A 56675-nucleotide genomic window follows, 5' to 3' on the forward strand; every position below is an offset into this window, starting at 1 on the left:
TTTACATCGGCGGTGCGCTGGTGACGGTCCTCAGGGGTATTTTGGGTCGGAAGTTGACGTTTGGGGGGGCTATGTTGGCGGTTTGTCAACATGTGCGATGTGTGTCAGCTGTTGCTGCTCCCTTCCTACTGCGATCTGCGGACCTCACTGCGTGCCCCAAGGAGATGAAAACCTCGCGTGCCGCCGATCCGCAGCGGAGGTTAGGCGCCCGGAGCTCGGTGGACACCCGACGAATCCCCATGCCTCCGGCACGGATTTCCTAGGACTTCGATGTCGGTCCGGGGACAGAGCCATTCCTGGTGGTCAACGCGATCCGGACCCGTGGCTGCTTCGCCGACCGGTCGATCTCAACGCTCTCGAGCTCGTCAAGAAGCCGCCCGAGGCGACGTCTGCGGTAGACGCGGGGATCAAAGGGCGGCTCCATCTCGCCGAGCTTCCTGGTGAGCGTCGTCAGGTCGATCCAGTTCCTCGTGCCGCCCAGGGTGATGAGCGCAGTCAGGATGACCTCCTCCGCATCGGCAGGATTGAGCGACCATCTCGCTGGTGGTGCAGGCAGATCAGTAGCGGGCTTCGACGTCCTGCTCGCAAGTTCATCTAGTGGGACGAAGACGCTGCAGCTCTGCTGAAACGCTTTTGAACCATTGGCAGGTCCAACCCCGTGCACCTCCGCTCCGGAACGCCGGAGCCGATGGGCGAGCGCGGCAAAGTCACTATCGCTGGTGACGATGACGAAGTGGTCGGCGCGGTTGCTGTGGACGATGTCGAGGGCTGCGATCACCAGGGCGATATCGGCTCCGTTCCTACCCGACTTGTTGGAAAAGTGCTGCATGCCGATGACGCCGTGCGTCCTCAATGCCGCCACCCATGCTGCTCCAGTCATGGCGGCGTAGTTGGCATAGAGCTGCGCCGTCACCACCCTCCCGATGGACGCCGAGTAGTCGAGCAGCGAGCCAACAAGGCGCGGACTGAAGGAGTCGCCGTCGATCAGGACGGCGACACGGGGTTCGCTGCGGGATGCGCCGCCCAGCGCCTTCCCAAGGCCAAGCAGCGCCTGGGCGAGCCATTCCTTAGGGCTGGCCATGGTCGGCCTCCTCGGTTCCCAGCGGCGGCGTCTGCGCCGAGAACAGCCGCCGCAGCGCCTGGGCCCGTGCCAGGGTCGGCCGCGGCACCTGGCCCTTGCAGGCAGCCCGGAGGCAATCGAGCCAGAAGCTCTCGTGGTCATTGAGGAGCACAAGGCGGCGGCTCAGGTCAGTGGCCTCCATCACTTCCCCCAGATCGAGAAGATCGCGGCCCGACCGCGCCGGGTCAGCGGCGGATCGCTGCGATCAGAGGCTTCGCGCACAGCTTCGATCCAGGCCATCTCATTGCGGGTCACTGCCGTGCTGAGGATCGACACGATCGCCTGCGCCTCGGTGCTGCCGATCATCTGCTCGAGGGCGAGCAGCAGCAGGCGGGCCGGATCGACATCCAGAGCCTTGGCCAGGGCCGAGACCCGATCAAGAGGCAGACGGCTGCTGCCGCCCTTGATCATCGCGAGCATATTGGGGTTCACAAAGCCCGTTTCGGTTGCGATCTCAGCTTGGGTCTTCTTTGACTTGAGCTCCAGAATGCGCTTGGCGAGGAAGCGGGTAAGCCTCGTTCCGGCAAAGGGGCGTGCGGCTGTCATCTCTGATCCTTGTTTTCTCACAAGCACTTACTGTGCTCATGACTGACTTATAGAGATCAGAATGATGGGAACGCTAAGGGGAGAGGGTCAAACTTCGTATTGCGACGTCCACAAAATGGGCGCCGCAAATGTCGACAGGTAGCCTAGGCGGCTTGATTGCTGTTGCAAATCGGCAACGACGATGATTTATAGCCGGCAGGTGTAAATTTCTCGGGCCCTCAAGTGAATATAGGGGATCGGAGGAAACCCTATGACTAAATTTTCTCGTTCGTTTGACGTCGCCGCGCTCTCGGCATGGGACGCTGCTCATCCCGATAATGCCGTTCGCGAACTGTTTACCATGTGGGCCCTGCCGGGCGCGGCTAACGCTGGCAACGGCCGCCTGCGGATTGGGCTGCGGGATAAATACCTCAATTTTTACGTCAAGGGGCAGTCCGTCGCGAAGCTATCGATTGTCGCTGGTGAGCCTACGATCGACGTGCACCAAGCCTATGTCGACGGCAAGGCGCGCGACCGGAGCCCGTCTAGGACCAAGAATATCCAGTCTTATCGCATCTTCCGCGGCGCGGATCTGTCTTCGAGTGATACCATTGCCCTGTTAACTGGCTGGATCTCCACGGCCGAAACCTACGCTTCCGCTGAAAAGCGATTTGTCGATGATCTCGTTGGCGCCAATGCCGGGGTGATCGACCTGGAGATGGCACTTCCGGCAAATAAGCAGCCTGGGGAAGACCCCGTGGCTCCGCGCATGGACTTGGTTGTCGTCCAGGCTCACAAGGCCAGTCGCCCCGCCATTGCCTTCTGGGAAGCCAAGTGCGCCAATAATCCTGAGCTTCGAGCGAAAAATGGCTCGCCAAAGGTCATCGGTCAGTTGAAAAAATACTCCGACTGGGTGTCTGTCGGGGACCGCCTCTCAGAAGTAGCCGTTGCCTACCGCAATACAGCTGATGTGTTTCTGAGGATCTGCAGGCATTTTAAGGACGAAGACTGCACTGCTCCCTGCGGTGACATTTGGCGTTCGCTCGCAAATGCTGAGGCCCCTTCCATCGTATCAAAGCCTGGCATCGTGATCGGCACCTATTGGTCTGAAGGTCATCGGGAGGAGGTTGCGAGCGGCCGAATGCAGCAGTGCGCAGATAGCTTTCAGCGAAATGGTCATCGCGCCACACTGGAGAACGAAGGCGTCGCCGTTCACGAAGTTGGTCCCTTTGATGAGACCGCCGTGCTCCCGCTGCTGCCCTTGCAGCAAGTGCCAAATTGAACATGGAGCTAACGGTCCATAGAGGGACGCGCTCCATTGGCGGATCGTGCATTGAGATCAACGACGGGAACGGGCATCGGCTGGTCCTCGATGCGGGCCGCCCACTGGATGCACCGCGCGATGCGACCGGGCTGCTGCCGGAAACGCTGGACCTGTCGAGGCCGGCGTCGGTAGTGTTCAGTCATTCTCACATGGACCACTGGGGGCTGATCCAGGAGCTGCCGTCATCCTGGCCGGTTTGGGCCGGCGAAAAGTCGGCCGAACTTATGAGCCTGTCCAGCGAGCTCTTCGGAGGCACCCTGGAGCGCAACATCAATACGTGGCCGAGCCGACCGGCGCCCATGATGATAGCGGGCTATCGAGTCACGCCTATCCTTACGGACCACTCGGCGATCGATGCCCATATGCTGATGATCGAGAAAGGCGGGCGGCGAATTCTGTATGGGGGCGATTTCCGTGCCCATGGGCGGAAGTCCAGTCTCGTTGAAGCCCTTATTGCGTCACCGCCGGCCGATCTCGACGTCCTCATCCTCGAGGGCACCAACTTGCGAACGAACAAGCCTGTCATCAAGGAAAGCGAACTCGAAGACGCATTCGTCGAACTGGCAGCAGCGACGGAGCGACATGTCTTTGTTCAATGGTCGGCACAGAACATCGACCGAACCGTGACACTCTACCGAGCTGCCAGGCGGACCGGCCGCAAGCTTGTCGTGGATCTTTACGGAGCGGAGGTTCTACGTCGTGTTTCTGCCGGAACACGCCTGCCAACTCCCGGATCAGAATTTCCTGAGCTCAAAGTCGTGATCACCCCTGGCGGGAAGCGGCTTTACGCTCGCCAAGGAAGAGGCGAGTTCGTTGAGGAGATGGCAAGGAGTCCATTCGCCATTTCGCGATCTCGTCTGGTTCGTGACCGAGCCATAGTGATGACCCGCGATTCAATGCTCGACGACTTCGTCAAGGCCGGCTTGGCCTTCACTGCTGCCGACGCTTACGCTTTCTCGAACTGGAGCGGCTATCTCGATGTTGATGATCCTGAATCCGGCTGGTTTCGAGCCAAGGCAGCCGGCGCGGTGGCAGTTATGCTGCATACCTCGGGTCATGCTAGCCCGACGGACCTGTTGAGGTTTGCCACCGCGATGAACGCGAAGGCAGTCGTTCCGGTGCATGGGGTGGCCTGGGATGATCCGGGGCTGGCATTCCCCGGCATGAAACGTCTTCAAGACGGCGAAGTCTGGACCCTGCCTTGATCGTGTTGCGAGGGAGCGGTCCGTCCTGCGACCGGCGAGGAGCGGAGCGCGGAACCAGGCTCCTATGGGACGTCTGGTGTTGAGTTCATCAGTGGGGTCGTCGGACTGGGTTGCAGCATGAGTGAAAGAACCATCTGGGCAGCCACCGACGTGGGCCACGTTCGGCGTGCCAATGAAGATAGCTTCGCGGCGCCTGGCTGCCTCGTGAGCGGTCGCCCACGGGCGCAATGGCAGGGGACCATCTCCTCTTCAGAAGGGTGGGCGGTCATCGCTGACGGAATGGGCGGGCATGACGCTGGCGATGTTGCGAGTCGGGCGGTTGTTGAGACGATAAGCCGAATACCTCAGATGCTCGCCACTGAAGCCAGCATTGAGGAGGTGTTTAACCAGGCCAACGCCTCGATATATGAGCTGATTGCCTCTGGCGCCGGCCAATCTGGCATGGGCAGCACAGCGGTCGGGTTTTGTGTGACACCCGATGTCGCTCTCGGCTTTAACATCGGGGATAGTCGCCTATACGTTTTGCGGAGTGGTGAGCTCGTGCAACTGAGCGTCGATCACACATTCGATCAGGGCGCGAAACGAAGTCACGCTCTTACCCGAAGTCACGCTCTTACCCAGTGTATAGGCGGAGTGCTCGAGCCCATTCCGCTCTTCCCACATGTCGCCCGCTGGCGCCTGAAACCGGACGACATCATCCTTCTCTGCTCCGACGGCCTCACTGACATGGTTACTGATCGCGCCATCACCAGAGCCCTCGAAGCTGGCCCTTCGCATCCTGCCTGTCACCTGGTCGATGCTGCCCTGGCCGCAGGCGGGCGCGATAACGTGACAGTGGTGGTAGTCAGTCGGAGATGACAGCTGAGCCAGTCTCCTCAACTCGACGACGTCTTGGACAAACTGGGAACAAGGGCAGTGTCAGGCGCAATTGACGCTGCGAGGCGGCAAGGCTTATATCTGAAAGCCTGACGCACTATTATTCAGGTGGGCGATGATAGGAACATTTTTCGTTACTTATGGGGGAGGTGTCATGAAAATGATCGGGCGCTTTCTGCTGCTGAGCCTTTCAATAAGTTCGCAGGTTAGCGCTCAATCACTGATAACACGCGCTCCAGAACGCGGGCTGATCGATAGCTATATAGCGCAAATAAACTATCACGACCTCTTCAATTCTTCTGGGGTCAGACTGACCGAGCCTGCGGCCATCATCCGTCAGGATCGCGCCAATTACCACCGCTTTGGCCGACGAGATCCGCTAGACGAAGGAGATACATTTTTTGCGGACGCTGGAAATCGCCAAGCGCTCGAGACAATGCTTCTTAACGGCGAGATTTCATTGGACGCTGCCCATTCGATAATTGATGGTGGAGCAGTCATTCAAGTGGAAATCTATGGCCGCGGTCCGCGTGGCGACTGGGTTGAGGTAACCGTCCTGAATTAGGTCGGTCGGAACCTTTGCGCGCGAGGACAACTCAGGCTGAGCCCAACTGTCCCGAGGACGCGATGGGCGCGTGGGTTGGAGCGACACTGTCTAACCGACAGTCGGGATTTAGGCTCATGCGCTGAGCCATAGGAACGTTCGTAGTCAGCGATACCTTTGGCCGGAATGTGAACCGACGTAGTCATGCGAATCTGAAGCGTCCCAAGTTTACCGGAGGCTCCAATTTCTGAGAATGGGCCGACGGCGCGCAGAGGAGCTCCTCATTGAGATCGTCCGTGCTCGTGCGGCCTTGGTCTCTATGGCTCGCGAGATCTGGCATCAGGCGTGGCGGGAGGGGATAGAGGTGACCGAGCGCACCATCGGGCGCCCCATACCGACGATGGGATAGCGGACATAAGATGCGCACCATCTCGCCGCTACACTTTAATGCTGATGGGAATCGGCGGTCGGGGGGATTGGCGGTATCGGTCCTCCGCTACCACCTTACCCCAGACAAATCCTCCAAAGCTCGACGAACCGAACGAGACCTTCGGATTTACGTGCCAACCGCTCGCCCATCGGTTACAACGGGCGTTCCGTCGAGGCGAAGCGTTGCGCCGCGCAGGCATAGGCCGAGATGGGCGCGGCTGCGGTTTTGGCCGCCGAACGCTACGTCGTCATTGCTTCCGAACTGGATCTGCACGGTGCCAGCAAAACTCTCGATATCGGCGCCGCCACCGCCGGTGTCGGGCGTCTGGACGAGGGGCTGCGTCCAGCGCGCACGGGGGTCGATCCCCCACGCCATGTGGCCCGCAGCCCAGGCGGCGTCGTCACCCGCCGTCGAGAGGGCCTCGCGCAGCAGGAACGCGTCCAGCCCGCCCTCGATGGCGGCGATCCGGCCCGCTTTCAGACGGATACGCACAGGCGCTTCGACAAATCGCGCGAGATGGAACAGGCAGTCGCCGACGTCGAGAACGATCGTTCCTTCGGCACTCCCCTCGATCTGCGCGGCCTGCACAGAGCCCAATCCCCAGAAGTCGAGGTGCCCGGCAACGTCTGCGGCACCATAGGCGGCGAGGCCACGGCGGCCGCTCTTGTCCATGGTGACGTCGGTTCCGGCCGGCGAGGTGATGTGGATGCGCGATGATGCCTCGAGCAGCGCCGCGCCGGCAAGCGCCCTGTCGCGCACGCTTGTGTCAAAACGCAGCCGGTCGAGCACGTGCGGCGGCTCCATGCAGCACAAAACCCGCGCGCCGCGCGCCAGGGCTTTGCCGATCTCGGGACGATAATGCAGGGTATGCGAGGTCATGTAGACGACGAGGTCCGCCGCCGCGCAGATGGCGTCGAGGGCGGCAGCATCGGGGGGCGTGTTCCAGCCGAATGTGACCTGAACCGCCCTTGCGCCCAGCGCGCTCGCCGCCGCGCTGCAGGCCGCGCTATAGGCTGGCATCCAGGCCGTATCGGTGATGCCGACGCAAAGCTCGCCCTCGGCCAGCGCGCATGCGGCAAGCTGATGACGAAACAGCGCCGTCAGATCAGCGGCAAAGCCCGGCCCGTCATAGGTTCTCGCATAGGCCATCAGCGAGCCCCGTGCGTGAGCAGGGTGGTGGCGGCGAATGCCACTCCGGCCTGTGGACTGTCGTGAAGAAAAAAAACGGTTCCGACGACAAGCGTGCGCGCGAGACTTTGGTTCTCGACGGCAAGTAATGACATGGCCGGCCCCGATGTGCTGGTTCAACTGGTTTTCAGGCTACACCGTCCCCATGCGCCAGGTGAAGCGTCCCGGGTTTGCCGGCGGCTGCTATTTCCGGGAAAGAGCGCCGGCCTCCGCTGCTCAGCAAGCCCCGTCAACGACCCCCGTCGGACGTCGAAGGCAAGCACCGAGGCTTGCGTTCATCTGCGGTTCATGGAGCCAGACCGATGAGTGTCATCCCGGTAACCGGAAGCGCTTTCCATCGCATTGACGATGAGCGGGTCCGAGGGGGAAACCTCCGGGTGTATAAAACTGTCTTGGGGAACTACGAATAATGACTAAGCCTTTTGCAAACAGCCGCAGTAAAGCGGCGGTTCTCGTCTGCTCACTCATCATGCTGATGGCTGGACTTCAGCCCCTTCAGGCATCCAGCGATGGCGCCTGGGCAGAGTTCGAGCAGGACGTCCAGCAGGCCTGCCTGAGCGCAGCGCTCGGCACCCTTGCCGTCACCAGCATCCAGGTGGACCCGTATGGCTCCGAATCCTATGGCTTTGCGCTGATGGTCGGTCTTGAGGCGGGAACCGCGAACGAGCGCCAGGTCGTGTGTGCCTACGACAAGGCCTCCCAGAATGCGGAAATCAGCGGCCTCTTCGAGCGCTGATCCAACACCAGACAAGCAGCAGCTTTCAGCCGGGCAGCCAGCGGGCCGCGAGGCAATCCCGGCCGCGCGGATCTGCGCTGGCGCGTCCCTATCGCTGATGGCTGCAGGCCAGGAGATTTTTGTGCGTCATTTGAAACACTTTGGGCGCGGTATCGTGCTCTCCGGATTGGCTTTGGGGCTCATGGTGAGTTCCGCCTCCGCCCAGCAGGTCATGCAGGGGCGGATCTGGGACTTTTCCAGCTCGCACCCGGACTTCGAGACCGGCAGGGGCGGCGCGGTCATGCCGGGTCAGGTCGAACAGCAATTGGGGCCCGACGGCAAGCCGGTCTGGGCGGGGCCGAGCAACGAGGCCTTCTCGTCAAAGGAAAACTTCGACCAGTGGTACCGCGACGTGCCCGGCGTCAACATGTCGAAGCCCTATGCCCTCGAGCTGGTGGAAACGCCCGCAGGCTCGGCCAGCTATGCCATCGAGCGCTACGACTTCTTCCCCATCGACAACGAGCTGCTCGGCAACGAGGACGGCCGGTTCCTCGACACCAGGGACCAGCCGCGCAACTTCCACTACACCATGCAGCTCGCCGGTGAGTTCAGCTTCCAGAACGACACCGACCACTTCACCTTTATCGGCGATGATGACCTGTGGGTGTTCTTCGGCGGCCGGCTGGGGATCGACCTGGGGGGCACGCACCGGGCGGAAACGGCGACGATCACCGGCGCGCAGCTGCGCGAGCTGGGGCTGAGCCCGGGTGAGAGCTACCCGATCGACATCTTCTTTGCTGAGCGCCAGTCGCGGGGATCGAACTTCGTCATCCAGACGAGCTTTGACATCCAGCCTCCGGTGCCCGAGCGCCTGCCTGTCGGCGATGAAACGCAGCAGGTGATGCCGCTCCAGCCGGGTACAGAACTGGTGCGCGGCCAACGCTACTGGTCGCCTTCGGGCGAGCATTTCCTGACCCTCAACCCCGATGGCAACCTCGTCGTGGCGCGGGCCGATGGCGGCTATGTCTGGGGCTTCGATACGCAGGGCGTCGATTTCCCGCGCGTCGGAACGGTCATCTTCCAGGAGGACGGCAATCTCGCCGCCTATGCCGCGGACGGCAGCTACATCTGGTCGGCGCTGACGGAGAACCCCGATCCCGCCGCCCGGCTGGTGCTCCAGCCCAATGGTGCGCTGCAGCTCGCCACCCCCGACCGCGTGCTGTGGACCAGCATCCCCTACGATCCTGCAGCCGCAGTGGCGGCGCCTGCCGCCGATCTGCTGCCGCAGACCAATACCGGGCCGATCGAGCTCGCCTGGGCCGGCGAAGACGCGGAGATCGTGCGGGGAACGCCCGTCGAATTCGTCAGCAGCGACGGCACCGCCGCTGTCGGCAGTCGCACCGTCTTCATCCTCCGCAATGAGGCCACCGGCCAGGCCACCCTCGTCCCGGTGAATGGCGACGAAGAGGCGACCCGCACGATCGTCGAACTCGCACCGGGCACGTACTCGGTCGAAAGCCCGGCGCCATCGGTTGGCCAGTTCTCCACCTTCAGCGTCTCCAACGTCAGCGCCACCCAGATCACTGTGCCCGAAGTCGATATCGCCTGGGACCCGGTCGTTTCGGTGTCGTTCAGCATCGAGACGCAGCGTGTTGCCGTAGCGATGGTGGTGCGGCAGATCACGGCCAACAGCGTCAGCCTCGAATGGGGTCCGCTGCCCGACGTCGAGGTGGCTGAGTACATCCTGGTGCGGACGGACGGGAAGACTCCGGCCGACAATCCGGGTGCCGGCACGCCGGTGCTGCTCGCGTCTCCGACGGCGACAGCGGTCTCAGCCGAGGGGCTGGCGCCGGCCAGCGAATATACCTTCACCCTGTTCTCCACAGCGATTAGCGGTGAGGTCCTGCCGGTCCGCACCTTCACGACGGTCACGGCCAATCCGGGCGCTCAGGAAGCGGCATATGCCGTGGCGGCCAATACCATCCTGCCCACCGATTTCGCGGCCCTCGAGGCGCAGCGTGTCGGTGAGAACTGGGTGCGCGTGCGGCTCGACCCGGCCAGCCTTGAGCGCGGCAGCAGCAGCGAAATGGCCGGCCTCACCGAGGCGGCGACATCGGGTGGCGGTTGTGTCGTGGGCACGCCGTTCCTCGCGACCACCGACGTCGCCGGCGACAACAGCTTCTATGGCGTCATCGATGTATGCGAGGCCAGTGATGCGGGCGTATCGACGGCGATCGTAAATACCGATGTGCCGCTGAGCGCGGTGTTCAACTACTTCTATGCCAGCTCTGAAAACGAGATGATCTGCTACGATCCGACGACGGGTAACCCGCTCGATCCGAACGATCCGCAGTGCATCGGCATGCTGGCCGAAGCCGGTGACGACGCCTCCCCGGTCTATGAGGATGTGCCGCGCACCGCGGTCGAACTCGGCACCGGCGAGGTCCAGGTGACGCTCAGCTGGCAGAGTGGCGACGACCTCGACCTGCGGGTCACCGATCCCGGCAACGCCGTCGTCAACTGGTCGACCCCCATGGCCCCCAGTGGCGGCCTTCTCGACGTCGATGATCGCGGCGGCGATTGCGGCGTGACGAGCGACCGCGTCGAGAATGTCTACTGGCAGAGTGAACCGCCGGCCGGCACCTATCTGGTGGAGGTCTGGAACCACAAGGCCTGTCTGACGGAAACCCCGGTCGAGGCGCGTGTCCAGGTCCGCATGGGCGGCGAACTGATCATCGACCAGCCCATCGTCGTCGGGCAGGACGCACCGATCGCGTTCGACGTGGTCGAAGTGGGTCGGCAGTCGAGCCTCATGCGGCCCGGGTCCGGCCGCCATGGGCTGCCCGAGCCTGTTGCCGGAGCTGACGTCGCGCCGTGGAAGTTCGCCCTCAAACCGGGCGACAGCGTTGCGCCGTTCACCGACCTCCATAGCCGCATCCTCGTGGCTCAGGCCGGTGGCAGGGGGTCGAAGGCCGTCGACCTGATGGACAAGTGGTCGAAGGTGGATGATCTCCGCAAGTTCGACTTCAGCCCGATCTCCAACATGAAATGCGGCGGTCAGGCGGATGGCAAATTCAGCCTGGGGCCGACGTTCCGTCCCTTGTTCAAGCATGAGATCGAGCTCGAATCGGGACTGAAATGGGATGTCGAGGCCGGCATCCAGGCGGGCATCTTCCCGCTGGTCGAGTTCGGTGGCGAGTTCACCTGCGAACTCGACGTCGAAGGCAAGTCCTTCCAGCTGTTGATCAAGCCGATCCCGATCAACCTTGAGCTGAAGCCGGATCTGTCGGCGACGGCGACCGGTGGCGTGAAGCTCGAAGGACCGTCCCTGGCCGTCAGGCTGGGCGTTGCCAGCAAGGGCAAGATCACGGCCAAGACCGAATGGTGCAAGTGGATCATCCCGTGTGGGGTGAGGTTCAAGCTGGAGGACGAGTCCGTAAAGCTCATCAAGGACTTCAAGCGTGGTGAGGTGACGGCAATCGTGCAGGGCGGCCTGTCCTTCGGCATTGGCGCGCAGGCCAATATCGGCATCGGCAAAAAGAGTGCCCTGGCGACGCTGAAGGGTGGGTTCAGCTTCCGCATGTTCCCCATCGCGGCCGAGCTCAAGGGCGTCGCCGGCACGTCCAACTGCATCAAGGGCGCGCTTGGCGGGCGGCTCGCGGTCGACCTGCTGGCCGAGGCCTATATCCTGAAGCTTGGCGGCGAGTTCCGCCAGGGCATCTACGACACCGACGTCGTCGCCTATCCCAGGGCGAAGTTCGAAATCGGCAAGTGCCCCACGGACTGAGAGGCCCTGCCTTAGCCTGACGCGTTTCCGGACGCAGTGGATCCCGGTTCACGATCCGGAAACGCAACACCGCAAAGACCAGTCCTCCAACCCCTGCTCGCCTCTCGGAGAGCAGGGGTTTTGCTTATCGGCCGTGACCGGGGGGCGCGGCAAAGTTCCCCAACCAGCCGCTCCGCTGGGAAGTGCGATCTCTTCCGATCACGCCGCCACCAGCGCGGCGGGCACGGCCTCGGCGATGAAACCGCCGCCCAGCACCTCGGCCTCCGGGCCGTCATCGGCGTAAAACACGCAGGCCTGGCCCGGCGCGATGCCGAATTCTCCGGCAAAGAGCGTCACCTCGACGCTGCCACCGGCGAGCGCCACCGCTCCCGGCTGTGGCGGGCGGGTGGAGCGCACCTTGACCTCGAGCGGCAGTCCGTTGCCCGAAGCCGCCTCGGCGATGGGTCGCTCGCCCAGCCAGTTGACGTCGCGCAGCCTGACGCGGCTCGTCAGCAGAGCCTCCTTGGGCCCCACCACCACGCGGCCCGCCTTGTGGTCGAGCTTGACCACATAGAGCGGCTCACCCGAAGCGATGCCGAGCCCGCGCCGCTGGCCCACGGTATAATTGACGATGCCCTCGTGCCGCCCGAGCACCCGGCCATCCAGATGCACGATTTCCCCGCCCTCATGGGCCTCGGGATGCATCTTGCGGATGACATCGGCATATTTGCCCTGCGGCACAAAGCAGATGTCCTGGCTGTCATGCTTGTCGGCGACCAGGAGGCCGAACTCCCGCGCCAGTTCACGTACGGCTTCCTTGCCCATGCCGCCGAGCGGAAAGCGCAGGAAATCGAGCTGCGCCTGGGTCGTGGCGAAGAGGAAATAGGTCTGGTCGCGCGCCGCATCGACGGGCCGATAAAGCCGACGCCGGCCATCGACCAGCCGGCTCTGCACGTAATGGCCCGTGGCCAGCACGTCCGCGCCGAGGTCCTGCGCCACTTCGAGCAGGTCGACGAATTTGACGCTCTGGTTACAGGCGATGCACGGCACCGGCGTCTCGCCCTGCCGGTAGGCATTGGCGAAGGGGGCGATCACCGCCTCGCGGAAGCGCTGCTCATAGTCGAGCACGTAATGGGGAATGCCGAGCTGGGCGGCGACGCGGCGCGCGTCGTGGATATCCTGGCCGGCGCAGCAGGCGCCCTTGCGATGCACGGCTTCGCCGTGATCGTAGAGCTGGAGGGTCACGCCCACCACGTCAAAACCCTCGCGGGCGAGAACGCCGGCGACGACCGAGGAGTCGACACCGCCAGACATGGCAACCACCACGCGTGTTTCGGCGGGCGGCTTGGCGATATCAAGCGAATTGAGCATCATCTTTGTGGGTCCGGTTGGGTTCAAGGGCCAGCGAACGGGCAGGCTTGTAGACCGCCCCAGGCCCCGGGGCAATCCGCAAAGGCGGCAGGGGAGCCCGGCAGAAACTGCCGGGCCTGAGGCCCAACCTGCCGCCCTGACCGTCCCCGCGCAGCCCCTGCCCTTCTTAAGCCTCTGATTTTCCTCATCCCGCCAGATGGCAAGGGCCTTGCAAGGCCTCACATCGAAGACCTGTCATTTCCTCCGGCCGGAGCCCTCCGTGACCCTGCCTGTCGCCAATCTGCTGCCGATGATCGGGGCCGTTGCCGGTCGCATCGCCTCGGGCGATGCCGCCGCGCCCGAACCCGATGCCTTTGCCAAGGCTCTGGGCAGCGCGCTCGGCGGCAAGGCGGAGCAAACCATGGGCGCTGCACTCGCCGCCCTGCCCGGCAGCGACCAGGCCGATCCGCTGGCCCTCCTCGCCGACCTTGCCGAAAAGCTCGACGCCTTGCTGTCGGGTGCGGCGGGCGAAGGGCAGGATCCGCTGGCCGGCCTCCTTGCCGCTTTCCCGCAATTGCAGCAGGCGCTCGATCAGGCGATGGCCGATCGCCTGGCCGGTGTACCCAACGCCCTCCAGCCGCTGACCCAGCAGCTCGATACTCTCGCCGATGCCCTGCGCGGACTCGATCCGGCGCTGGCCGATGGGCTCGCAGGCCTTGCCGCTAAGCTTTCGGGCGAAGCACCGGACGAAGCGCTGCTGCAGCGCCTTGCGGGTCTCGCCCGCCCGGCCGCAGCCGTGACAGACCCGGCTCCCGCTTTACCGCTGATCGAAAAGCCCGAAGACAAGGGCTTCCAGAAGCCGCAGGGCCTTGCGCCACCCGTCGCGGCAGAAACGACCAGCCCGCCGCCCGCCACCAGCCGCGAGGGCAAGGAGCGCTCCGCTTCCCCCGTGCGCGAGGCGATGACCGCCGCTGCCGCCCTCGCCGCCGAGGCTGGCACCGCCTCTCAGGCATCGGGCGATACCACCACCGATGGGCCGCAGAGCTTCCAGCAGATGCTCAACCAGCACCTGCGCAGCGAGGCGGGCCTCGCCCTCAGGCCCGGTCAGGGCGCCTATCCGCAGGCGCTCGGGCAGCTCGCCGTGCCGCAGGTGGCCTTCGAGATCGCCCGCCAGGTGCAGGCTGGCCAGAGCCGTTTCCAGATCCGCCTCGATCCGCCTGAACTGGGCCGCATCGATGTCAGGCTCGAAATCGATGGTGGCGGCGGGGTCAATGCCCGGCTGACCGTCGAGAAGGCCGAAACCCTCGACCTGCTCCAGCGCGACCAGCGCACCCTCGAGCGCGCCCTCGCCCAGGCCGGGCTCGAAGGCAGCCGCACCACGCTCGAATTCTCGCTCAAGAGCGGCACCGGCGGCTTTGCCGGCCAGGGCGGCGATCATCGGCAGGGCCTCGGCAGCGGCGCCGAGGCAGGCGGCAGCACCGGCGACGCCGATACCGCCGCGCCCCATCCGGCTGCCATTACCCTTTATCGCGGCACCGCCAGCCCCGGCGGCGTCGATCGTCTCGCCTAGGAGCATCCCATGAGCGTCACCGGCATCAATGGCACCACGGCCGCGGCCAGCGGGCTCGGAGGCTCGCGCGCCAGCATCGCCGAGAATTTCGAGACGTTCCTCACGCTCCTCACCACCCAGCTCAAGAACCAGAACCCGCTCGATCCGCTCGATACCAACCAGTTCACGAGCCAGCTCGTCCAGTTCACGTCGGTCGAGCAGCAGCTCAAGACCAATGAATTCCTCGAAGCCATGGTGATGAGCACCACCACCGGCAATAACGGCCAGGCCGTCTCCTATATCGGCAGAACGGTGACGGCCTCGGGCGTGCGCTCGGAACTTGCCGGGGGCAGCGCCAACTGGAGCTTTTATGCCGAAAAGGCAGCGGACGTAACCGTCACCATCCGCGACGCTCAGGGCAATGCCGTGCACACCCATCGCGGCAATGTCGCGCAGGGCGAGAGCGTCTATCGCTGGGATGGCATGGGCAGCGACGGCAAGGCCCGCCCCGATGGCACCTATTCCATCTCCATCGATGCGCGCGATGCCGATGGCAAGCTCGTCTCGGTCTCGACCCAGATGCAGGGCGTGGTCACCGGCGTCGACTTCTCGGGCACCGAGCCCGTGCTCCTGATCGGCAATGCCCGCGTCAACCTCTCGAGCGTATCTTCGGTCAAGGCAACGCAGACCGCTTCGGGCGGTTGATGCAACGTCCAGGTTGCTGTTGATCTAGTTCAATCAAATCAACTTCTTAACTGGTTGTAAGTTTTCGCTTAGCCAAATTTTAAGCGCGATCCGCCTATGCTCGATCTCAGGTCAGGTTGAGTATGAGAGTAGAATGACCGTGCAAATGCGTCCCCGCGTGAAGTATGTCATCGGGCCCGACGGCAGTCCGCTGACCATTGCGGATCTTCCACCCAGGAATACCCGCCGCTGGGTCATCCGTCGCAAGGCGGAGGTTGTAGCAGCCGTGCGTGGCGGTCTCCTGAGCCTCGAAGAGGCTTGCGACCGCTACACATTAAGCGTCGACGAGTTTCTGAACTGGCAGGCTGCCATCGACAAGCACGGGCTTGCCGGATTGCGCACCACCTGGATCCAGCATTACCGCGAAAGCTGAACGCCCGCCTGTCGGTCGTTCCGCCCGCAAGATCAGCCCGCCAGCCCCGCGCCGGCGGGCTTTTTTGCGCCCGTCGCGATCCCGCCAAGCCCCTTCGACCCGGCAGAACCTGCCTCAATTTCGCAGTCTGCACCGGTGGTTAACCACTTGTTTACCATCCACTCGGTAATTTTTGCCTATTGGGGGCAGCTGCGTCGGAACAAAGCGCGCTGCCGATGGCACATGGTCTCGGGTCAATCGCGTGAACGCAGCGCTGCAGTTCGTCAACCGCCTCGGTCTTGCGCGGGTTGCGGCCATGGCCGTGGTCGCCGTGCTGATGCTCGGCTTTTTCGCCGTGCTCATCATGCGCGCCTCCACCCCGATGATGGCACCGCTCTATTCAGGCCTCAGCCTCGAGGATTCCAACGCCATCGTCGAGGAGCTGCGCGGCGCCGGCGTGCCCTTCGAGCTGCGCGGTGAAGGCGACACCATCGCCATCCCGCGCGACCAGATCACCACCTGGCGCATGACCCTGGCCGGCTCAGGCCTGCCGCGGAGCGGCCAGGTCGGCTACGAAATCTTCGACCAGCAATCGAGCCTGGGCGCCACCTCCTTCGTCCAGAACATCAACAATGTCCGCGCGCTCGAAGGCGAACTGGCGCGCACCATCACCTCGCTCAACCGCATCCGCACCGCCCGCGTCCACCTCGTGCTGCCCGAGCGCGAGCTGTTCCGTCGCGAGCGCAAGGACCCCTCGGCCTCCATCGCACTGGGTGTACGCGGCGAACTGACCTCGGGCGAAATCCGCGCCATCCAGCATCTCGTCGCCTCAGCCATCGAGGGCATGAGCCCGATGCGTGTCTCGATCGTGGACGACAATGGGCGCCTCCTCGCCTCGGGCTCGGGCGAAGATACGCCCGGCATGGCCGGCTCGCAGATGGAAGAGCGCGTGCTCGGCGTCGAGACCCGCCTGCGCACCCGCGTCGAGGAATTGCTCGCCGACGTGGTCGGCGCCAACCGCGCCCGCGTGCAGGTCTCGGCCGAGCTCGATCTCAACCGCCTGACCCGCACCGCCGAGACCTTCGACCCCGACGGGCAGGTGGTGCGTTCGACCCAGACGCGCGAAGTGGTCAATTCCAGCACCGGTCCGGGCCGTACCGGCGAAGTCAGCGTCGCCAACCAGCTGCCCGGGGCCAATGCCTCCAACTCCGGCGGCGGCAATGCCGAGCAGGGCTCGACCACCGAGGAAACCGTCAACTACGAGATTTCCCGCACCACCCAGACAGAAACCACAGAGGCCGGCGGCATCAAGCGCGTCTCGGTGGCCGTGGTGGTCGATGGCATCTATGCCGATGACGGGGCGGGCGGCACCGCCTGGCGTCCGCGCACGCCCGACGAGATCGCCCAGCTCACCGCCCTCGTGCGCTCTGCCGTGGGCTTTGACAGCACCCGCGGCGATACCGTCGAAGTCGTCAACATGCAGTTCGCCGAGCGCGCCGGGGCCACCGGGCCGGGCACGGCAGCAGCCGATACGCTGTTTGATTTCACCCGCGACGATCTGATGAAGGGCGCCGAGATGCTCGTGACGCTTATCATCGCGCTCGCACTGGTGCTCTTCGTCATGCGCCCGCTGCTGCGCCGGGTGATGACGCCCGAAACCCCGCTCGCCCTTTCCCCGACCGCCGCGGTGGGTGGCCCCGGCCTGCCCGTCCCGGCCAATGGCGCCGCATCCGAAACGGCTGGCGAGGGCGCCTCCCAGGTCCGCGTGCCCGATTGGGTCACCAATGCCCGCTCGGCCGGGGAAGCGCAGGCCAAGACCGTCAAGACCGTCGGCACACTCATCGAGGAAAACCCCAAGCAGGCCGCCCTCATCGTTCGTGACTGGCTGGGGAACGCCGCATGAGCATGGAAGAGGCCACCGCCGCCGCCTTTGCCGAACGCCAGCTCGTGGTCGGCGCCAATGCCAGCCGCCGCGCCCTCAATGGCGACGAGAAGGCGGCTGTCCTGCTGCTCGCGCTCGGGCCCGATGTCGGCCGCCCGATCCTCGAGGAGCTCGACGAGGAGGAGGTTCGCGTCCTCTCCCGCGCCATGGTGCGGCTCGGGCCGATCACCCCGGATATGCTCGATGATCTGCTCGTCGAGTTCGTCACCAATATCAGCGCCAATGGCACGATTGCCGGCAATACCGAAACCACGCAGCGCCTGCTGCTCTCCTTCCTCCCCTCCGACCGGGTGGATGCGATCATGGAGGAGATCCGCGGGCCGGCGGGTCGCACCATGTGGGAAAAGCTCTCCAACGTTCAGGAGGATGTGCTCGCCAGCTACCTCAAGAACGAATATCCCCAGACCATCGCCGTCGTGCTCTCCAAGATCGCGCCCGACCATGCCGGCCGCGTGCTGACCGCCCTGCCCGAAGAACTGGCGATGGATGTGGTGGCGCGCATGCTGGCGCTCGAGCCGGTGCAGAAGGAAATCCTCGAAAAGATCGAGGCCACCCTGCGTTCAGAATTCATGGCCACCCTCTCGCACGCCAAGCGCCGCGACAGCCACGAGCTCATGGCCGACATCTTCAACGCCTTCGACCGCCAGACCGAGACGCGCTTTCTCACGGCGCTCGAGGATTCCGATCGCGAGGCCGCTGAGCGCATCAAGGCGCTTATGTTCACCTTCGAGGACCTGACCCGCCTGCCCGCCTCCTCGATCCAGACGCTTCTGCAAAAGATCGACAAAAAGGAGTTGGCGCTGGCTCTCAAGGGCGCCAGCGAAACGGTCAAGGATCTGTTCTTCTCCAACATGTCCGTGCGGGCAGGCAAGCTGCTGCGCGACGACATGGAGGCCATGGGCCCGGTGCGCCTCAAGGATGTCGACGAGGCACAGGGCCGCATGGTCGCGGCCGCCAAGGACATGGCCGCGCGCGGCGAGATCATCATCACCAAGGCCAAGGGCGATGAGGAGATGATCCTGTGAGCGCTGTTCCCGCCCGCTTCACCTTCGATCTCGATCTGGGCCATCGCCCGGCCGACCGTGCCCCGCAGCCCCAGCCCGCGATGGCCGAGGCAGCGCTGGTTGCCCGTATCGAGGATGCGCGCCGCGAAGCCCATGCCCAGGGCGTGGCCGAGGGCGAACGCACGGCCTCAGTGCGCGCCCAGCGCCAGCTCGCCGCGGCCATCGACGCCCTCGCCAACCGCGCTGCCCAGTTCGCCATGGCCGAGACCGCCCAGCGCCGCGAGCGCCTCGCCGACGCCGTCGATCTCGCGCTCGTGGTGGCCCGCAAGCTCTCGGGCGCCGCCATCGATGCGCTGCCCCAGGCGCCGCTGGAGACGCTTCTTTCGGAGGCTCTGGCCTCGGTCGGGCGCATGCCCGGCATCGTCATCCGCTGCCACCCCGACCTCGTTGCTCATTTCGAGCCCACCGCCACGCGCATGCTCGCCGAACGCGGGCTCGAGGGCCGCGTCGTCATCGTGGGCGATGCCACCCTCGCGCCCGGCGATGGCCGCGTCGAATGGGCCGATGGCGGCATCGCGCGCGACAGCGCCGCCATCGCGGCCGAAGTCGACCGCGCGATCAGCGCCTTTCTTGCAACCGACGCCTCGCGCCCGGAGACGACGCCATGACACAAGGCAACGACCACGGCATCACCTTCGAAGAAATGCAGCCCGCCCCGCGGGGCGGCGACACCGACCCGGGCGACAAGACCGCCATCGACCTCGAAGCCGTCTTCGACGTCCCCGTCCGCATCTCGGTGGTGCTCGGACGGACCCGCATGACGGTCTCGGACCTCCTGAAACTGGGCGTCGGCACCGTCGTCGAACTCGACCGCCAGGTCGGGGAAGCCGTCGAGATCTTCGTCAACGACCGCCTCGTGGCGCGCGGCGAAATCGTGCTCGTCGAAAACCGCCTCGGCGTCACCATGACCGAAATCATCCGGGCCGGCTGACAATGGCAATCCCCTCCCCCTCCGCCGTCGTCCCTGCGAAAGCAGGGACCTCCGTTCACGACACCACCCCGCAGACAGAACGTCCTGCTTTCGCAGGAACGACCCGGCGGGACGATGCAAACATACTGGACCTCATCCTGAGCCTGAAGGACGAGGTCCGGGCACACCCTTCCGAACTGGGAACACCGCCATGCGCCTGATGATCGTGGGAGCCCTTGAGGGCCAGCTGAGCCAGGCCACCGCCCTTGCCATGAAGGGCGGCGCCAAGGTCTCGCATGCCCCCTCCGTCGATATCGCCATGGCGGCCCTGCGCGCGGGGCGCGGCGCCGATCTGCTGCTCGTCGATGTCATGTCCGACATTGCCGGGCTCATCGCCGCGCTCGAAGCCGAGCGCTTCCACGTGCCGGTGGTCGCCTGCGGCACCGAAACCAATGCGGCCGCCGCCGTCAATGCCATCCGCGCCGGGGCCAAGGAGTACATCCCCCTGCCTCCCGATGCCGAGCTGATCGCCGCCGTCATCGCGGCGGTGGCGCGCGACAGCACCGATTTCCTCTACCGCGATCCGGCCATGGCGCGCGTCGTCAAGCTCGCCGACCAGGTTGCGGGTTCGGATGCCAGCGTGCTCATCACCGGCGAAAGCGGCACCGGCAAGGAGGTGATGGCGCGCTACATGCACAGCCGGTCGCGCCGCGCCTCGGGCCCGTTCATTTCCATCAACTGCGCCGCCATTCCCGAAGCCCTGCTCGAAAGCGAGCTCTTCGGCCATGAGAAGGGCGCCTTCACCGGCGCCGTAGCCCGCCGGCTGGGCAAGTTCGAGGAAGCCACCGGCGGCACCCTGCTGCTCGACGAAATCTCCGAGATGGATGTCCGCCTCCAGGCCAAGCTGCTTCGCGCCATACAGGAGCGGCAGATCGATCGCGTCGGCGGCATCCGGCCGGTCAAGGTCGATATCCGCATCCTCGCCACCTCCAACCGCAACCTCGCCGAGGCCGTGCGCGAAGGCAGCTTCCGTGAGGATCTGCTGTTCCGCCTCAACGTCGTCAACCTCAAGCTGCCGCCCCTGCGCGAGCGCCCGGCCGATATCGCCGCGCTCTCGGATCATTTCGTCGAGAAATACGCCCGCGCCAACGGGCTGGGCGAGCGCAGCCTTTCGGCCGAAGCCCGCTCCGAACTCCAGCGCGCGCCCTGGCGCGGCAATGTCCGCGAGCTCGAAAACACCCTGCACCGCGCCGTGCTGCTGGCCTCGGGCTCGGAGATCGGGCCCGACGCCATCGCCATGCCCGATGGCACCGGCCTCTCCGAGGTCGTGCGCACCGCCACACTCGCCGAGACCGCGGCCCAGACTGCCGCCGATGTCGCCCGCTCACTCGTCGGCCGCACCGTCGCCGATGTCGAGCGCAACCTCATCCTCGATACTCTCGATCACGTGCTGGGCAACCGCACCCACGCCGCCAACATCCTCGGCATTTCAATCCGCACCCTGCGCAACAAGCTCAACCAGTATGCCGATGAAGGCCTCGCCATCCCCGCCCCCGGCGAACAGCGCTCGGTGGCCTGAGGTGGCACCTGGGATCATCCCCTCCTCCCCACCCGTTATCCCGGCGAAGATTAGCCGATGACCGATCTCCCCGGCCCCATCCCGTCGCGCTTCAGCCTGCCCTCGGCCCGCAACGTGCTCGATACGCTGCGCTCGGGCGAGATCATGCTCGCCATCGGCGTCATGGGGCTCATCGTCATCCTCATCGTGCCGATGCCGCCGCTGCTGCTCGACATGCTGCTGGCCATATCGATCGTCTTTTCTGTGATGATCCTGATGACGGCGCTGTTCATCCAGCGTCCGCTCGAATTCTCGTCCTTCCCCACGGTGCTGCTGATTGCCACCATGCTGCGGCTGGGGCTGTCGATCGCCTCCACCCGGCTTATCCTCTCGGATGGGCATACCGGCACCGATGCGGCGGGGCACGTCATCGAGGCTTTCGGCAATTTCGTCACGCGCGGCAATTTCGTCATCGGCGCGGTGATCTTTGCCATCCTCACCATCGTCAATTTCATCGTCATCACCAAAGGCTCGGGCCGCATCGCCGAAGTGGCCGCCCGCTTCAGCCTCGATGCCATGCCCGGCAAGCAGATGGCCATCGATGCCGATCTCTCCGCCGGCCTCATCGATGAAGCCACCGCCCGCAAGCGCCGCGAGACGCTCGAGGGCGAAAGCGCCTTTTTCGGCAACATGGATGGCGCCAGCAAATTCGTGCGCGGCGATGCCATCGCCGGCCTCCTCATCACCTTCGTCAACATCCTCGCCGGCATGTTCATCGGGGTGGCGCAGGAGGGGCTGAACTTCTCCGAGGCCGGCAGCATCTATACCCTGCTCACCATCGGCGATGGTCTCGTCTCGCAGATCCCGGCGCTCATCACCTCCACTGCCGCCGGCATCCTCGTGTCGAAATCGGGCGTCGTGGGCGCCGCCGACAAGGCGCTGAGCAAGCAGTTCAGCCATTATCCGGCCGCGCTCGGCATGTCGGCCGGCGCCATGGCGGTGCTGGCGCTCCTGCCCGGCATGCCGATGCTCACCTTCCTCGCGCTCGCCGCCGGCGTCGGCTTCCTCGCCTATCGCGCCACCACCCAGAAGAAGGCCGAGGCGGCCAAGGTCGCGCTGGACGAAGCCAAGTCGGCTCCGCCCGCCACCCCGCGCAACGAGGAGCCGCCGATCGCCGAGAGCCTCAAGATGGACGATCTCAAGCTCGAGCTCGGCTATGGGCTCCTGAGCCTCGTCAAGGAGGACGAGAACGGCACCGATCGGCTGACCGAGCAGATCAAGGCCCTGCGCCGCCAGCTCGCCACCGATCTCGGCTTCGTCATGCCGCCGGTGCGCATTCTCGACAACATGCAGCTCGAGCCCAACGATTATCGCATCCGCATCAAGGAAGTGGAGGCCGGCGCCGGCCAGATCTTCCCCAGCCAGCTGATGGTGATGGACCCGATGGGCCGCGAGATCACCCTGCCCGGCCACCACACCACCGAGCCGACCTTCGGGCTGCCCGCCACCTGGATCGAGAGCGGGCTGCGCGACGAGGCCGAGCTGCGCGGCCTCTCCATCGTCGATCCCTCCACGGTGATTTCCACCCACCTCACCGAAGTGCTCAAGGCCAATGTCGCCGACCTCCTGAGCTACGCCAATGTGCAGTCATTGCTCGGGGGCCTCTCCAAGGAGCAGCAGAAGCTGGTGGAAGACATCGTGCCCGCGCAGATTTCCGTTTCCGGCATCCAGCGCGTGCTCCAGACGCTCCTGAGCGAGCGCATCTCCATCCGCGACCTGCCCACCATTCTTGAAGGCATCGCCGAGATTGCCGGCACCGGCCGCAGCGCCCAGATGATCGCCGAGCATGTGCGCAGCCGGCTCGCCCGCCAGCTCTGCGCCGCCAATCTGGGGCCCGATGGCAACCTGCCGCTCCTCACCCTTTCCCCGCAATGGGAGCGCGACTTCGCCGAGGCCATGGTGGGGGAAGGCGCCGAGCGGCATCTCGCCATGGCGCCCTCGCGCCTGCAGCAGTTCATCATCGGCATCCAGCAGGGCTTCGAGAATGCCGCCCAGCGCGGCGAGGTGCCGGTGCTGATCACCTCCCCCTCCATCCGCCCGCATGTGCGCGCCATCATCGAGCGCTTCCGGCCCCAGACGGTGGTGATGAGCCAGAACGAGGTGCACCCGCGCATCCGCCTCAAGACGCTCGGCAGCGTCTGACCGGTCCCCCGTTAACCAGTTAAAGCCGGGTTAACCGCAAGGCCGGAGTTTGCTGGCATGGCCACGCTCCCGCGCTATTGTGCCGGCAACGGGCAGATCCGCGCAGATGCGCCGCCCGCCGCAAAACCGCTGGGAGGCGGAAAGGGCCGGCCCTCGAAGGCCGGCCTTTTTGTTTGCCGTAACAGCGGCCTCGCCGCGCCCGGTTCCCGTCCTGAGCAAAAAATTCTCTCAATGCCGGCACACGCGAATGTGCCTTTTCGCTCACGCGATCGGGAACGTCTCCAAAGAACGCGCGTTCACTGGTCATCGAGGCCGTGCTGCCCGTCACCGGCAAGCGTTGGGCAACACGGCCCTGTTCATCACAGCGACGAACCATTGGAGACTACAATGATCCGCATGCTTCTGACCACTACCGCGCTGACCGCAATGCTGTCGGGCGCGGCTCTGGCCCAGACCACTCCCGCCAACACCATGGAAGCGCCTGCCAACGCCATGACCACGACGGCTGCCCCGGCCGATCGTCCGATGGTCGATATCGCCACGGGCTACACCTATGCCGACAGCGACAACCTCGCTTCGCGCATCATCGGTTCGCCCGTCTACTCCGGTCCGGCCGATGACGCCGAGCAGATCGGCGATATCACCGACCTCGTCCTCGACATGAATGGCGACGTGAACGCCGTGATCATCGGCGTCGGCGGCTTCCTCGGCATCGGCCAGAAGCAGGTTGCGGTCGATTTCGGCGCCCTCGAGATGGTAATCGCCGCCGACCAGACCGAACGCTTCGTCGTTCCCACCACCCGCGAGGCCCTCGAGGCCGCTCCGGAATTCGAGTGGGTTGAAGATGACGTCGTCCCTGCCGGCGACGCAACGGCCCCTGTTGCTCCCGGCGCTCCGATGACCACGGCTCCGGCCGCCCCGGTCACGGCACCGGCAGCTCCCATGACCCCGGCCCCGGCTCCGATGGCTCCGGCCGCCACCCCGGCTCCCGCCCCGATGGCTCCGGCCAATAACACCATGGCTCCCGCCAACACCACGAGCGAAGTCGCTCCGCTCGACCGCTCGACCCTGACCGAGTTCGACGAGTTGACCCTTACCGCCGATGAACTCGAAGGCACGGCCGTCTATGGCCCGGGCGACGAGCGCGTGGGCACCATCTCCGACGTCGTGCTGAGCGAGAGCGGCGAAGTCGATGCCGTGATCGTCGATGTCGGCGGCTTCCTCGGGATTGGCGCCAAGCCGGTTGCGATCGGCTTTGACGACCTAAACTTCCAGGTCGATGCCAACAACAACCGCTACCTGCTGACCGAGTGGACTGCCGAGCAGCTCGAGGCCCAGCCCGAGTTTGACGAAGACACCTATGCCGCCGAGCGCGACAGCCAGCGTCTCGTGCGCATGTAATCGAACCGATGAGCCCGTCCCTGGTCCTGAGGATCAGGGGCAGGCGACCCGGTTCACACATGAAAAGGCCCGCTCATGCGGGCCTTTTTGTTGTCTGCGATCGGGGTCAGCGCCGGCGGCGCCGGCCCATCTCGTCATATTCGGCCTGCTCGATGCGGGCCTCCGCCATGCCCTCGCGATCCTGCTCGCGCTGGTCGAGCAGTTCGACCTTCTTGAGGTCCTCGACCGCCTCGGCCATCGCGTCCTGCGCGGCTTCGAGCTTCACCCTCATGTCGTTGGCCGACGCCAGCAGGTTGTCCCTGCGCATCATCGCCGCCTTGGCGAAGGTGGAATAGGCGAAATGGGCAATGTCCGAGATGCCCGTCTTCTGCTGCTCGATCTCGATCTGCTGGTCGAGTTCGGCCGCCATGCGTTCGAAATCGGCGACCATCATTTCGATCTGCGCCACCTGCCGGCGTTTCTCATCGACCTGGAACTTCTTGAGTCGAATGAGACTATCGCTGCGCGATTTCACGACCTGTACTCCTTACACCATCAAGTCAAACCCGCCGCGCCGCCAGCCCCCACGATATCCGAAAGCCTCCCATAGCCCTCGGCGATCGTGGTCTTCTCCGCCCGCCCCTGCCCCAGAAAGGCCTCGAAGGCAGGGTGGAGTGCGATGGCACGGTCCACCATTGGATCTGACCCTTTCCGGTAAGCCCCCAGCCGGATCAGTTCCTCCATGTCGGCGTAAACCGACATCATCTCGCGCGCCCTGCCCAGTACCGGCCGTATTGCCTCCGGCACGCAGCCGGGCATGGTTCGCGAAATCGAGCGCAGGATATTGACGGCCGGGTAGCGACCCCGTTCGGCAATGCCGCGTTCCATCACGATATGCCCGTCGAGAATGCCGCGCACGGCATCGGCGATGGGCTCGTTGTGGTCATCACCTTCGACCAAAACGGTAAAGAGTCCGGTAATGGAACCGCTAGAAGGCAGGCCTGGACCGGCCCTTTCCAATAATTGTGGCAATTCTGAGAAAACCGTGGGTGGATAACCCTTGGCCGTCGGCGGCTCGCCCACCGCCAGCCCGATCTCGCGCTGCGCCTGCGCGAAGCGAGTGAGGCTGTCCATCATCAAGAGCACGCGCTGCCCCGCATCGCGGAAATGCTCGGCCACCGCCAGGCTGAGATAGGCGGCCTGCCGCCGCATCAGTGCTGCCTCGTCGGAGGTCGCCACCACCACCACTGCGCGGGCCAGCCCCTCCTCGCCCAGATAATCGGTGATGAACTCCTGCACCTCACGGCCGCGCTCGCCGATGAGCCCGATCACCGCCACATCCACCTCGGCATTGGTGGCCAGCATGCTCATGAGCACCGATTTGCCGACGCCGGAGCCGGCAAAGATCCCCATGCGCTGCCCGTCGCAGATCGTCGTGAAGGTGTTGAGCGCCCGCACCCCCATATCGAGCGGTGCGCCGACGCGGGCCCGGCCATGGGCGGCCAGCGGCGCCTGCTTCAGCGGATGGGCGGCCGCTCCGTCAGGCAGCGGCCCCTTGCCATCGATGGGGCGTCCGCCGGCATCCACCACCCGGCCCAGCCAGGCCGCACAGGGTCGCACCACCGCTTCATGGGCGCGGAATACGGCACGGCACCCCAGCCTGATACCCGTCAACGGTCCGAAGGGCAGGCAGAGCGCGCGGCCATCGCGAAACCCCGCGATTTCGCATTCCAGTAGCCCGCCGCCCACGCGATCGATCATCACGCGCGCGCCGATGGCCATAGCGGTTTCGGGGCCGCTGATCTCGACCAGAAGCCCCTGAACGCCGGTGACCCGGCCGAAACTGGCGGTTTCGGGCACGCGTTCGATCGCTTCGATCAGCCTGCGCATGGCTTTTGCCCCTTCGAATCGGTTCGGGGCAGGCTAACTGATCGTTAATGAAAATGCGTTAACCATGGAGGTCAAGGTCCGCCCGTCATTTCTGTCTCAGCGCCGGCCAAATCCCGACACAATTTCCGCAAAGCGCGAGTCACGAGAGTCGCTTGAAGGGCTTTCTTAAAGCTTTGCATTAAGAAATTTTCACTATAATTTTCGTTAAATTCCAATGGTTTAGCTAAGTTTTCCCCAAGGGGGATGGCGCCTTGCCCAAGCGGATTAAACTTTGTTAACTAGTTGGGCTTAGGTTTGAGTCATATCCAGTAGGGTTTGGTAAAGGATGATGGTGCCAAGGCGCCACATCCAGTTCCAGTTAGGAACGGATTTTTAGGGGAACGGCATGCGTGTGCTCCTGATCGAGGACGATAGCGCTACGGCGCAGAGCATCGAGTTGATGCTCAAGTCGGAAAGCTTCAACGTGTATACCACCGACCTCGGCGAGGAAGGTGTGGATCTGGGCAAGCTGTATGATTACGACATCATCCTGCTTGACCTCAACCTGCCGGACATGTCCGGCTATGAGGTGTTGCGCACCCTGCGCGTCGCCAAGGTGCAGACCCCCATCCTGATCCTCTCCGGCCTCGCCGGCATCGAGGACAAGGTGCGCGGCCTCGGCTTTGGTGCCGACGACTACATGACCAAGCCGTTCCACAAGGACGAGCTGGTCGCCCGCATCCATGCCATCGTGCGCCGCTCCAAGGGCCATGCCCAGTCGGTCATCTCGACCGGCGAGCTCACCGTCAACCTCGATACCAAGACCGTCGAGGTCATCGGGCAGCGCGTGCATCTGACCGGCAAGGAATACCAGATGCTGGAGCTCTTATCGCTCCGCAAGGGCACCACGCTGACCAAGGAGATGTTCCTCAACCATCTCTATGGCGGCATGGACGAGCCCGAACTCAAGATCATCGACGTGTTCATCTGCAAGCTGCGCAAGAAGCTGTCGGTGGCCACGGGTGGCAAGAACTACATCGAAACCGTCTGGGGTCGCGGCTACGTGCTGCGCGAGCCCGACGAGAACGACGTCTATTCCGAAAGCGTCGCCTGACGCTTTCGTACCAAACCGAAAGCACCAGACCATGCCAAACGCCCGGATCATGCCTCCGGGCGTTTTGCATTTCAGGGCCTTGATGTCGGCGCTCAGAAACGCGCGAAGATCCGGCCGAGCACCCCGCCCGCTGCCGCCAGCCCCGCAATCGCGATGCTGTACCAGAGCAGAACAAAAAACGGGGAATCGTCGGTGCAGTGGGCCGCATAAAAGCTCGCCGCCATGGCCCCGGCGAGCACTCCGGCCACGACCCCGGCAAGACCAGGCCGCGTCGGCGCGCCCTGCCTCAGGCCGAAAATCAGCAGCAGCAGCGGCCCGATCCCGATCAGCGGAATGAAGGTGAGGCACACAAGGCTGTTGCTGCCAATCATCGCCGCCTGCCATTGGGGCGCCGGCAGCGTCATCGCCTCGCCCACGAGCATGGCCGCCAGCACCGCGCCGGGCACCAGCAGCGCCAGCCAGTGGCGGGCACATGCCGCCCCGGGCCGTCCCAGCCGATCAAAGAGGTAGAGCGCCGCTCCGGCCAGCGACAGTGTCAGCACGAACTTGGCGAGGAAGCGGATCGTCTCGGCCGCCGCCGCGATATCGGCCCTCGGCCCGATGGTGGCAAAGAACACGGTCGCGGCCACACCGGCGGCGAGCACCACGAGTCCGGCCAGCCGAATGCCGAAACCGGGGCCGCGCCGTCCCGCATCGCCTGCGAGCCTCGCGATCATTGCACTGGTGTCGGTCATGATTTCAGTCCGAAGCGGGTTGCGATGGCGCCGAGCCCGCGGTGCAGGGCCACTCTCACAGCGCCTTCCTTCATGTTGAGGTCCGCCGCGGCCTCGGAGATGCTGCGGCCATCGAGGCTGATGCGCTCGACCACCGCCCGCTGTCCGGCAGGCAGCAGGGCGAGCGCGCGGACGATCTCCTCCTCGCGCGCCCGCTCTGTCTCGGGCGCCTCGAGCACTTCGGCAAGCTCGGAAATGTCGATATCCACCCGCTTGCCCCGTCGCCGGTAGGCATCGATGATCTTGTAGCGCGCGATGGTCGCGACCCATGGGGTCACGCGATCGGCCTCGCGCCAGGTGTGGCGTTTGACGTGGATGGCCAACAGGGTTTCCTGCACGATATCCTCCGCATCCATGCCGGGCCCGGCGCCGAGCCTTCGGCGCGCCACGATGCGCACCAGAACGGCGGCCAATGCCAGAAACGCGGCATAAGCCCGTTCGTCGCCGCGATTGGCCTGCATCAGCAAGGCGCGCAATTGCGCCTCGCGGTCCTCGCCCGTCACGCGTCATTCCCCCCTGAGTTCGGTCCCCAACGGCTTTTGTTACACCCCAAGGCCGGCGGTGATGTGCTCACGATCTCGTGTTGCAGGGCCATGTAACGAACCCCTCCTCCGCTGCGAATGGCTCAGTACGGGCCGGTTGACGAGCCCGCCACCCAAGGGAGACTTCTGATGAACACTGTTGCCAATATCGCCCTCGCTTCCGCTCTCGCCCTTGCCCTCGCCGGTGCCGCTGCGCCCGCTTCGGCCCAGAGCACCGAGAAGTGCTACGGCGTTTCGCTCGCCGGCCAGAATGATTGCGCCGCCGGCCCCGGCACCACCTGCGCCGGCACCTCCACCGTCGACTATCAGGGCAATGCGTGGAAGGCGGTCCCCGCCGGCACCTGCCTCACCATGGCGCTGCCCGATGGTCGCAACGGCGCGCTCGAAGCGCTCGACCGCGACCTCCCCGCTGCCTGATCCCGCCTCTGGTGGGGAGGGCTCCGGCCCTCCCCGTCCTGCCCCGCCTTCTGCCTTACGAGGAGATTGCCATGATCGCGCCAGCCACCGCACTTCCGTCCCGCGCCGGTCTCGGCCTCAAGCCCGAGCATTATGCCGACATTCTCGGCACCCGCCCGGACATCGGCTTCTTCGAGGTGCATGCCGAAAACTACATGGGCGATGGCGGCCCGCCGCATCGTTATCTTTCAGCCATCCGCGAGGCCTATCCCCTCTCGATCCACGGCGTCGGCCTTTCGATCGGCGGCGAAGCCCCGCTCGATCGCGACCATCTCGATCGCCTGCGCCGCCTTGTCGATCGCTACACGCCGAACTCGTTTTCCGAGCATCTCGCCTGGTCCACCCATGATGGCAGCTTCCTCAACGATCTGCTGCCGGTCCCCTACACGCCGGAAACCCTTGCGCGGGTCAGCGACCATGTCGCCCAGGTGCAGGATCATCTCGGTCGCCGGATGCTGCTCGAAAACCCCTCGACCTATGTGCTGTTCGCCGAATCCAGCATCGACGAGATCGATTTTCTCGCGCGCATTGCCGATCGCACCGGCTGCGGGCTGCTGCTCGACGTCAACAACGTCATGGTCTCCACCGTCAATCACAGCCGCGATCCCTTCGCCTATATCGATGCCTTTCCATTGCACCATGTGGGCGAGATCCACCTCGCCGGCTATGACGAAACCACCGATTCCGCCGGCCAGCGCCTCCTCATCGATGCCCATGGCAGCCGCGTCCGCCCCGATGTCTTTGCGCTCTTCCAGCACCTGCTGAGCCGCACCGGGCCGATGCCCGTGCTGGTGGAATGGGACAATGACGTGCCCGATTTCGCCACCCTTGCCGATGAGGCCTGGCGCGTCGAGGCCGCGATGCAGCGCACGCCCTTTCGGCTCGCCTCATGAGCGCGCAACACGCCTTCGCCAGTGCGCTGGTGTCGCCAGACCTGCCGCCGCCTGCCGGGCTCACGACGCGCGGGGGCCCGGTCGATCCGCTGCGCTTCGCGGTCTATCGCAACACTGTGCATGTGACGCTGGTGCGCGCGCTCGAAGCCCGCTTCCCCGTCACGCGCCGCGTCGTGGGTGCCGAGTTCTTTGCCGGCATGGCCCGCCTTCACGTGGGCCACTGCAAGCCTGGCTCGCCGCTTCTTGCGCGCTATGGCGATGACTTCCCCGCTTTCGTCGAGAGCTTTCCGCCCGCTGCCGGCCTGCCCTGGCTGCCCGATCTCATGGCGCTCGAATGCGCCTGGACGCAGAGCTACCACGCCGCTGAATCCTTGCCCCTGACCCTTCAGGATCTCGCCTGCTTTCCCACCGATCGGCTCCCGGACCTTGCCTTCGTCGCCCATCCCGCGACGCGGCTGATCGTGTCCGGCTGGCCCGTCGGCAGCATATGGTCGGCCCATCAGGTCGAACCGGTCGCCCCCATTTCGGCGCGCGAGGCTGAAACCGTGCTCGTCACCCGCCCCGATGCCGATGTGACGCTGCGCGTGCTCCCCAGCGGAGACAAAGCTTTTGCCGACGCTCTCATCGCGGGGCGAACCATCGGCGCTGCCGCCACCGCTTCGCCGCCCGCCGACATCGGCGCCGCCCTCATTGGGCTCGTCACATCGGGCGCCTTCACGAGCGCCCATCTTGCCGAGGAGACATCATCATGACCGCCTCGTTCACCCTCCCCGATCTCTATAGGCGCGGCGAAGCCCTCATCGCCCGCCTGCCGGCCGCTCTGCCGCTTCTGGGGCTCAGGATCGCGCTCGCCATTCCCTTCTGGCGCTCGGGCCTCACCAAATGGGATGGGTTCGGCAATCTCTCTTTGGGCGCGCGCTATCTCTTCGAGCAGGAGTTTCGCCTTCATATCCTGGGCGCCGCCATTCCCTATCCGATGCCGCTCGTCATGGCCTGGCTGGCGGGCGTGGGCGAGATCGTCCTGCCCATCCTGCTGATCCTCGGGCTGGCCACACGCTATGCAGCGCTCGGCATCCTCCTGATGACAGCGATCATCCAGCTCACCGTGCCCGATGGCTGGCTCGCCTATCATCTCCCCTGGGCGGTGATGGCGCTCGTCCTCATGCGTTATGGCGCCGGCTGGGCCTCGCTCGATCAGGCGATCCTCGCCCGCAGGCGTCAGCCGATGCCCGCAATGGGCTGATCACATCGCAGGGCGGCTCTGGCCTTGCTGCGGCCGAGGCAGTATCGATGCATCTCGACTTGAACCGAGGTGCACGATGCGCTCCCTTCCGGCCTTTGCAGTCGCCGCCAGTCTGATCCTCGTTGCCGCGCCTGCGGTCGCGAGCGATACGGCACCGCCCGCGCCACTCGTGGAATTCCTCGGCGATCTGCTGGCGCCCGAAACCACCATCGAGATCGCCGAACCGGTGTTCGGTGCCCTCGAGATCGGGTCGACGCTGCTGCGCTTTAGCGAGACCGGCCTCGCCGAGATCGCCACCGCCACGGGCGGCACCGTGCGCAGCGCCGGCCAGCCGGTTCCCCTGTCGTGGATCTGCCTCCTCATCCCTGCATCCGATGGCGAGGCGCGCCTGCTGCTGGCATCCGACAGCATGGATGGCGGAGCGCAGCCGCTCGTAGGCCTCTGGATGGATCGCGCACCCGCCGAGGAGGCAGAGCGCGAAGGCTGCTCCACCAGCACCCTGGACCTCGCCACCGGCCTGCCCGGCCTCGGCGCACCGCCCGCCGAGATCGCGGCGCGCTTCGCCGTCACGCTGCCCGATGGACCGGTGGTCAACATCGTCAACGAGCAATCAGGCACCGGCGGCGCCCTCATACAGCACCTGCAATACCGCCTCATCGATGGCCGCATCGCCGGCTTCGGCCTCAGCCAGATCCCGCTCTAGGCGCTTCCGGGCGCAATCGATACCGGCTCGCCGTCCGGCAAAGCGACGGAACACTGACCTGGAGAGGTCCCGCAAACGAAAAGGGGCGGCTTTCGCCACCCCTTGCATCGTTCCGATCGGTCAGCCGGCGCTCAGTGCGCCATGGCGTTGGGCCGGGACTCTTCGCGCTGACGGGCGGCAGACTGCACCGCCTCCTGCACCTTTTCGAACGCCCGCACCTCGATCTGGCGGATACGCTCGCGGCTGACATTATATTCCTGCGCCAGCTCCTCGAGCGTCGCCGGGCTCTCCTGCAGGCGCCTGGCCTGGAAAATCGCCTTTTCGCGATCGTTGAGATTGCCCATCGCGCTGTTGAGCAACTGCATGCGCTCGTCGAACTCCTCGGAATTGCCGAGCGTCGTCTCCTGGTCCGGCGTGTCGTCGACCAGCCAGTCCTGCCACTCGGATGCGCCCTCGTCGGCGCGCATCGGCGCGTTGAGCGAGGCATCGCCCGACAACCGCTGGTTCATCGAGACCACGTCGGCCTCGGAGACCGAAAGCGTCGTGGCGATCTGCTTGATCTGCTCGGGATGCAGATTGCCGTCCTCCAGCGCCGCGATCTGGCCCTTCACCTTACGCAGGTTGAAGAACAGCCGCTTCTGGGCCGCCGTAGTGCCGATCTTCACGAGGCTCCACGAGCGCAGCACATACTCTTGAATGGCGGCGCGGATCCACCACATGGCGTAGGTCGCAAGACGGAAGCCCTTGTCGGGCTCGAAGCGCTTGACCGCATGCATCAGGCCCACATTACCTTCCGAGATCACCTCGGAAATCGGCAGGCCATAGCCGCGATAGCCCATGGCGATCTTGGCCACGAGGCGCAGATGCGAGGTGATCAGCCGCTGGGCCGCGTCGGGATCGGCATGCTCCTTGTACCGCTTGGCCAGCATGAACTCCTCGTCCGGCTCCAGCATCGGGAACCGGCGGATTTCCTGCAGGTAGCGTGACAGACCGCCCTCGGCGGAAAGCACTGGCAGATTTGTCTGGGCCATGGCGCACCCCTTTCCTTGTCCCCCGTTTGCGCGGGCAGATACCTCATCAACGTGTCCAGGCGGCACACGGATGAGTTGCACTCATAATATATGAGTGATTGGGGCGTTGATAAGGCCTTCATCGTAAAAATACGATCATCGCCGGACGAGCGTCGCAGGGCTCTTCCTACCGCCCCGGACGGGCCAGATCATAGGGTTCCAGCGCTTCCTCCAGCGCCGCCAGATCGTCGGGCAGCGGGCTTTCGAACATCATCTCCTCGCCCGTCAGCGGATGCTCGAACCCCAGTTCGGCCGCGTGCAGCGCCTGCCGGCCCAGCCCCTCGACCGCGGCGCGCACCGCGTCGGGCAGCTTTACAACCTTGGTGGCAAAGCCCGGCGCATAGAGCGTGTCGCCGACCAGCGGATGCCCGATATACTGCATGTGGACGCGGATCTGGTGGGTGCGTCCGGTTTCGAGAATGCACTGCACCCGCGTGATGTCCCAGCCCTCGGCGCCATGCCGGCTGTCCACGGCGAAATGCGTGATGGCCTCGCGTCCGTCCTTGCGCACCGCCTGCTTCATGCGCGTATTGGCGTCGCGCCCGAGCGGTAGGGTGATGGTGCCCCGCCCCTGCTCGGTCCGCCCCCACACATAGGCGATATAGAGCCGGTGCAGCGGTCCGGTGCGGCCATGGTCGGCAAACTGCGCCGCCAGATGCTTGTGGGCCCGCTCGGTCTTGGCCGCCACCATCACGCCCGAGGTGTCCTTGTCGAGCCGATGCACGATGCCGGGCCGCTTGACCCCGCCAATGCCCGCAAGGCTGTCTCCGCAGTGAAAGAGCAGCGCGTTGACCAGCGTGCCATCGAGGCTGCCGGGCGCCGGATGCACCACCATGCCCACCGGCTTGTCGATGACGATCAGCGCATCGTCCTCGTAGAGGATATCGAGCGGAATGTCTTCGGGCTGCGGCTCGGCCTCGACCGGCTCGGGCGCGACCAGCAGCAACTCCTGCCCCAGCTTGAGCTTGGTATTGGGCACTGTGGCGGTTTGCCCATTGATCGAGACCGCTCCGGCCACTATCAGGTCCTTGATGCGGTTGCGGCTGTAGACGGGGAAAGCCTTGGCCAGTACGGCATCGAGGCGGCCGCCATCTGCCTCGGCATCCACCACCAACTGCCAGTCCAGCGTTTCACCGGATAGATCCTGCATGAGCGATCCTCGTTCCCAGCCCGACGATACAGAAGCCGAGCCGCTGAGCCCGGAAGCCCAGGCGATCTTCCAGCGGGCTCGGCGATCCTTCGCCATTTCCATGGGCTTGCTGATTGTGGGTCTTATGACCGTGGCGGGCGTGCTTGTCTACCGCGTCACGCGCGACGATGGCGGCGGCGCTGCCGCCCAATACAGCCTGCCCGCCATCAGCCTGCCGACGGGGTCCGAAATCATCTCGGCCAGCGCCTCGGGTGGGCTCCTCACCCTCACCTACCGCGCCGGCCCGGTGACCAGCATCCGCATCTTCGATGGCCGCACCGGCGAGATGCTGCGCGAAGTCCCCATCGTCTCTGAATAGCCCCGGAGCCTTTTCCGGGCGAAGTGGCTGCCGGTTCGCCGTACGGAGAGGCGGGGCAAAGACTTGGCGCTTCACGCCGCAAGCGAAGGGCCGCTCAGCCCTGTCCCTGCGGCGCGGCAGCCGCGCTCGGCTGGGCCGCAACTGCGGCGCTTGTCCCGCCATCCTCGGCAAAGCGCTGCACGCGGGCCAGCAGGCTCTCCTCGGCGGGGGCTTCGGCTTCGGCTGTCTCGATGGCATAGACCAGCCGGCCGACATCCTCGGCAATGTCCCCCAGCTTCTGGCGCAGCCCATCTTCATCGACGCCCGCGCTGCCCCAGTCCTTGAGGATCAGCGCCTCGACATCGAGCACCTTGGCGCGCACCGCCTGCATGTCGGCATCGAGCGACACCGCCTGCATGAGCCCCGGCCCCGGCGCAGCGGCGGCGATTTCGGCCACCACCGGGCTCGTTTCCTGCAGCAGCGCCGTCACCCGGCTCGCCGATGCGGCCATAGCCGCTTCCGCTTCGGCCATACTCGCCGTGGCGATCCCTTGGTCGATCTCTCCGGCCTGCCCATCGCGCCCGCCCGCCTGGGCCGGCTCGCCTTCGGGCAGAGGCATCGTCGCCCCGTCAGCGACCGCAGCCCCGCCAGCCTCAGCACGGGCCCGCTCGGAGCGGATCACGGCGGCGAGCGCCTCGATATCGGTTTCGTAGTTGCGGGTCAGCTTGACCCCTTCGATGCTGGCCGGCCGCGCCGCATACTTGGCCTTGCTCTCGGCCTTCTGCTTTTCGAACTGCGAGAGTTTCTCGGCCAGCTCGCGCTCGCGCATGCGCAGCTTTTGCGCCAGGTCGGTGTTTTCGCGTTCGAGTTGCAGCACGCGATTGCGCGCGCTTTCCTCGCGACCCTCGAGATCGCGCAGGATCGTCTGGTGCGTGCCCCGTTCGCCCACGATCGCGCCGACTTCGGTCTTGTGCCGGGCCGCATCGCGCAGCTGCTCGGCCAGCCGTCCCCTCAGGCTTTCGATGGTGAGCTCCAGCCGCCGCGTCGAGAGCGCGAATTCAGCCCGCAGCGCATCCTTGTCGGCCCGGAACTCGGCCATGGTCAAAGGCGTCGCCGCCTCGATGCGCTTCTTGGTCAGCCGCACGGCGCGCCGCCAGATGGCCGGCATCAGCATCAGCGCCAGAAGGCCCGCGATCAGCAGGCCCAGCGCGAAATACATGACGTTTTCGATATTCATGGGTCCGGTCCGCCCAAGCCACGACTTGCCAGCCAATAGCCGAGCCGGACGGATTGCGCCATGGTCAGCTTGAGCCCACCATAGCGCAAAGGGGCGTTGCGGTCAGTCCCCTGGCCGATCAGAACGGATTCCAGGTCGGCTCGCTGGTGAATTTGAGATAGCCCACGCTCACCCCGGCGCGGATGCCGACGCCCGAGCGGATGGGCACCAGCACCACATCACCATATTTCATCACCGTCATGCCGACACCACCCACCACATAGGCCGAGCCGTCCACCCCCGGATAGCGGCCATAGATCTGCTGCGCCGCATCGAGGTTATAGACCAGCATCATCACCTTGGAGCCGTCGCCCCCGATATCGAAGCCGATCGATGGCCCCTGCCAGAAGAGCCCATGCTCGCCCTGGTTGCGGGTAAAGAGCGTGCCCTCGCCATAGCGCGCGCCCGCAAACAGCGCACCACCGGCCTCCTCGCCCAGGATATAGCCGTTTGGCAGGCCATATTGCGACACCGCCCGCTCCACCACCGACGCCAGCCCCTGCGCCACCGAGCCGAAGAAGGCGCCGCCCTTTTCAACCAGCTCGGCGCTCGAATAGGTGTCGCCCACCGATCCGCCCTGCTGGGCCGCGGCCATCTGGGGCGCGAGCAGCCCCATCAGCAGGGTGAAACCGAGTACGAGACGCTTCAGCATGTCGAGCCTCCAGGGCTGGTTCGATGGGTCGGGCCGGCCGGCACGTTTACCGCGCGCTCACCACAACGGGGCTAGAGTGGCGCTTGGTCGGCACAGACGGGAGCCTGCGCGATCATGACGGCGATCATGCGGCAAATCCGTAAACAAATCTTAACCATAGCCGGGCTTCTGTGCCTGCTCGGAGCGCTCTCGGCGCCGGTCGCGGCTGCGCCGGGCATCGTGGTCGATCCGTTCACCGGCGTTGCCGCCTCAGGCTACGACCCGGTGAGCTATTTCATCGAGGCCGAGCCGCAGCGGGGGCGGCCCGAATTCGAAGCCCAGTGGCAGGACGTGACATGGTATTTTGCATCGGCAGCCAATCGCGACGTCTTCCTGCGCACCCCCGACATCTATGCCCCCCAGTTCGGCGGGCATGCCGCCATGAGCCTGGCGCGCGGCTATCTGGCCGAGGGCGATCCCCGCATTTTCGTGCGCTACAGGCTCAAGCTTTATTTCTTCTATTCGGTGGGCAATCGCGAGGCCTTCCTCCTCTCGCCCGATGCGGCCATCGCGAGCGCCGAGGCCAACTGGCAGCGCTTCTCGGCGCCGGGCGCCGCGCCATGAGCGCGCCGATCCTCCCCGTGTGCAGCATTGCCACGGCACCTCCGACCACTACTGTCACCCCTCACTGATTCTGAACTGTTCCGGAGACTGGCATATGGCCGAAATCATCGAGCTCAAGGCGACGGACCTGGCAGCAATGCTGTGTTCGCGCGTGTGCCACGATCTCATCAATCCCGTCGGGGCCATCGGCAACGGCCTCGAGGTTCTCGCCGATCCCACTCAGACCGCCATGGCCGATGGGGCTCATGAGCTCATCGCCAATTCGGCCCGCCACGCCCGCGCCAAGCTCGAATTCGCGCGGCTTGCCTATGGCGCCTCCTCCACCGCGGGCACCGATTTCGACACGCGGGAATGCGAGCGCGTCGCACGCCTGCTGTTCGAGATCGAGAAGGCCGATCTCGACTGGCAGGTGCCGCTCATCCTCCTGCCCAAGCACAAGGCCAAGCTGCTCATGAACATGCTGCCGATCTCGGCGATGGCCGTGCCGCGCGGCGGGCTGGTCAGCGTCAAGGTCGAGGGCGCGGCGGGGTCGGAGAGCTTCCTCATCACCTGCACCAGCGACAAGGACAAGCGCCAGCGCACCATCATGCCCTCGGGCGTCGAGGAGCTTCTGGCCGGCACACCCGAGGGCGGCGTCGATGCCCGCGGCATCCAGCCCTTCTATACCGGCATCCTGGCGCGCATGACCGGAATGGTGCTCAAGGTCACGCTCGTCGATGATATCTTTACCTTTACCGCCATTCCGGAGCCGACGAACTGATATTTTCCTATCCCGAACCGACGCGCCTCATGTATTGGGGCGCGGTATTGCTTTAGAGTGGTTCGCCGATAGTACAACCATCGGCAGGCAAGACAGGCGGTTCGGCTGCTGTCCGGGTATCGGGGGCAAGGATGTGCGGAACGTTTCGACGCATCCTTGGGGGAACGGGCGCAGCGCTTGCGTCCGTCTGAGGGTCAGGCCGCAGGAGGCTGAGCGTCATGAAGTCCTGTCTCATCATCGACGACTCCTCGGTCGTGCGGAAGGTCGCCCGCCGCATCATCGAGGATCTCGATTACATCGTCGATGAGGCCGAGGATGGTCAGGAAGCGCTCGACAAGTGCCGGCAGGAGATGCCCGACGCCATCCTGCTCGACTGGCAGATGCCCATCATGGGCGGGCTCGAATTCCTGAAGCTGCTGCGCGCCTATGTCGGGGGCACCGACCCCCACATCGTCTTCGTCACCACCGAAAACGACATCGGCCAGATCGCCCAGGCCCTGCGCGCCGGCGCCGACGACTTCATGATGAAGCCCTTCGAGCGCGACCACCTCGAAGCCAAATTCATCAACCCCACCCGCGTCCGCAAGGCTGGCTGAGCGCGAGGATTCAAGCGCCTCGTGAGCGGCTGGACGAAATCCCCCCTCCAAACTCATGAGAACCTCATGCCGAGGCTTCCGGGCGACCCGCAGGGTCCGGGCGCTCCAGCGGAGCGACCGGAGCGCAGGAAGGTCATAAGCGCCAGGCTCGAATAGCTCGGCGCAGGTGCGTCTCGAAGCACGAGGTTCGGGCACTCGGTCCCTCCCCGCCCCCGACGGTCGTCCCTGCAAAAGCAGGGACCTCCGTTTGCGATGTTGGCCCGATCAACTGAGGTTCCTGCTTCTGCAGGAACGACCCGGTGGGGATTGCCCAGCATCGCCCCGCCCCCCTTGGTTCGAGACGCGGCTAAAGCCGCTCCTCACCATGAGGTCGGTTGAACCTTTGCAAATAAGAACCTCATGCCAGGCTTCCGGGCGACCCGCAGGGTCCGGGCGCTCCAGCCGAGCGACCGGAGCGCCGGAAGGCCATGAGCGCTATGCGCGAATGGCTCGGCGCAGGGGCGTCTCGAAGCACGAGGTTCGGGCCCCCCAATGCTACCCCACCACAACGTCGTCCCTGCAAAAGCAGGGACCTCCGTTTGCGATGTTGGCCCGATCAACTGAGGTTCCTGCTTCTGCAGGAACGACCCGGTGGGGATTGCCCAGCATCGCCCCCGCACCCCTTGGTTCGAGACGCGGCTAAAGCCGCTCCTCACCATGAGGTCGGTTGAACCTTGGCGGAGAAGAAACTCATGCTGAGGAGCCCCGCAGGGGCGTCTCGAAGCACGAGGTTCGGGCACTCGAACCCGCCCCACCCCAACCCCTCAGCCTCAGTTGGAGGCGGTCTGGGTCCAGGCGCCGAACACGTCGCTGAACAGCGTCATGGCGGCCTCGTCTTTTTCCAGCGTCAGGATGGCGCGCTTACCGGTGGCGTAGATCACCGCCAGATCCATCCAGCGCCGCGAGGTCAGCAGCGCGCTGTTGTTGGTCGTGTCCTGCGGCGATGCGCTGAGGGCAAAGAGATAGGTATTGCCCACCACGCGGGCCGATGCGCCCACCAGCGGCTCACCCTGCACCAGTTCGGCATTCTTGAGCAGCACGCCCGGAAGCCCGGCGATCGAGCCGCCGATGAAGGTATCGGGCACGAGGAAATTGATTTCCATCAGGTGGCTGGCTGGCAGGCTGGGATCGGAGTTCTTCCGGATGAGGATATCGACCCCCAGATTGCGCGCCGGAATGCTGGCCTTGCCCACCAGCGTCGGCTGGCCAGTCTCGTCGGTGCCGCGCGTCCAGTCCACCGTGCCCGAGAAGGGGATGGCGCCGGTCTGCCCGGCATCGGCCGCCTCGAGCAGCAGCGATTGGCTGCCGGCCGTCGCGGCGGGATCGATGCCGGCAACCGCGGCGGCGGCCTGACTCGGTGTTTCGGTCGGGGTGGCGCTGAGGCGCTGCTCGGTGCCGGGCACGCCGACGCCCGGCGCTGCCGCCGATGCACTGGGCGGCACGAGCGCCAGCGGCGCTGGCACCGATGGGGCCTGCGGCAGCCGCTCTTCGCGCAATTCTCCGGTGGCGGCCGCCGCGGTCTGCGAGGTCGCGGTATTGCCCGGGCCCGTCACGGCATTGCCGGGCGCAGCGGCGCCAACCGGCGGGGTGGTTGCCGCGGGCGCCTGGGCGACATCCGCCGTGCCGGCCCCGAACATGCTGTCGAGATCGATATAGCCTTCCTGCCAGGCCCAGTAGCCCGCGCCACCGGCACCGCCGAGCAGCACGAGGAAGACGAGCAGGAACACGGTGACGGCACTGCCGCCGCGACGGGGCTCGGCCTTGCCGCGCTGCGCCGCTGCCGCCACATCCTTGCCCGAGAATTCCTTGCCGGCGAAGTCCTTGCGTCCGGCCTTGCCGCGCGCCGGCTTTGCCGGCTTGGCGGCTGGCCGCTGCACCGGCGGCTCGCGAAGCGTGGCTTCGTCCTCGGGCTCATCGAAGGGCTCGGGCTCTACACGCGCCGCCTTTTCGAGCTGCGGCTCGACGCGCCCCTTTGCAGGGGCTGCCGGTGCGGCCTTGGCCGGCGCCGACCTGCCGGCGAAAAAGCCGGTCTTGGCCTTGGGCGCCTGGACCTTGCCGGCCCCCTTGGCGGCAGGTCGGGCAGCCGGGCGCGCCCGGTCGTCGACCCCAATATCGTCAGCATCGTCATAGGCGACGCCATTGGTCGGCTCGTCGTCGAAATCGCCGCGCGCCTCCCGATCGAGCGTTGCGATGGCCCGGTCGATGGCGCCCTGCGGATCGATCGGGGCGGGCTCGACCTCCACCTCGCGCACGCTCGACATTGCGGCGGCCACCGGCACATCGTCGAAATATTCGGGCGCCTCGGCCTGGCGCGCCGCGAGCTGGCCACGGCCACCGCCTCGGCGGGTTTCCACAGGCGCCGCTTCGGCCGGCAGCACGAAGGCGCCAGCCTGCCCGCGGCTGCGGGCGGCCTCGGCCCGCGCCACGATATTGGGCAGGGGACGTCCCGCGCCATTGCGGGCGGGCGCCGCCACCGGGGCGGGCTCGTCGTCGTCCTGCGGCTCGATAGTGATCTGCGTCGAGCGGGCGGAGGCCGCATTGCGCGTGCCATTGGCCCGGCCGTTGCGCGCTGCCGGGGCGCGCCCGTCGTCGAGCCGCGCATCCTTATCGGCCGCCGCGATGATGTCTTCGATCGAGCCGGCCTCGAGCGGCACGGCGCGCGGCGCCTCACGCCCAACCGGAGCCTTGGCAGCATCGCGGCCCAGCGCAACCACCTGCCCGCGCACCGGCTGCGGCTTGGCCGCCTGCTGCGCCTTGACGGCCTGGGGCACCTTGTTCTCGAAAAACACCGGCGGCGGAGGCGGCGGCGCCTCCTGCATGCCGAGCCCGGCGATCACCGCCTCGCTTGCTTCCTGCTCGACCTGGCGGATGCAGTCTTCGAGCTGTAGGCGGTGCGTCGTGATATCACGGGCGGCGAGCGGCGGATTGATGGCGCGGAGCTGGCCGACAAGGGCGGCCCTTGCCTTCTCGTAAACGGCGCGGCGGGCGGCGCCGTTATTCTCGGGCAGCGCTTCGATCGCCTTCCTCAGCAGCTCTTTATAATCCGCCATTCCTGCGCCAGCTCACGATTTGTCCGGATGTTTTAACAAAAAAACTCAGTCTTGGAATGGGTCATGCACCAGAATGGTATCCGTCCTCTCCGGTGAGGTCGACAACATTGCAATCGGTGCCCCGATCAGCTCTTCGATATACCGCACATACTTCACGGCCTGGGCCGGAAGCTCCGACCAGCTGCGGGCCCCCGCCGTGGTTTCGGACCAGCCTTCGAGCGTCTCGTAGATCGGCTTAGCATCGGCTTGTGCCCCCATTGAGGCAGGCAGATAATCGATCCGCTTTCCGCCGATCTCATAGCCGACGCAGACCTTGATCTCCTTGAGCCCGTCGAGCACATCGAGCTTGGTGAGCGCGATGCCGGTGATCCCGGATGTCCTCACAGTCTGGCGAACCAGAACCGCATCGAACCACCCGCACCGACGCTTACGCCCTGTAACTGTGCCGAATTCATGGCCGCGCTCGCCGAGAAACTGCCCCACTTCACCGAAATCTTCGGTGGGGAACGGCCCCTCGCCCACGCGCGTCGTATAGGCCTTGGCGATGCCCAGCACATAGCCGATCGCCGTGGGCCCGAGCCCCGATCCGGCCGCCGCCTGCCCCGCCACCGTGGTCGATGAGGTCACGAACGGATAGGTGCCGTGGTCGTTGTCGAGCAACGCGCCCTGCGCGCCCTCGAACAGGATGCGCGCACCGGCACGGCGCTTTTCGTCGAGCAGCCGCCACACCTGGTCCATATAGGGCAACAGCTTGTCGGCCACCTGCAGCAGCTCGGCCTCGATGCTCTGCGCGGTGATTTCAGCCAGCCCCATCCCGCGGCGCAGCGCATTGTGGTGCGCCAGGAGCCGCTCGATCTTGGGCAAGAGCGTCTGCGGCTCGGCAAGGTCGACGACGCGGATGGCGCGCCGGCCCACCTTGTCCTCATAGGCCGGGCCGATGCCGCGCTTGGTCGTGCCGATCTTGAGGCCCGAATTGGCGTTCTCGCGCGTCGCATCGAGTTCCCGATGCAGCGACAGGATCAGCGGGGCGTTCTCGGCCACGCGCAGCACGTCGGGAGAAATCGTCACCCCCTGGGCCGCCAGCTTGGCGATCTCGGCCACGAAATGGTGCGGGTCCACCACAACGCCATTGCCGATCACCGAGAGCTTGCCGCGCACGACGCCCGAGGGGAGCAGGCTCAGCTTGTAGCTCGTGCCATCGATGACGAGGGTGTGGCCGGCATTGTGCCCGCCCTGATAGCGCACCACCACATCGGCCCGCTCGGAGAGCCAGTCGACGATCTTGCCCTTGCCTTCGTCGCCCCACTGGCTGCCGACGACCACTACGTTAGCCATTCGATTGTCCGTCCCTGGCCGGTATCGGCGGCGTGCCGCACCTGCGGCCGCGCGGCGATGCCGGCGATCCTGCTTCAGCATGGGGGCGGGGATGAAACCCATCCTGCCCGCCACGGTTTGCTCCGCTACGGTGATGCTGATAAGTCGGTGACCGGACAATAACAAGAGCCGTCATGCCCACTCATCCTTCCGCTGCCCCGGTTGGCGGCCGCACGGGCGGCCTTCTCGACCGCCCCTATCTCATCCTCGTGCTGACCGTGGCATTCTGGGGAGGAAACGTGGTGGCCGGCAAGGCCGCCGTGGGCCATATCGACCCTTATGCACTGATGATCCTGCGCTGGACGGGTGCCTTCCTCTTCGTGCTGCCCTTTGCGCTGCGCTATCTGCGCCGCGACCTGCCGGTGCTCAAGGCCAACTGGTGGCTCCTTGCCATCTATGGCGGGCTGGGCTTTGCCACCTTCAACATGCTGGTCTACATCGCCGCCTATTTCACCTCGGGGGTCAACAACGCGCTCGATCAGGTGACGGTCAACATCTTCGTCATGGGGTTGAATTTCCTCATCTTCCGCACCCGGGTGAAGCTACTGCAACTGGTGGGCGTCGCCATCAGCATCATGGGCGTCGCGGTCACCGCCACCCATGGCGACCTCACTCGCATCCTGGCGCTCGACATCAATTTCGGCGACCTGCTCGTCATCATCGCCTGCTTTGCCTATGCGATCTATTCGCTGCTGCTGCGCTACAGGCCGCCCACCCACTGGCTGAGCTTTCTCACCACCACGGTGGCGGCGGCGGCCCTTGCTTCAGTGCTGTTCCAGGCCTTTGTCGGAGGCGGGCTGGCATCTTTCATCGCGGCCGTACCGGGCATCACCCCGCTCGGTTGGCTGATCGTCGCCTATACCGTGCTCTTCCCCTCGCTGATTTCCCAGTTCTTCTATGTGCGCGGGGTCGAACTCATCGGGGCCAATCGCGCCAGCCTCTTCATCAACCTCATCCCCTTTTTCGGGGCGCTGGGCTCGGTGCTGATTCTGGGCGAAAGGCTCGAAGGCTTCCACTTCGCCGCCGGAGGGCTCATCATCATCGGCATCGTTCTGGCCGAATGGTCGGCGCGCCGGAGCGCGTGAGGAGCCGACGCTCAAGCGACCTTTCGAGTTGGAGCGGGAATTGGCTGGCCGTTTTCCGTTGCTGCCTCGATCCACGCCGCGATTGCGTCCTGCACGTTGATCAACGCTTCTTCAGGCGTCTCACCGTCGCTCATGCAGCCGGGGAGATCGGGGACGGTCGCAAAAAACCCGCCCCCGTCGTCTTCCGAAAGAGGCTCGATGATGACCGGATATCTGAGTAGATTCATTGTGCTGACCTCACTGTATCCACTATATCGACGAGCTTACGAATATATACTGGCTTTATGGGCCGCTTGAAGGGGAGGGTGAGGACCAGTCCCAGCCCGACATGGCGCAGCTTGTAGTGCGAACTGCCAGAACGTGACGGCTGACAGACGATACCAAACTCCCGGCACAGGGCCTCAACATCGGCGATCGTCCAGTCCCCCTTGGGATTGGCCCGCATCTGTTCAAGTCGCCTGCTCACCCCGCTCCGCCCCCACGAAACAAAACGGCCCGCCATCCGATGATGGCGAGCCGGTATTTCACGTCATTTCCAGCCGGGGCACAATGCCCCCTGCCCTCAGAACCGCAGGGCCTTGGCCTGCTTCACGCCCGGCAGGGCGGCGATGGTCTTGAGGTGGTCGTCGGTCAAGTTGCCGTCGATCGAGAGCAGCGCGATCGCGTCCCCGCCCACATCGGCGCGGCCGAGATTGAAGTTGGCGATATTGATGCCGAGGTCGCCCAGCGTCGTGCCCAGCCGGCCAATATGGCCCGGCTTGTCCTCGTTGGTCACATAGATCATCGAGCCGGTGAGTTCGGCTTCCATGTTGATGCCCTTGACCTGGATGACGCGCGGTTTGCCATTGGCAAAGATCGTGCCTGCCACCGCCCGCTCCTGCCGCTCGGTGATCACCGTCAGGCGGATATAGCTCTCATAGGCGCCCTGCTGCTCGCGGGTCACCGTCTCCACCTGCATGCCGCGTTCCTTGGCGATCTGCGGGGCCGAGACCATGTTGACATCGGCCAGAAGCGGCTTCATCACGCCGGTCAAAGCCGCCGCCACCATCGGCTTGGTGTTGAGCGCTGCCACCGCGCCCTCGAACTCGATGCGGATGCCGGTGATCGAGGTTTCCGTCAGTTGGCCGGCAAACGAGCCCAGCGCCTCGGCCAGCTTCACCCACGGGGTCAGCCGCGGCGCTTCCTCGGCCGAAATCGATGGGAAGTTGAGCGCATTGGTGATCTCGCCGGTCATGAGGTAGGCCGAAATCTGCTCGGCCACCTGCAGGGCGACATTCTCCTGCGCTTCGGTGGTCGAGGCCCCCAGATGCGGGGTGCAGATGACATTTTCGAGCGTGAAGAGCGGGCTTTCGGTCGCCGGCTCCTCGAGGAATACGTCGAGCGCCGCGCCCGCTACATGGCCCGATTTCAGCGCATCATAGAGCGCCGCCTCGTCCACCAGCCCGCCACGGGCGCAGTTGATGATGCGCACGCCCTTCTTGGTCTTGGCGATCGCCTCGGCCGACAGCACGTTCTTGGTCTGCTCGGTCAAAGGCACATGCAGGGTGATGAAATCGGCGCGCGTCAAGAGCTCGTCGAGCTCCACCTTTTCCACGCCCAGCGTCACCGCGCGGTCGGCCGAGAGGAACGGGTCGAAAGCGATGACTTTCATCCTGAGGCCCAGCGCGCGATCGGCCACGATCGAGCCGATATTGCCGCATCCGATGATGCCGAGCACCTTATTGGTCACCTCGACGCCCATGAAGCGGTTCTTTTCCCACTTGCCGGCGCGGGTCGAGGCATCGGCCTCCGGCAACTGCCGGGCCAGCGCCATCATCAGCGAGATGGCATGCTCGGCCGTTGTGATCGAATTGCCGAAGGGCGTGTTCATCACGATGACGCCCTTCTTGGTCGCCGCCGGAATGTCGACATTGTCGACCCCGATGCCGGCGCGGCCGATGACCTTGAGATTGGTCGCCGCCGCGATCACCTTCTCGGTCACCTTGGTGGCCGACCGGATCGCGAGCCCGTCATACTGCCCGATCACCTCGAGCAGCTTCTCCTTGTCCTTGCCCAGGTCGGGCAGATAATCGACCTCGACGCCATTGTCCTTGAAGATCTGCACGGCAGTCTTCGAAAGCTTGTCGGAAACCAGAACCTTGGGCATGTCGCCCTCCTGAATTTGAAAAATCGGGGATTGTCGCCATCCTCATCCTGAGGAGCGCCGCAGGCGCGTCTCGAAGGACGAGGATAGACATGATGCTGAAACGCGAATTGCAGCGAGCCTCATCCTGAGCCTATCGAGGCCTCATCCTGAGCCTGTCGAAGCCTCATCCTGAGCCTGTCGAAGCCTCATCCTGAGCCTGTCGAAGCCTCATCCTGAGCCTGTCGAAGGACGAGGCCGGGCACACGGTATAGGCAGCCTCGCCCTTCGACGGGCTCTGGGTGAGGCTGCGCGAGACCCTGCCTAGGCCGCCGCCTTCACCAGCGCGGCCTTCTCGCTCGCAAAGGCGAAATCGAGCCAGGGCAGCAGCGCCTTGACGTCGGACGTTTCCACCGTCGAGCCGGTCCAGATGCGCAGGCCCACCGGGGCATCGCGATAATGCCCGATGTCATAGGCCACGCCCGCCTTGTCGAGCCGGCTGACGATGCCCTTGGCGAGGGCCGCCTGCTGGTCTTCCGACAGCGCCTTGACCTCGGGGTCGACGATCACGAGGCAGACCGAGGTGTTGGAGCGGGTTTCAGGCGCCGTGGCGAGGAAATCCACCCACGGGGTCTTTTCAACCCATTCCGCGATCACTTCAAAATTGGTGTCGGCGCGGCGCTGCAAGGCGGCCAGCCCGCCTTCCTGCATGCCCCAGTCCATCGCGTCCACCGCGTCCTCGATGCACAGCATCGAGACGGTGTTGATGGTGGCGCCTTCGAAGATCTCGCCGATCAGCTTGCCGCCCTTGGTGAGGCGGAAGATTTTCGGCAGCGGCCGGTCGGGCTTGTAGGTCTCGAGCCGCTCCACGGCGCGCGGGCTGAGGATCAGGATGCCATGCGCGGCCTCCCCGCCCAGCGCCTTCTGCCAGGAGAAGGTGACCACATCGAGCTTCGTGAAATCAAGGTTCTGCGCAAAGGCCGCCGAGGTGGCGTCGCAGATGGTCAGCCCCTCGCGATCGGCCGGGATCCACTCGGCATCGGGGACGCGCACGCCAGAGGTGGTGCCGTTCCAGGTGAAGACCACGTCGCGCGAAAAATCGACCTGGCCGAGATCGGGCAACTGCCCGTAGGGCGCCTTGATCACGCGCACATCGGCCAGCTTGAGCTGCTTTTGCACGTCGGTGACCCAGCCCTCGCCGAAGCTTTCCCAGGCCATCATGTCGACGCCACGGGCGCCGAGCGCGCTCCACATGAACATCTCGACCGCGCCCGTGTCCGAAGCGGGCACGATGCCGATGAGGTAATCCTCGGGCACTTCGAGCAGCTGGCGGGTCAGGTCGATGGCGCGCTGGATGCGGGCCTTGGCGGGCTTGGAGCGGTGCGAACGCCCCACAAGCGCGTCCTTGAGCGCATCAACCGTCCATCCAGGACGCTTGGCGCAGGGGCCCGACGAAAAATTGGGGTTAGCCGGCTTCACCGCCGGTGAGGTCAGGGGCATCTCAGCCATAATCAACGGCCCTCCCAGGCCTATGCGCCTCGCGTTAGGGCGAGGTGTCCTGAGGCTGGGTCTATCTCAACGGCGCATGTCCGGCAAGGGGATTCGGAACACGCCAAAACCGCCCATCAGCTGTTTTTCGTAAGTGACGGACCGGTTCGGCTGGTCCACACTCGGCGGAGGAATAGATGCAAAAAACACGCACACTGAACGGAAGCGTGTCGGATGCTGGGGGCAAGATACTGCATGAACGTACGGGATGAGGCGAAGACACGCCTTGAGGAAAAAACACGCCACAGATCTTTTCGTCCAGGAATATCGACCAGCGCACGGCATGCCGCAGTTGTCCTTTTTTTAATCGGCGTCGTATGCTTTTTTGGTGCCGTCCTCGCAGTATCAAATCTGCGCCTTGTCTCCCTATTCGGCTTTTCCAGCGCAGCGCTCCTCTTCATTTCTGCCGTAGTGGCACGGCGCCATCCTTTTTTTCTGCTGTTCTGCTTGACGTTTTGCCTTTTTCATTTCGGGCTCCTCCCCCTTTACGGCCTTCACCTGTCCAGTCCCAACGCGGGCTTTCTCTTTTGGTACCAGACCGACGCAGGGCGATATGCGATTCTCGCTTCAGGAATGTTCCTGATCGGACTTCATCTTTCGGTGATATTTGAGGCATCGCCCGTATTAACTGCGCCCGATGCAGCCCGCACTGATGACGCAGATGTCCTAGTCTATCGGATAGCGCTGGCGGCTCTTTGTCTGGGCTGCGCCATCTGGGCGGTCTATATGCTGGCTAACGGCGTCAGCAACTATCGGGAGTATGTCGCTCACTTTTCAGGCAGTGTCTGGGGAAACCGGGTAATCCGAGCGGCTTACAGCTTGATCGCGGCGGCGGCCTTTCTCTGCGCTCTTTACGGGCGTCGGCCGCTCGCAGCGGGCCTTGTGTTCGCGCTCTGGGGCGCTGCTGTATTTATTCTCGGCCCCAGAAACGAAGTGGTTCTCCCGGGACTGATCGTGGTCGCAATCCTAGTCGCGCGCGGTCTGCTTCGTCTGCCATGGTGGGGCTGGAGCGCAGCTGTCGTGGTCGTGCTGACGGCCTCCTCAGCCGCCGCGCTTGTCCGTTGGGACGCGACAGAGCTCAGTCGGCTTGCCGCAGCGTCGCCTTTGGCGGGTCTTGGGGAACTAGGGTGGTCGCTACGCCCGGTTGTCGTGGTTCTCGAGTGGATCGAGGCTGGCGATCCCCTCCGTTGGGGTCAGACCTATGTGGCGCCGTTCGATCGCTATATCGGATCAGTCCTGCCCGGCTGGAATCGCGTTCCGGCCGCTGAAGATATGCGTCTTATGAACGTGCTGGTCGCCGATCGCGTCGGCACCATCGGATTTTCCATCGTAGCCGAGGCCATCATCAATTTCGGCATTTGGGCACTGATGCCGCTCGGGTTTCTCGTAGGATCCGTTGTCACCCTCGCCGGCAGACTTGTTGTGTCGCGCCGCGCTATCATTCTTGCACTGCCTGTACTGGTTCTACTCTTCGTTCACATCCGCCAGAGTTGGGCCACGTCGGTTGCCATGAGCATGTTCGTATTCTTTGCATTGCTCGCTCTGATGATTCCCATCGCGGTGGCGCGATATGTCTGGCCGTGGCTCATGACGATTTGGGGTAAAAATGCCAGGGCCTGATAGGAAGGTAATGTATCTCCTTGGTCGGCTGAATATGGGCGGCGTGGAAATCTCGGCTCTGCGCCTGCTTACGCATTTAACGGCACAATATCGTGTCAATCCGGTCATCTACGCCATCTCGGGGCAGACCGGATATCTGGATGATCGCTTCAGGAGCGTTGGAGCCACCATACTTTACGGCAAGCCGGGAGCGCTTGGTCTTCTCGCGTTTTTCAAACATGTTCGAGCGCAAAGACCGGATATCGTGCACAGCAACGTGTCGTTGCCGAGCGGCTTCTACCTGCTGATCGCCTGGCTGGCAGGCGTAAAGATACGTATAGCCCAGTTCCACAGTACTGCCCTGCCGCAACGCAGTGTCCTGCATCGCGCGCAAAGCAGCGTTGGACGCTTGCTGGTCAATCGGTTCGCAACGCATATCGTCGGCGTATCGGATGGAACGAGAAGTTTGGTCCGCGCTGCTCCGGAAAAATGGCAGGTCATCTATAACGGCGTACCCGCTGCCAACGATGTCGCGCTTGCTGGCTCGAATCCATTCCTGATCACGCTCTTGGGTCGCCTCGCGCCCGAAAAGAATCTTGAGAAAGCGGTCGAGATTTTCGGTCACCTCAAGAGCATGGGCGACCAGAAGTGGAAGATGCAGTTCGTCGGCCCCGGCACGTCTGATGAGACCACCGCTCTGAAGGCAAAGGTTCTCGCCGCAGGACTTGAACGCGACGTTCATGTCACCGGGCCGACAGACAATCCGCTCGTAGTGCTCAAAGGCTCCGGGCTACTGCTCCTGACGTCCAATCGGGAGGGACTGCCCACTGTTGTTCTCGAAGCGCTTTCCGTCGGCACGCCCGTCGTGGCCAGCGCACTTCCCGGTGTCCTTGAGATCGCTGGTCAGGTCAACGGCGTCATCGCTGTGCCCGTTGCTGCGCCCGCAGACGAGTGGACCCGTGCAATCACGCAGAGCGCCGCCGCCTCGCGGCAGACTATTGCCAGTGGGTTTGCCCATGGGCCATTCGGACTTGATCGTCAGGTAGAGCGCATTGCACGCCTCTGGACCCTCGAGGCCAAAGATGCCAAGCCGTAGCGGCATGCATTTTCCGCGGCGGCAGCAACTTGAATATGGACCGGCTTAGACCATTCAGCCGCTTCGCGATCCCTTCTGAGGGAGTTCCGCGTCCCTTCGCCATCGTCGTCACTCTCGCCGCTGCCTGCCTCGGCATCTGGCTCGCCTTCGCATACACCACGGGCGATGCCATCCATTACGGCGCGCTCTATACCCAGCTTGAGGGGGCCTCGCTCGAAACCATCAGGGTCTGGCAGGCGTGCCTCACGAGCAGCACCGAGCCGCTGTTCGGGCCGGTCTACTGGCTTGCGGCCAAGAGCGGCCTGCCGCGGCCTTGGTTCATCGCGCTGGCCAACATCCTGCTCGTGGGGCTCCTCGCCCTGTGGCTCTGGCGCCATCGTGCGCCGTGGACGACCTGGCTGCTCGTTTTGTCCTGCTATCATCTGCTCGTGCTGCTGGGCAGTGCCGACAGGCTTAAGCTCGCCTATATCGCCCTCCTCGCCGGGGCGCTCGTTCCCGCCCTCTGGCAAAAGGGGGCGCTGCTCATCGCCGCAGCAGGGCTGCATTTCCAGTCCGTCATGCTCATCGGCGCGTGGATCGCGGGGCTCGTGCCGCGCGCAGTGCGCGAACCAGCGGTGCGGGCCCGCCTGCCGCTGCTTATGGCGCTCGCGGCGATTGCCGGTCTGGCCGTCGCCGCCTTCCTCGCGCTGAACTGGAGCTGGGCGCTGGTCAAGATCGAGGCCTATGGCCGGCGGTCCGAGGGGCTGGTTGAAACCATCGATCTTCTCGCGCTCATCGCGGTCGGCGTGCTTGCCGGGCGCGACCGCTGGCGCGCGCTGCTCACGCAACTGCCGCTCCTCGTCCTTTCCATCCCGCTCGGCAACAGCCGGCTGACGATCATCGGCCTCTCGCTGCTCATCGTGCAGCTCGTCGAGGAGCGGCGCTCCGGTCACCCGGCCTTTATCGCGCTGATGGCCTATATGTCGTGGAAATCCATCGGCTTCGTTGCGGCCGTCGCTGCCATGGGCAATGGCTTTGGCACCAGGCTGACCGAACCGGTGATGGTGACGCTGGAGACCTGCCTGCAGTTCTTCAACTGATATTGGGCCCAAGCCCGGCATGCGATTGGACGAACGCAAAGGGGCCGGACACCAGCCCGACCCCTTCCGCGATCACAACAATGCTTCAGCCGATCAGTGCGCCGAAACGATGCGCTTGCCGCTGGCTTCGTCGAAGAGGTGCACGAGCCTCGTATCGGGCGAGATGCGGATGGTTTCGCCCGGCCGCGCCATCACGCGCTCGCGGAACACGGTGGTCAGTTCGGTCGTCCCCACGCGCGAAAGCACCATGGATTCTGAGCCCGTGGGCTCCACCACCACCACCTTGGCCTCGATGCCATCGGGCGCGCCGAACACGAAATGCTCGGGGCGCGTGCCATAGATCACGCGCTTGCCCTCATATCCGGCCGGTACGGAGGCGAGCGGAAACACCCCGCCGCCATCGGCCTGGAATTTGCCACCCTCGATCTTGCCCTTGATCAGGTTCATCGATGGCGAACCGATGAAGCCGGCCACGAACAGGTTTTCGGGGCGGTCATAGAGGTCGAGCGGGGCACCCACCTGCTCCACCACGCCGTCGCGCATCACCACGATCTTGTCGGCCATGGTCATGGCCTCGATCTGGTCGTGCGTCACATAGATGGTGGTGGTCTTGAGCCGCTGATGCAGCTCCTTGATTTCGGTGCGCATCGCCACGCGCAGCTTGGCGTCGAGGTTCGAGAGCGGCTCGTCGAACAGGAACACCTGCGGATCGCGCACGATGGCGCGGCCCATGGCAACGCGCTGGCGCTGGCCACCCGAAAGCTGGCGCGGATAGCGCTCCAGCAGCGGCTGCAGCCCCAGGATCTCGGCGGCGCGCGCCACGCGCGTCTTGATCTCATCCTTGGAAACGCGCGCCAGCTTGAGCGAAAAGCCCATATTGTCCGCCACCGTCATGTGCGGATAAAGCGCGTAGTTCTGGAACACCATGGCGATGTCGCGCTCCTTGGGCGGCAGGTCGTTGACCACCCGGGAGCCGATCTCGATATCGCCGGCGCTGATCTGCTCGAGCCCGGCGATCATGCGCAAAAGCGTGGATTTGCCGCAGCCCGAGGGCCCGACCAGAATGACGAACTCGCCATCCTTGATGTCGATCGATACGCCGTGGATGACATCCACCGCGCCGAAGGATTTCTTGACGTTACGGATTGTAACCTGCGCCATGGCAGTTGACCCGCGGAATTGCTCCACGGTCCTCCTCATGCGGTCCGCCCCCTCCAGGGGTGGGCTCGCGGTTCAAGGGATCGGCCGCGCCCTCCCGGCTCAGCCGATTGCGGGCGGCTCGCCGCCGAACCCGACATGCAATTGGTAGCGGCGCATTGCGCCCGGGGCAAGCACCATCGGCGCCCCATCCTCGCCCTGGCCGGTCGAGACCGGCTCGATCGAAAACACCCCCACGCGCGGCCGCAGATCCTCCCAGAGCTGGAGAAAGGGCAGCGTGTCTGTATCAAAGCCAAAGCGGATGGAAAGATCGCCATCAGCACCCGGCGTCGTCACCACCGCCTCGGCCATCCCCGTACCCGCCCGGTGGCAGGTGGCCGCCCCCGCCGCCTCGGCGCCCAGCCGCGCCGGCCCGGCAACGCGCCGGTCGCCGAGGCTCACCACCGTGCCATCCTGCACGGCCGGATAGCCCAGATTGAAGTGATAGAGCACCGCATGGGCCTGTGGCTCCGGCCCGCAATTGTCCACCCGGTCGGTAATCGAAAGCCCCGTGCCTCCGATCGGCGCCTCGATCCGGCGCCTCAGGCGCAGCACCTCCCCGCCATGGCGGGCCTGGGTTATCTCGCCCTCGCAATAGAGCACCGGGTGCTCGCGATCCCAGTCCTCGCCCGCCGCGACCAGCCGAGCGGGGGTGAAGGGCAGCCGCCCATGCAGCGGCTGTCCGTCCCTGGGCTGGCGGATATGGTCGAGCCCGCAGGTGACGAGAAAGCCCGAAAAGCCGCGCCCGAACCCGCGCCCGCCATCGCCTTCGCGATCGATCAGCCCCGGATGCGCAAAGCCCGCCGCCGATTGCCAGGCCATCGGCACGCCCCTGTAGTGGACCGTGCCGATATCGAGCCCGCGCCCGACCAGCACGGTGAAATCGAGCCCGCCGCCGGTGGAAAACAGCAGCGCCTCCACCCCGGCCTCGGGCCCGTCGAGCAGCATCACGCGCCTGACGCTCGCAAGCTGGCGCAGATCGCCTACCAGCGGCGCGATGTCGGCCCGCTTCACGCGATCGCCGCGAGCGGCACCGCCACCCGCCCTTCGCGGTCGAGCCCGATGCGGGTGAAGGCTTCGGGCGGCGCCTCGTTCTCGGTCATCAGCCCGGCCATCAGACGGCAGAACCGCTGTTCCTCCTCGGCGTCCTCGAGCGGGGTCGCCTGTTTCGGGTCGGCCTCGAGGTCATAGAGCCGCGTCGTGTCCTCGAGCAGCGCGCCGGGGCCGTAGACCTTGTAGAAGGGCGAGCGGTGGATCACCGGCACTTTCAAAAGCTTGGCCCCGTCGGTGAACCCGAAGGGTTCGGCAAGGCTCGCGCCGGCCAGTTCCTCGGTCGAAAACGGCGCGAAGATGTGGGTCGGCATCAGCGTGTACTGATAGATTTCCTGGCTCGCGATATCGGCCGGGAAGCGGTGATAGCTCTTTTTCCCATCCGTCACGTTCACTGCCGCGCCGAAATAGCCGTAAAGCGCCGCGTCGCGCCTTTTTTCGCCGCTGAGCTGGCTTTGCAGCGACAGCCCCTGCATGTGCGGGCCAGGCTCCAGCCCATTGAGTTCGAGAATGGTCGGGGCAAAATCGATCGACTGGGTCAGGGCGTCAGACCGTGTGCCATCGCGCTCGATCTCGCCCGGCAGATGTACAAAGAGCGGAATGCGGGCGAGCTCTGAATAGAGGTTCATCCGGTTCTTGGCCCAGAAATCGTGCTCGCCCAAGAGGAACCCGTGATCGGTCGAAACGATCAGCGCGGTGTCCTTCCAGAGGTCGTCCCTGTCGAACGCGTCGAGCACCCGGCCCAGCATCTCATCGCACATGGCGACGGTGGCGAGATAATTGGCGCGCAGCTCGGCGGCTTCCTCATCGCTCTCGTCCACACGCTCATAGCGCGGCCAGTCGCGCACCGGGCCGTTCCAGCCGGTCTTGAACGGCTCGCGAAAGCGCGGCGGTGCAGTGAAGGGCTCGTGCGGCGAGAAGGTCTCGAGCTGCAAGACCCAGCCATCGGCGTCCTTGTTGGTCTCGATGAAATCGAGCCCATGGTCGAAGGTCTGGATGGTCGGGTAGTCCTTCTCCTCGCGCATCGTCTCGCGATTGAGGATGTTGTTTGCCGGATAGCTGCGGCGCGCGGTCGAGAACTGCCGCTCGTGATAGCGCGTCCGGAGGTGGTCCCAGTCCGGCTTCACCACCGCCTTCCAGCGGTCTCCCTCCTGCCCGCGCACCAGTTCGCAGCTGTCATAGCGGGTATGATAGGTCGCCCCGCCATCTTCCCAATAGTGGAAATGGTCGGTCACGAGGTGGCTGTAGAGCCCCTTCTTGTAGAGCATCGTCGGCCAGTCCTGGTCGAAGGGCTCCACCGGCCCCCAGCTGCGATGCAGAAAGCTCAGCCGCCCGGTCAGCATGTCGCGCCGCGCCGGCATGCAGGGCAGGCTCCCCACATAGTGGTTGTCGAAGGTAACGGAGCGCTGCGCCAGCCGGTCGAAATTGGGCGTCGGCAGCGCCGTGCCGCCATAGGGCCCGAGCATGTGGCGGTTGAGCGAATCGAACAGCAGGAAAACGGTCTTCATGGGAGGGGCTCTATTTCACGGCGCCATTGGTGAGACCCTTGACGATGAAGCGCTGGGCAACCAGCAGCAGCACGAGGGCCGGCAGGATGGAGAGGGCGGCGCTGGCCGCCATCTGCGTGTACTGGATTTCATAATCCTGCGCGAATTTGGCGATCGCCACCGGCACGGTGGCCGTCTGCTTCATGGTCAGTGTCAGGGCGACCGCGAACTCGTTCCAGGAAAACAGGAACGTCAGCACCGATGTAGCCGCAAGGCCGGGCGCGATGATGGGCAGCACCACCTGCCCGAGAATGGTGGGGGTGCCGGCGCCATCGATGCGCGCCGCTTCCACCAGTTCCACCGGCACGTCGCGCACGAACACCGCCATCAGCCACAGCGCCATGGGCAGGTTCAGCACCGCATGGGCGAGGATCAGTCCGAGGAAGGAGTTGTCCAACCCGATGGTCCGCATCATGCCGAACCACGCGCCGGCCAGTGCGATAGAGGGGATCATGTGGAACACCAGCGCCCAGGCGAGAAACACATGCACCACCCATTTGGGCCAGTCCATGCGGTTGAGCGACCAGGCCGCGAGCGTCGCCGTGCCCACGCAGAGGATCGTCGAGGCGATGCCCACGATCAGCGAATTGCGATAATTGAGCAGGAAATCGGAGGTCTTGGAAAACAGCACCTCGGTGAAATTGGTCATCACCGGGGTAAAGAGGAATTCCCCGATCAGCAGCGAGATCTGCGTGCGGAACCCGGCCGCCGCCACCCAGATCACCGGCACGAGCGTGATCGCGGCGACGATGAACAGGATGATATGGCGCACAAGCGCCGTGCCCGTTCCGGGCTTCAAGGCAAGGGCGCGGCTCATGAGCGGGCCTCCGTTGCGCGCCTGAGGCCGGCGGCCATCACCAGCAGCAGGCAGATGAGGAAGATCACCATCACCGCGATCGCCGAGCCATAGCCCATGCGGTCCTCGGTGAAATAACGCTGATAGAGCGTGAAGCTCAGCACTTCGGTGGCCGTGCCCGGTCCGCCTCCGGTGAGCAGGTACACCTCGTCGAACACCTTGAAGGCGAGGATCAGGCGGAAGGCGAAGGTCACCATGATGGTGGGCAGCATCATCGGCAGGGTGATGTAGCGCAACTCCTGCCAGGCGGTC

53 protein-coding genes (1 of these 53 cut by a window edge) are annotated in these 56675 nt (G+C 64.9%); 30 read left to right on the forward strand and 23 right to left on the reverse strand.

Annotation, left to right across the window (positions count from 1 at the left end; all coding sequences use genetic code 11):
- Positions 1-259: 259 nt before the first annotated feature.
- From BT183_RS08185 to BT183_RS08195, 3 genes are read right to left on the reverse strand one after another with little or no spacing between them, the layout of a single operon-like run.
- The gene (locus tag BT183_RS08185; protein ID WP_072340780.1) at positions 260-1081 is read right to left on the reverse strand and encodes an NYN domain-containing protein; all 822 of its coding nucleotides are present in this window, start codon (positions 1079-1081) and stop codon (positions 260-262) included.
- Positions 1068-1262, reverse strand: a complete 195-nt coding sequence (locus BT183_RS20750; protein WP_072340783.1) for a hypothetical protein — start codon at positions 1260-1262, stop codon at positions 1068-1070. Before BT183_RS20750 ends, BT183_RS08185 begins: the two co-directional genes overlap by 14 nt.
- Entirely contained in the window at positions 1262-1666 is a 405-nt protein-coding gene (locus tag BT183_RS08195) for a helix-turn-helix domain-containing protein (protein ID WP_072340786.1), read from the reverse strand. The genes BT183_RS20750 and BT183_RS08195 overlap by 1 nt, the downstream gene beginning before the upstream one ends.
- A 250-nt stretch (positions 1667-1916) precedes the next feature.
- On the opposite strand from BT183_RS08195, the gene BT183_RS08200 reads away from it, so the two are divergent.
- The 4 genes from BT183_RS08200 (at position 1917) to BT183_RS08215 (ending at position 5615) form a co-directional block, all read left to right on the forward strand.
- Positions 1917-2927: a hypothetical protein gene (locus tag BT183_RS08200; RefSeq protein WP_072340789.1), complete on the forward strand. Its 1011-nt coding sequence runs from the start codon at positions 1917-1919 to the stop codon at positions 2925-2927.
- Positions 2928-2929: 2 nt separating this feature from the next.
- Positions 2930-4174 (forward strand): MBL fold metallo-hydrolase, encoded by a 1245-nt coding sequence (locus BT183_RS08205; protein WP_072340792.1) that lies wholly within the window; start codon positions 2930-2932, stop codon positions 4172-4174.
- Between the two features lie 117 nt (positions 4175-4291).
- On the forward strand, positions 4292-5032 hold the full coding sequence (locus BT183_RS08210; RefSeq protein ID WP_072340795.1) for a PP2C family protein-serine/threonine phosphatase: 741 nt from the start codon (positions 4292-4294) through the stop codon (positions 5030-5032).
- A gap of 172 nt (positions 5033-5204) precedes the next feature.
- Entirely contained in the window at positions 5205-5615 is a 411-nt protein-coding gene (locus BT183_RS08215; protein WP_072340798.1) for a hypothetical protein, read from the forward strand.
- Between the two features lie 535 nt (positions 5616-6150).
- On the opposite strand, the gene BT183_RS08220 is transcribed toward BT183_RS08215, so the two are convergent.
- On the reverse strand, positions 6151-7173 hold the full coding sequence (locus BT183_RS08220) for a 2,5-dihydroxypyridine 5,6-dioxygenase NicX family protein (protein ID WP_072340801.1): 1023 nt from the start codon (positions 7171-7173) through the stop codon (positions 6151-6153).
- A gap of 448 nt (positions 7174-7621) precedes the next feature.
- Here BT183_RS08220 and BT183_RS08225 point away from each other — a divergent pair, with 448 nt between their 5' ends.
- Together BT183_RS08225 and BT183_RS08230 are read left to right on the forward strand one after the other, a co-directional pair.
- Positions 7622-7948 carry a hypothetical protein gene (locus BT183_RS08225; protein WP_143145706.1) on the forward strand — a complete coding sequence of 109 codons (327 nt, stop codon included), beginning with the start codon at positions 7622-7624 and terminating at the stop codon, positions 7946-7948.
- 121 nt (positions 7949-8069) lie between these two features.
- Positions 8070-11714, forward strand: coding sequence for a fibro-slime domain-containing protein (locus tag BT183_RS08230; protein WP_177282431.1), 3645 nt, complete (start codon positions 8070-8072; stop codon positions 11712-11714).
- A gap of 198 nt (positions 11715-11912) precedes the next feature.
- Here BT183_RS08230 and mnmA read toward each other — a convergent pair whose 3' ends face one another.
- Positions 11913-13067: a tRNA 2-thiouridine(34) synthase MnmA gene (gene mnmA / locus BT183_RS08235; RefSeq protein ID WP_084603341.1), complete on the reverse strand. Its 1155-nt coding sequence runs from the start codon at positions 13065-13067 to the stop codon at positions 11913-11915.
- 256 nt (positions 13068-13323) lie between these two features.
- Between mnmA and BT183_RS08240 the strand changes: the two genes are divergently transcribed.
- The 10 genes from BT183_RS08240 to BT183_RS08285 all read left to right on the forward strand — a co-directional run bounded on the left by BT183_RS08240 (position 13324) and on the right by BT183_RS08285 (position 24765).
- A complete protein-coding gene (locus BT183_RS08240) occupies positions 13324-14613 on the forward strand; it encodes a flagellar hook-length control protein FliK (protein WP_072340811.1) in 1290 nt (429 codons plus the stop codon).
- A 9-nt stretch (positions 14614-14622) separates the two neighbouring features.
- Positions 14623-15297: a flagellar hook assembly protein FlgD gene (locus tag BT183_RS08245; protein WP_072340814.1), complete on the forward strand. Its 675-nt coding sequence runs from the start codon at positions 14623-14625 to the stop codon at positions 15295-15297.
- Positions 15298-15430: 133 nt separating this feature from the next.
- Entirely contained in the window at positions 15431-15709 is a 279-nt protein-coding gene (gene sciP / locus BT183_RS08250; protein WP_072340817.1) for a CtrA inhibitor SciP, read from the forward strand.
- 241 nt (positions 15710-15950) lie between these two features.
- Entirely contained in the window at positions 15951-17591 is a 1641-nt protein-coding gene (gene fliF, locus BT183_RS08255; protein WP_072340820.1) for a flagellar basal-body MS-ring/collar protein FliF, read from the forward strand.
- A complete protein-coding gene (gene fliG / locus BT183_RS08260; RefSeq protein WP_072340823.1) occupies positions 17588-18655 on the forward strand; it encodes a flagellar motor switch protein FliG in 1068 nt (355 codons plus the stop codon). Before fliF ends, fliG begins: the two co-directional genes overlap by 4 nt.
- Positions 18652-19302, forward strand: a complete 651-nt coding sequence (locus BT183_RS08265; protein ID WP_072340826.1) for a FliH/SctL family protein — start codon at positions 18652-18654, stop codon at positions 19300-19302. Before fliG ends, BT183_RS08265 begins: the two co-directional genes overlap by 4 nt.
- 35 nt (positions 19303-19337) lie before the next feature.
- Complete coding sequence (gene fliN, locus BT183_RS08270; RefSeq protein WP_072341774.1) at positions 19338-19625, forward strand: flagellar motor switch protein FliN; 288 nt, start codon at positions 19338-19340, stop codon at positions 19623-19625.
- A 190-nt stretch (positions 19626-19815) separates the two neighbouring features.
- Positions 19816-21183, forward strand: coding sequence for a sigma-54-dependent transcriptional regulator FlbD (gene flbD, locus BT183_RS08275; RefSeq protein WP_072340829.1), 1368 nt, complete (start codon positions 19816-19818; stop codon positions 21181-21183).
- 57 nt (positions 21184-21240) lie between these two features.
- The gene (flhA, locus tag BT183_RS08280; RefSeq protein WP_072340832.1) at positions 21241-23364 is read left to right on the forward strand and encodes a flagellar biosynthesis protein FlhA; all 2124 of its coding nucleotides are present in this window, start codon (positions 21241-21243) and stop codon (positions 23362-23364) included.
- A gap of 387 nt (positions 23365-23751) precedes the next feature.
- Complete coding sequence (locus tag BT183_RS08285; protein WP_072340835.1) at positions 23752-24765, forward strand: PRC-barrel domain-containing protein; 1014 nt, start codon at positions 23752-23754, stop codon at positions 24763-24765.
- Positions 24766-24871: 106 nt separating this feature from the next.
- Here the strand turns inward: BT183_RS08285 and fliJ are convergent, their stop codons facing one another.
- Positions 24872-25279, reverse strand: coding sequence for a flagellar export protein FliJ (gene fliJ / locus BT183_RS08290; RefSeq protein ID WP_072340845.1), 408 nt, complete (start codon positions 25277-25279; stop codon positions 24872-24874).
- Between the two features lie 20 nt (positions 25280-25299).
- Positions 25300-26634, reverse strand: coding sequence for a flagellar protein export ATPase FliI (gene fliI, locus BT183_RS08295; RefSeq protein ID WP_072340847.1), 1335 nt, complete (start codon positions 26632-26634; stop codon positions 25300-25302).
- 385 nt (positions 26635-27019) lie between these two features.
- On the opposite strand from fliI, the gene ctrA reads away from it, so the two are divergent.
- Positions 27020-27727 (forward strand): response regulator transcription factor CtrA, encoded by a 708-nt coding sequence (gene ctrA / locus BT183_RS08300; protein WP_072340850.1) that lies wholly within the window; start codon positions 27020-27022, stop codon positions 27725-27727.
- A 92-nt stretch (positions 27728-27819) separates the two neighbouring features.
- On the opposite strand, the gene BT183_RS08305 is transcribed toward ctrA, so the two are convergent.
- Together BT183_RS08305 and BT183_RS08310 are read right to left on the reverse strand one after the other, a co-directional pair.
- Positions 27820-28461, reverse strand: coding sequence for an NrsF family protein (locus tag BT183_RS08305; RefSeq protein WP_072340853.1), 642 nt, complete (start codon positions 28459-28461; stop codon positions 27820-27822).
- Complete coding sequence (locus BT183_RS08310) at positions 28458-29003, reverse strand: sigma-70 family RNA polymerase sigma factor (RefSeq protein ID WP_072340856.1); 546 nt, start codon at positions 29001-29003, stop codon at positions 28458-28460. Before BT183_RS08310 ends, BT183_RS08305 begins: the two co-directional genes overlap by 4 nt.
- Before the next feature lie 168 nt (positions 29004-29171).
- Between BT183_RS08310 and BT183_RS08315 the strand changes: the two genes are divergently transcribed.
- The 5 genes from BT183_RS08315 to BT183_RS08335 all read left to right on the forward strand — a co-directional run bounded on the left by BT183_RS08315 (position 29172) and on the right by BT183_RS08335 (position 32337).
- On the forward strand, positions 29172-29459 hold the full coding sequence (locus tag BT183_RS08315) for a BufA1 family periplasmic bufferin-type metallophore (RefSeq protein ID WP_143145707.1): 288 nt from the start codon (positions 29172-29174) through the stop codon (positions 29457-29459).
- A 71-nt stretch (positions 29460-29530) separates the two neighbouring features.
- Positions 29531-30391 carry an MNIO family bufferin maturase gene (gene bufB / locus BT183_RS08320; RefSeq protein ID WP_072340858.1) on the forward strand — a complete coding sequence of 287 codons (861 nt, stop codon included), beginning with the start codon at positions 29531-29533 and terminating at the stop codon, positions 30389-30391.
- Positions 30388-31143, forward strand: coding sequence for an HvfC/BufC family peptide modification chaperone (locus BT183_RS08325; RefSeq protein WP_072340860.1), 756 nt, complete (start codon positions 30388-30390; stop codon positions 31141-31143). The genes bufB and BT183_RS08325 overlap by 4 nt, the downstream gene beginning before the upstream one ends.
- Positions 31140-31634 carry a DoxX family protein gene (locus BT183_RS08330; protein ID WP_072340862.1) on the forward strand — a complete coding sequence of 165 codons (495 nt, stop codon included), beginning with the start codon at positions 31140-31142 and terminating at the stop codon, positions 31632-31634. Before BT183_RS08325 ends, BT183_RS08330 begins: the two co-directional genes overlap by 4 nt.
- Positions 31635-31710: 76 nt before the next feature.
- Positions 31711-32337, forward strand: a complete 627-nt coding sequence (locus BT183_RS08335; protein ID WP_072340865.1) for a hypothetical protein — start codon at positions 31711-31713, stop codon at positions 32335-32337.
- A gap of 131 nt (positions 32338-32468) precedes the next feature.
- Here BT183_RS08335 and rpoH read toward each other — a convergent pair whose 3' ends face one another.
- Positions 32469-33368 (reverse strand): RNA polymerase sigma factor RpoH, encoded by a 900-nt coding sequence (gene rpoH / locus BT183_RS08340; RefSeq protein ID WP_072340868.1) that lies wholly within the window; start codon positions 33366-33368, stop codon positions 32469-32471.
- 166 nt (positions 33369-33534) lie between these two features.
- Positions 33535-34557, reverse strand: coding sequence for an RluA family pseudouridine synthase (locus tag BT183_RS08345; RefSeq protein WP_072340870.1), 1023 nt, complete (start codon positions 34555-34557; stop codon positions 33535-33537).
- Between BT183_RS08345 and BT183_RS08350 the strand changes: the two genes are divergently transcribed.
- On the forward strand, positions 34556-34915 hold the full coding sequence (locus BT183_RS08350) for a DUF6476 family protein (protein ID WP_072340873.1): 360 nt from the start codon (positions 34556-34558) through the stop codon (positions 34913-34915). The two genes, BT183_RS08345 and BT183_RS08350, sit on opposite strands and share 2 nt — an antisense overlap.
- Positions 34916-35009: 94 nt before the next feature.
- Here BT183_RS08350 and BT183_RS08355 read toward each other — a convergent pair whose 3' ends face one another.
- Together BT183_RS08355 and BT183_RS08360 are read right to left on the reverse strand one after the other, a co-directional pair.
- Positions 35010-36131: a hypothetical protein gene (locus BT183_RS08355; protein ID WP_072340876.1), complete on the reverse strand. Its 1122-nt coding sequence runs from the start codon at positions 36129-36131 to the stop codon at positions 35010-35012.
- Between the two features lie 118 nt (positions 36132-36249).
- Positions 36250-36822: a DUF1134 domain-containing protein gene (locus BT183_RS08360; RefSeq protein WP_425290545.1), complete on the reverse strand. Its 573-nt coding sequence runs from the start codon at positions 36820-36822 to the stop codon at positions 36250-36252.
- A gap of 114 nt (positions 36823-36936) precedes the next feature.
- On the opposite strand from BT183_RS08360, the gene BT183_RS08365 reads away from it, so the two are divergent.
- From BT183_RS08365 to BT183_RS08375, 3 genes are all read left to right on the forward strand, one after another.
- Positions 36937-37425 (forward strand): YHS domain-containing (seleno)protein, encoded by a 489-nt coding sequence (locus BT183_RS08365; protein ID WP_084603344.1) that lies wholly within the window; start codon positions 36937-36939, stop codon positions 37423-37425.
- A gap of 94 nt (positions 37426-37519) precedes the next feature.
- Entirely contained in the window at positions 37520-38185 is a 666-nt protein-coding gene (gene chpT, locus BT183_RS08370; protein ID WP_072340879.1) for a histidine phosphotransferase ChpT, read from the forward strand.
- A 218-nt stretch (positions 38186-38403) separates the two neighbouring features.
- Positions 38404-38781 (forward strand): response regulator, encoded by a 378-nt coding sequence (locus BT183_RS08375; RefSeq protein ID WP_072340882.1) that lies wholly within the window; start codon positions 38404-38406, stop codon positions 38779-38781.
- Positions 38782-39590: 809 nt separating this feature from the next.
- Here BT183_RS08375 and BT183_RS08380 read toward each other — a convergent pair.
- Positions 39591-41870 carry a hypothetical protein gene (locus BT183_RS08380; protein ID WP_072340885.1) on the reverse strand — a complete coding sequence of 760 codons (2280 nt, stop codon included), beginning with the start codon at positions 41868-41870 and terminating at the stop codon, positions 39591-39593.
- Between the two features lie 45 nt (positions 41871-41915).
- A complete protein-coding gene (locus BT183_RS08385; protein WP_072340888.1) occupies positions 41916-43205 on the reverse strand; it encodes an adenylosuccinate synthase in 1290 nt (429 codons plus the stop codon).
- A 173-nt stretch (positions 43206-43378) separates the two neighbouring features.
- Between BT183_RS08385 and BT183_RS08390 the strand changes: the two genes are divergently transcribed.
- A complete protein-coding gene (locus BT183_RS08390) occupies positions 43379-44329 on the forward strand; it encodes a DMT family transporter (protein ID WP_072340891.1) in 951 nt (316 codons plus the stop codon).
- A gap of 11 nt (positions 44330-44340) precedes the next feature.
- Here the strand turns inward: BT183_RS08390 and BT183_RS08395 are convergent, their stop codons facing one another.
- From BT183_RS08395 to BT183_RS08410, 3 genes are all read right to left on the reverse strand, one after another.
- A complete protein-coding gene (locus tag BT183_RS08395) occupies positions 44341-44556 on the reverse strand; it encodes a type II toxin-antitoxin system HicB family antitoxin (protein ID WP_072340894.1) in 216 nt (71 codons plus the stop codon).
- Positions 44557-44891: 335 nt separating this feature from the next.
- Positions 44892-46475, reverse strand: a complete 1584-nt coding sequence (gene serA, locus BT183_RS08405; RefSeq protein ID WP_072340897.1) for a phosphoglycerate dehydrogenase — start codon at positions 46473-46475, stop codon at positions 44892-44894.
- Positions 46476-46775: 300 nt separating this feature from the next.
- Positions 46776-47951 carry a phosphoserine transaminase gene (locus BT183_RS08410; protein WP_072340901.1) on the reverse strand — a complete coding sequence of 392 codons (1176 nt, stop codon included), beginning with the start codon at positions 47949-47951 and terminating at the stop codon, positions 46776-46778.
- Between the two features lie 243 nt (positions 47952-48194).
- On the opposite strand from BT183_RS08410, the gene wzy reads away from it, so the two are divergent.
- The 3 genes from wzy to BT183_RS08425 are packed head-to-tail and all read left to right on the forward strand — an operon-like array spanning position 48195 to position 51773.
- Complete coding sequence (gene wzy / locus BT183_RS08415) at positions 48195-49619, forward strand: O-antigen polysaccharide polymerase Wzy (RefSeq protein ID WP_177282441.1); 1425 nt, start codon at positions 48195-48197, stop codon at positions 49617-49619.
- 10 nt (positions 49620-49629) lie between these two features.
- A complete protein-coding gene (locus BT183_RS08420) occupies positions 49630-50694 on the forward strand; it encodes a glycosyltransferase (protein ID WP_072340907.1) in 1065 nt (354 codons plus the stop codon).
- 35 nt (positions 50695-50729) lie between these two features.
- Positions 50730-51773, forward strand: a complete 1044-nt coding sequence (locus tag BT183_RS08425) for a hypothetical protein (protein WP_072340910.1) — start codon at positions 50730-50732, stop codon at positions 51771-51773.
- Between the two features lie 93 nt (positions 51774-51866).
- Here BT183_RS08425 and BT183_RS08430 read toward each other — a convergent pair whose 3' ends face one another.
- The 5 genes from BT183_RS08430 to BT183_RS08450 all read right to left on the reverse strand — a co-directional run.
- On the reverse strand, positions 51867-52934 hold the full coding sequence (locus BT183_RS08430; RefSeq protein ID WP_072340913.1) for an ABC transporter ATP-binding protein: 1068 nt from the start codon (positions 52932-52934) through the stop codon (positions 51867-51869).
- Positions 52935-53033: 99 nt separating this feature from the next.
- Positions 53034-53984 (reverse strand): DUF4432 family protein, encoded by a 951-nt coding sequence (locus tag BT183_RS08435; protein WP_072340915.1) that lies wholly within the window; start codon positions 53982-53984, stop codon positions 53034-53036.
- Positions 53981-55528, reverse strand: a complete 1548-nt coding sequence (locus tag BT183_RS08440) for a sulfatase (protein WP_072340918.1) — start codon at positions 55526-55528, stop codon at positions 53981-53983. The genes BT183_RS08435 and BT183_RS08440 overlap by 4 nt, the downstream gene beginning before the upstream one ends.
- A 10-nt stretch (positions 55529-55538) precedes the next feature.
- Positions 55539-56384 carry a carbohydrate ABC transporter permease gene (locus BT183_RS08445; protein WP_072340921.1) on the reverse strand — a complete coding sequence of 282 codons (846 nt, stop codon included), beginning with the start codon at positions 56382-56384 and terminating at the stop codon, positions 55539-55541.
- Positions 56381-56675, reverse strand: partial view of a carbohydrate ABC transporter permease gene (locus BT183_RS08450; protein WP_210185447.1) — the final stretch only. The gene runs 638 nt beyond the window's last position; the window shows 295 of its 933 coding nt (coding positions 639-933); the start codon falls outside the window, past its right edge; it ends in the stop codon at positions 56381-56383. The genes BT183_RS08445 and BT183_RS08450 overlap by 4 nt, the downstream gene beginning before the upstream one ends.

The sequence above is a fragment of the Devosia enhydra genome, assembly GCF_900119845.1.
Taxonomy (GTDB): Bacteria; Pseudomonadota; Alphaproteobacteria; order Rhizobiales; family Devosiaceae; genus FPKU01.

What these genes read in the sequence shown, in the direction of transcription:
- fliN (WP_072341774.1), top strand. Translation starts at nt 19,338, where the DNA reads ATGCAGCCCGCCCCGCGGGGCGGCGACACCGACCCGGGCGACAAGACC.
- BT183_RS08440 (WP_072340918.1), bottom strand. Translation starts at nt 55,528, where the DNA reads ATGAAGACCGTTTTCCTGCTGTTCGATTCGCTCAACCGCCACATGCTC.
- rpoH (WP_072340868.1), bottom strand. Translation starts at nt 33,368, where the DNA reads ATGGCCCAGACAAATCTGCCAGTGCTTTCCGCCGAGGGCGGTCTGTCA.
- BT183_RS08345 (WP_072340870.1), bottom strand. Translation starts at nt 34,557, where the DNA reads ATGCAGGATCTATCCGGTGAAACGCTGGACTGGCAGTTGGTGGTGGAT.
- BT183_RS08375 (WP_072340882.1), top strand. Translation starts at nt 38,404, where the DNA reads ATGAAGTCCTGTCTCATCATCGACGACTCCTCGGTCGTGCGGAAGGTC.
- BT183_RS08315 (WP_143145707.1), top strand. Translation starts at nt 29,172, where the DNA reads ATGAACACTGTTGCCAATATCGCCCTCGCTTCCGCTCTCGCCCTTGCC.
- bufB (WP_072340858.1), top strand. Translation starts at nt 29,531, where the DNA reads ATGATCGCGCCAGCCACCGCACTTCCGTCCCGCGCCGGTCTCGGCCTC.
- BT183_RS08380 (WP_072340885.1), bottom strand. Translation starts at nt 41,870, where the DNA reads ATGGCGGATTATAAAGAGCTGCTGAGGAAGGCGATCGAAGCGCTGCCC.
- BT183_RS08215 (WP_072340798.1), top strand. Translation starts at nt 5,205, where the DNA reads ATGAAAATGATCGGGCGCTTTCTGCTGCTGAGCCTTTCAATAAGTTCG.
- BT183_RS08365 (WP_084603344.1), top strand. Translation starts at nt 36,937, where the DNA reads ATGACGGCGATCATGCGGCAAATCCGTAAACAAATCTTAACCATAGCC.
- chpT (WP_072340879.1), top strand. Translation starts at nt 37,520, where the DNA reads ATGGCCGAAATCATCGAGCTCAAGGCGACGGACCTGGCAGCAATGCTG.
- wzy (WP_177282441.1), top strand. Translation starts at nt 48,195, where the DNA reads ATGAACGTACGGGATGAGGCGAAGACACGCCTTGAGGAAAAAACACGC.
- BT183_RS08410 (WP_072340901.1), bottom strand. Translation starts at nt 47,951, where the DNA reads ATGCCCCTGACCTCACCGGCGGTGAAGCCGGCTAACCCCAATTTTTCG.
- BT183_RS08355 (WP_072340876.1), bottom strand. Translation starts at nt 36,131, where the DNA reads ATGAATATCGAAAACGTCATGTATTTCGCGCTGGGCCTGCTGATCGCG.
- ctrA (WP_072340850.1), top strand. Translation starts at nt 27,020, where the DNA reads ATGCGTGTGCTCCTGATCGAGGACGATAGCGCTACGGCGCAGAGCATC.
- serA (WP_072340897.1), bottom strand. Translation starts at nt 46,475, where the DNA reads ATGCCCAAGGTTCTGGTTTCCGACAAGCTTTCGAAGACTGCCGTGCAG.
- flhA (WP_072340832.1), top strand. Translation starts at nt 21,241, where the DNA reads ATGACCGATCTCCCCGGCCCCATCCCGTCGCGCTTCAGCCTGCCCTCG.
- BT183_RS20750 (WP_072340783.1), bottom strand. Translation starts at nt 1,262, where the DNA reads ATGGAGGCCACTGACCTGAGCCGCCGCCTTGTGCTCCTCAATGACCAC.
- BT183_RS08350 (WP_072340873.1), top strand. Translation starts at nt 34,556, where the DNA reads ATGAGCGATCCTCGTTCCCAGCCCGACGATACAGAAGCCGAGCCGCTG.
- BT183_RS08330 (WP_072340862.1), top strand. Translation starts at nt 31,140, where the DNA reads ATGACCGCCTCGTTCACCCTCCCCGATCTCTATAGGCGCGGCGAAGCC.
- BT183_RS08390 (WP_072340891.1), top strand. Translation starts at nt 43,379, where the DNA reads ATGCCCACTCATCCTTCCGCTGCCCCGGTTGGCGGCCGCACGGGCGGC.
- BT183_RS08430 (WP_072340913.1), bottom strand. Translation starts at nt 52,934, where the DNA reads ATGGCGCAGGTTACAATCCGTAACGTCAAGAAATCCTTCGGCGCGGTG.
- BT183_RS08185 (WP_072340780.1), bottom strand. Translation starts at nt 1,081, where the DNA reads ATGGCCAGCCCTAAGGAATGGCTCGCCCAGGCGCTGCTTGGCCTTGGG.
- BT183_RS08385 (WP_072340888.1), bottom strand. Translation starts at nt 43,205, where the DNA reads ATGGCTAACGTAGTGGTCGTCGGCAGCCAGTGGGGCGACGAAGGCAAG.
- BT183_RS08445 (WP_072340921.1), bottom strand. Translation starts at nt 56,384, where the DNA reads ATGAGCCGCGCCCTTGCCTTGAAGCCCGGAACGGGCACGGCGCTTGTG.
- BT183_RS08425 (WP_072340910.1), top strand. Translation starts at nt 50,730, where the DNA reads ATGGACCGGCTTAGACCATTCAGCCGCTTCGCGATCCCTTCTGAGGGA.
- BT183_RS08210 (WP_072340795.1), top strand. Translation starts at nt 4,292, where the DNA reads ATGAGTGAAAGAACCATCTGGGCAGCCACCGACGTGGGCCACGTTCGG.
- BT183_RS08225 (WP_143145706.1), top strand. Translation starts at nt 7,622, where the DNA reads ATGACTAAGCCTTTTGCAAACAGCCGCAGTAAAGCGGCGGTTCTCGTC.
- fliI (WP_072340847.1), bottom strand. Translation starts at nt 26,634, where the DNA reads ATGCGCAGGCTGATCGAAGCGATCGAACGCGTGCCCGAAACCGCCAGT.
- BT183_RS08335 (WP_072340865.1), top strand. Translation starts at nt 31,711, where the DNA reads ATGCGCTCCCTTCCGGCCTTTGCAGTCGCCGCCAGTCTGATCCTCGTT.
- mnmA (WP_084603341.1), bottom strand. Translation starts at nt 13,067, where the DNA reads ATGATGCTCAATTCGCTTGATATCGCCAAGCCGCCCGCCGAAACACGC.
- fliG (WP_072340823.1), top strand. Translation starts at nt 17,588, where the DNA reads ATGAGCATGGAAGAGGCCACCGCCGCCGCCTTTGCCGAACGCCAGCTC.
- BT183_RS08395 (WP_072340894.1), bottom strand. Translation starts at nt 44,556, where the DNA reads ATGAATCTACTCAGATATCCGGTCATCATCGAGCCTCTTTCGGAAGAC.
- BT183_RS08205 (WP_072340792.1), top strand. Translation starts at nt 2,930, where the DNA reads ATGGAGCTAACGGTCCATAGAGGGACGCGCTCCATTGGCGGATCGTGC.
- BT183_RS08195 (WP_072340786.1), bottom strand. Translation starts at nt 1,666, where the DNA reads ATGACAGCCGCACGCCCCTTTGCCGGAACGAGGCTTACCCGCTTCCTC.
- BT183_RS08360 (WP_425290545.1), bottom strand. Translation starts at nt 36,822, where the DNA reads ATGCTGAAGCGTCTCGTACTCGGTTTCACCCTGCTGATGGGGCTGCTC.
- BT183_RS08220 (WP_072340801.1), bottom strand. Translation starts at nt 7,173, where the DNA reads ATGGCCTATGCGAGAACCTATGACGGGCCGGGCTTTGCCGCTGATCTG.
- BT183_RS08200 (WP_072340789.1), top strand. Translation starts at nt 1,917, where the DNA reads ATGACTAAATTTTCTCGTTCGTTTGACGTCGCCGCGCTCTCGGCATGG.
- sciP (WP_072340817.1), top strand. Translation starts at nt 15,431, where the DNA reads ATGACCGTGCAAATGCGTCCCCGCGTGAAGTATGTCATCGGGCCCGAC.
- BT183_RS08245 (WP_072340814.1), top strand. Translation starts at nt 14,623, where the DNA reads ATGAGCGTCACCGGCATCAATGGCACCACGGCCGCGGCCAGCGGGCTC.
- BT183_RS08285 (WP_072340835.1), top strand. Translation starts at nt 23,752, where the DNA reads ATGATCCGCATGCTTCTGACCACTACCGCGCTGACCGCAATGCTGTCG.
- BT183_RS08305 (WP_072340853.1), bottom strand. Translation starts at nt 28,461, where the DNA reads ATGACCGACACCAGTGCAATGATCGCGAGGCTCGCAGGCGATGCGGGA.
- BT183_RS08420 (WP_072340907.1), top strand. Translation starts at nt 49,630, where the DNA reads ATGTATCTCCTTGGTCGGCTGAATATGGGCGGCGTGGAAATCTCGGCT.
- flbD (WP_072340829.1), top strand. Translation starts at nt 19,816, where the DNA reads ATGCGCCTGATGATCGTGGGAGCCCTTGAGGGCCAGCTGAGCCAGGCC.
- BT183_RS08325 (WP_072340860.1), top strand. Translation starts at nt 30,388, where the DNA reads ATGAGCGCGCAACACGCCTTCGCCAGTGCGCTGGTGTCGCCAGACCTG.